The organism is Pantoea sp. Tr-811 (genome assembly GCF_011752535.1).
Lineage (GTDB): Bacteria > Pseudomonadota > Gammaproteobacteria > Pseudomonadales > Pseudomonadaceae > Aquipseudomonas.
Genome location: NZ_VWXJ01000028.1, coordinates 1 through 53,445, shown reverse-complemented (window position 1 = coordinate 53,445; position 53,445 = coordinate 1). Strand labels below are relative to the sequence as shown.

Here is a 53,445-nt window from a genome sequence, read left to right as displayed (position 1 = left end):
CCGTATGCCTACCTGAAGGATGTGCTGACGCGCCTGCCTACGCAGCGGGCGAGTGAGATTGCTGCGCTGCTGCCGCATAGGTGGCGTCCAGCTTAGTCGTGCAAGACGGTTTGCCCGTACGCTTACGCTTGGCCGACCGCATCGCGAGCTTTGCTCGCTCCTACGGGGGCTTGCGCAGGGCTCGTTTTTGGCAGCTCCCACATTTCGAGCTGGAACACTAGAATAGAGCCGACGTACCTATTCAGAACCTCGAGATGCCAGAACCTGTCAAAACCGAAGCCCTGGAGCAATTGCCGCTGGACGACCTCGTCGCCTGCCACGAATGCGACCTGCTGCTGCGCAAGCCTGTGCTCCATCACGGCGAGAAAGCCTTGTGCCCGCGCTGTGGCTACGAGCTGTACGCCCATCGCTACAATGTGGTCAATCGCAGCCTGGCGCTGGTACTGACGGCCCTGTTGTTGTTCGTGCCAGCCAATTTCCTGCCGATCATGCAGTTGCACCTGCTTGGCCAGTCCTCCGACGATACCGTCTGGAGTGGTGTGCTGGGCCTGTACAACTCAGACATGCGCGGCGTCGCTGTGGTCGTGTTCCTGTGCAGCATGGCCATCCCCTTGCTCAAGCTGTTGTGCCAGCTGGCCGTCCTGCTGAGCATTCGCCTGAATATCGGCCGCAGCTATGGGCTGCTGTGCTATCGCATCTACCACCACCTGCGTGACTGGGGCATGCTCGAGGTCTATTTCATGGGCGTGCTGGTGGCGATCGTCAAGTTGGTCGACCTGGCCGAGCTGACCGTGGGCCTGGGCCTGTTCTGTTTCATCAGCCTGCTGCTGATTCAGGTTTGGCTCGAAGTGGTGATGTCGCCCCACCAGATCTGGAGTGCACTGTCCGGGGAGGATCTTCATGCGGGCGATTGATGCAGGCATTGTGGTGTGCAATGAGTGCCACGAATTGAACCGTCAGGATGCCGAGAGCGACTCGCAAACCTGCACCCGTTGTGGCGCCACCGTGCATGCGCGGCGCCCCAACAGCATCATCCGCACCTGGGCGCTGCTGATCACGGCATCGATCCTGTACATCCCGGCCAACCTGTTGCCGATCATGACGGTCAGTACCCTGGGGCAGGGCAGTGGCGACACCATCATGTCGGGCGTTATCACCTTGCTCAAGCATGGCATGGTGCCGATCGCGGCCGTGGTGTTCATCGCCAGCATTCTGGTGCCCACCTTCAAGCTGGTGGGTATCGGCCTGCTGCTGTATTCGGTGCAGCGCCGCCAGCCACTGTCGGCGCGCCAACGCATCCTGATGTACCGCTTCATCGAATTCATTGGGCGCTGGTCCATGCTGGACATCTTCGTCATCGCCATTCTCGTGGCCGTGGTGAATTTCGGCCGTATCGCCAGTGTCGAAGCCAACCTGGGCGCTGTCGCCTTCGCTACTGTGGTGATTCTCACGATGCTTGCCGCTTTAACTTTCGATCCCCGACTGATCTGGGATAACACGGAGTCGGATGACGACCATGAGTGACATGCCAACGGCTAAAACCCGCCCTGCCTCCAATTGGTCGGCCATCTGGATCCTGCCGCTGATTGCGCTGATGATCGGCGGCTGGCTGGCTTGGCAGGCCTACCGCGATGCCGGCGTGGAGATCGAAGTACGTTTCGAGACAGGCGAAGGCATCGTCGCCAACAAGACCGAGGTGATCTACAAAGGCATGTCGGTCGGTAAGGTCACCAAGCTGGTGCTCGACGCCGAGGGTGAGAAGCAGGGCGTTATCGCCACCATCGAGATGAACAAGGCCGCCGAGCCGCACCTGACCAAGGGCACGCGGTTCTGGTTGGTGAAGCCGAGCGTCAGCCTGGCGGGTATTTCTGGCCTGGAAACACTGGTATCGGGCAACTACATTGCGGTCAGCCCTGGCGAGGGCGAGCGCACCAAGCGCTTCACTGCCCTGAAGGTGGCGCCGCCACTGTCCGACAGCGAGCCGGGCCTGCACCTGACCCTCAAGGCCGAACGCCTGGGCTCGCTCAACCGCGACAGCCCGGTGTTCTACAAGCAGATCCAGGTAGGCCGGGTGAAGAGCTACCGCTTGTCCGAAGACCAGAGCACTGTGGAGGTCAAGGTTTTCATCGAGCCTGCCTACGCAAGCCTGGTGCGCAAGCACACGCGGTTCTGGAATGCCAGTGGCATCAGCATCGACGCCGACCTGTCCGGCGTGAAGGTGCGCAGCGAGTCGCTGTCGAGTATCGTCGCCGGCGGTATCGCCTTCGCCACCCCTGAGTACCGCAAGGACAGCCCGCCCACCGACCCGAGCCTGCCGTTTCGCCTGTACGAGGACTTCGATGCCGCCCAGGCGGGGATCCGCGTGAAGGTCAAGCTGAGCGATTACGAAGGCCTGCAGGCTGGCCGCACGCCGGTCATGTACAAAGGTATTCAGGTGGGGTCGCTGAAGACCTTGAAGATGGAGGACAACCTTGCCAGCGCCACCGCCGAGTTGACCCTGGACCCACTGACCGAAGACTACCTGGTCGAGGGTACCCAGTTCTGGGTGGTCAAGCCGTCGATTTCCCTGGCGGGCATCACCGGCTTGGAAGCACTGGTCAAAGGTAACTACATTGCCATTCGCCCGGGTGAGCGCGGTGCCAAGCCGCAGCGCGAGTTCGAGGCCAGGGCCAAGGCGCCGCCGCTGGACCTCAAGGCGCCGGGCCTGCACCTGGTGCTGTTCGCCGATACCCTGGGTTCGCTGGAAGTCGGCAGCCCGGTGATGTACCGCCAGGTCAAGGTCGGCAGCGTGCAGAGCTACCAGTTTGCGCGTAACAGCAACCGCATCCTGATCGGTGTGCACATCGAGAAGGAATACGAAAACCTGGTGAACGGGTCGTCGCGGTTCTGGAACGTCAGTGGCATCACCCTGACCGGAGGCCTGTCGGGCATCAAGATCAAGAGTGAGTCGCTGCAGACGCTGATGGCCGGTGGTATCGCCTTCGACACGCCAAGGCCCAATGTGGCGCTGAAGCGGCATATTCCGCGCTTCCGCCTGCTGGAAAACCAGGATGCAGTGAACCGCGCCGGCACCCTGGTGACCATTCGCGTGGACCGCGCCGATGGCCTCAAGCCGGGCACACCCATTCGTTTCCGTGGCCTGGACGTGGGCAGCGTCGAAAGCGTCGACCTGACCAAGGACCTGCAGGCTGTCATGCTGCGTGCGCGCATCACCGAGGCCGCCGAGCGTATTGCCCGGGTTGGCACGCAGTTCTGGGTGGTCAAGCCGGCCCTGGGGCTGGTGCGCACGGAAAACCTCGATACCTTGATCGGCGGCCAGTACCTGGAGGTGCAGCCGGCGATCAAGGACAAGGGCGTGCAGCACGACTTCATCGCCCTGGCCGATGCGCCCGAGGTGGCTGGGGAGGAAGTCGGTTTGCCGTTGACCCTCAGTGCCCCCCGCCGTGGTTCGATCAAACCGGGCGTGCCGGTTACCTACCGTGAAGTGGCGGTGGGCAAGGTGACCGGCTTCGAGCTCGGCCAAACGGCGGACCGGGTATTGATCCATATCCTGATCGAGCCGCGTTATGCGGCGCTGGTGCGTGGCGGTAGCCGGTTCTGGAACAGCAGCGGCTTCGGCTTCGACTGGGGCCTGTTCAAGGGCGCGACGGTGCGTACCGAGTCCCTGGAAACGCTGATCGACGGCGGCATTGCCTTCGCAACGCCCGAAGGTGAACAGATGGGCAACCCGGCCCGGCCGCAGCAGACCTTCGCGCTGTTCGACAAGCCCGAAGATGCCTGGCTGCAGTGGGCGCCGAAGATTCAGATCGCCAAGTGATGGAAAGGTTGGCCCGTTCCCCCTTTGTGGGAGCGGGTTCACCCGCGAACACGGGCGTAGCCCGTGCCATTGACCGAGGGCTAAATCGCAGGCATAAAAAAACCGACCCTAGGGTCGGTTTTTTCGACAAGAACGTCGCTTAGGCAGCTGCAGCTTCTTTCAGCGCCTTGATGTGGCCATTCAGACGGCCTTTGTGGCGAGCAGCTTTGTTCTTGTGGATGATACCTTTGTCGGCCATACGGTCGATTACTGGTACAGCCAGAACGTAAGCGGCTTGCGCTTTTTCGGCGTCTTTTGCGTCGATGGCTTTAACTACATTCTTGATGTAGGTGCGGACCATGGAACGCAGGCTGGCGTTGTGGCTGCGACGCTTCTCAGCCTGTTTTGCACGTTTCTTGGCGGAAGGTGTGTTGGCCACCGTCGAGCTCCTCGAAAGACTTTAGGTAAATAGCAAACAAAATAGGCCGCGAATCATGCCGATGAGTAGACCGGATGTCAAGGCCACCTGCAGGGTTCCGCCGAGTGGTGCAGCAGCAGGCGGGAAATATTCCTTTCTGGCGTGCTACCTGTAAACTCGGGAATTTTTGGCTCCCCTGCGAAGGCGCGGGAGTATCGCACATTCGAACGCTGTCTGGCAGCGTCCTCTGTCCCTGGCGTGAATCTTTTCGATGAATCTGCTCAAATCCCTGGCTGCAGTCAGCTCCATCACCATGGTTTCCCGGGTGCTGGGCTTCGTGCGCGACACCATCCTGGCCCGTGTCTTCGGCGCCGGCATCGCCACCGACGCCTTCTTCATCGCCTTCAAGTTGCCCAACCTGCTGCGGCGCATTTTCGCCGAAGGGGCGTTCTCCCAGGCCTTCGTACCGATCCTGGCGGAATACAAGACCCAACAGGGCGACGAGGCCACGCGCACCTTCATTGCCTACGTTAGCGGGCTGCTGACCCTGGTGCTGGCCCTGGTCACGGCCGTGGGCATCCTGGCCGCGCCCTGGGTGGTGTGGGCCACCGCACCGGGCTTTGTCGACAGTGCCGAGAAGTACCAGCTCACCACCGACCTGCTGCGGGTGACCTTTCCTTATATATTGTTGATCTCCCTGTCGTCCCTGGCCGGTGCGATCCTCAACACCTGGAACCGTTTTTCGGTGCCGGCCTTCACCCCCACGCTGCTCAACGTGGCGATGATCATCTTCGCCGTACTGCTGACGCCGTACTTCAACCCACCGATCATGGCCCTGGCCTGGGGCGTGCTGGCCGGTGGCCTTGCCCAGCTGCTGTACCAACTGCCAGCACTGAAGAAAATCGGCATGCTCGTGCTGCCGCGCCTGAACCTGCGCGACACGGGCGTGTGGCGGGTGCTCAAGCAGATGCTGCCGGCCATCCTCGGGGTGTCGGTGAGCCAGATTTCGCTGATTATCAACACCATCTTCGCCTCCTTCCTGGTGGCCGGATCCGTGTCGTGGATGTACTACGCCGACCGCCTGATGGAGCTGCCCTCGGGCGTGCTCGGCGTGGCCCTGGGCACCATCCTGCTGCCCACCCTGGCCAAGACCTACGCCAACAAGGACCGCGAGGAGTATTCGCGGATCCTCGACTGGGGCCTGCGCCTGTGCTTTTTGCTGGTGCTGCCGTGTACCCTGGCCCTGGCGATCCTGGCCGAGCCGCTGACCGTCGCGCTGTTCCAATACGGCAAGTTCAGCGCCTTCGACGCGGCCATGACCCAGCGTGCGCTGATCGCCTATTCGGTCGGCCTGCTGGCGATCATTCTGGTCAAGGTACTGGCACCGGGCTTCTATGCGCAGCAGAATATTCGTACCCCGGTGAAGATCGCCATTTTCACCCTGGTGTGCACCCAAGGCTTCAACCTGGCACTGATCGGCCCGCTGCAACACGCAGGCCTGGCCCTGGCGATCAGCCTGGGCGCTTGCCTGAATGCCGGCCTGCTGTATTGGAAGCTGCGCAGCCAGCAGCTGTTCCAGCCGCAACCGGGCTGGGCGATGTTCCTGCTCAAGCTGGTGCTGGCGGTCACCCTGATGGTGGCGGTACTGCTGGTGGGCATGCACTTCCTGCCGGCCTGGGAGCAGGGCAACATGCTGGCACGGTTCCTGCGCCTGGGGGCGTTGATCGGCGCCGGCGTGGTGACCTATTTCGGTTGCCTGTATCTGTGCGGCTTCAGGCCCCGGCACTTCGCCCGCAACGCCCTGCACTAGGGCCAATGGCGGGTCAGGCGTCGGTTTTTCGCATTCCACGCCGCCCCCGGGCGCTGCTGCCTGTCACCAGCGCCCGGGTGTGGTTATAATCGGCCACTTTATGAGCAAGAAGCGCGCTATGCAGCTGGTTCGAGGTCTTCACAACCTGCGCCCCGAGCACCGGGGCTGTGTCGCCACCATTGGCAACTTCGACGGGGTTCACCGTGGCCACCAGGCTATCCTGGCGCGCCTGCGCGAGCGTGGCCAGGAACTTGGCCTGCCGACCTGCGTGGTGATCTTCGAGCCACAGCCACGTGAATACTTCGCTCCGGACACCGCCCCGGCCCGCCTGGCGCGCCTGCGCGACAAGGTCGAGCTGCTGGCCGCCGAAGGCATCGACCGGGTGCTGTGCCTGGCCTTCAACCAGCGCCTGAGCCAGCTCAGCGCCGACGCCTTCGTCAAGGCGATCCTGGTCGATGGCCTGGGCGTGCGTCACCTGGAAGTGGGCGACGATTTCCGCTTCGGCTGCGACCGCGCCGGTGATTTCGCCTTCCTGGTCGATGCCGGCAAGCAATACGGCTTCACCGTCGAGGCTGCCAACACGGTGATTCAGGACGGCCTGCGGGTCAGCAGCACCGAAGTGCGCAAGGCCTTGTCCGAGGGCAACTTCACCCTCGCCGAGCACCTGCTGGGCCGCCCTTACCGCATTACCGGGCGCGTGCTGCACGGGCAGAAGCTTGCCCGCCAGCTTGGCACGCCCACCGCCAACATCCAGCTCAAGCGCCGCCGCGTGCCGCTGTCCGGGGTCTACCTGGCCAGCATCGAGATCGACGGCAAGGCCTGGCCGGGTGTCGGCAATATCGGGGTGCGCCCCACCGTGGCCGGTGACGGCCGCCCGCACCTTGAGATTCATCTACTGGATTATGCCGGCGATCTGTATGGCCGGCGCCTGACGGTGGAATTCCACCACAAGCTGCGTGAAGAGCAGCGATTCGCCTCCCTGGAGGCGCTGAAGTCGGCGATCGATGCGGATATCGCCGCCGCACGTGCACATTGGCACGCTCAACCGCTAACGAAGAGCCTGAAATGACCGACTACAAAGCCACGCTAAACCTTCCGGACACCGCCTTCCCCATGAAGGCCGGCCTGCCTCAGCGCGAACCGCAGATTCTGCAGCGCTGGGACAGCATTGGCCTGTACCGGAAGCTGCGCGAAATTGGCAAGGATCGTCCGAAGTTCGTCCTGCACGACGGCCCGCCCTATGCCAACGGCAAGATCCACATCGGTCATGCGCTGAACAAGATTCTCAAGGACATGATCGTCCGCTCCAAGACCCTGTCCGGCTTCGACGCGCCGTATGTCCCGGGCTGGGACTGCCACGGCCTGCCGATCGAGCACAAGGTCGAGGTCACCCACGGCAAGCACCTGAGCGCCGACCGCACTCGCGAGCTGTGCCGCGAGTACGCCGCCGAGCAGATCGAAGGGCAGAAGACCGAGTTCATTCGCCTGGGCGTGCTGGGCGACTGGGACAACCCCTACAAGACCATGAACTTCGCCAACGAGGCCGGTGAAATCCGCGCCCTGGCCGAAATGGTCAAGCAAGGTTTCGTGTTCAAGGGCCTCAAGCCTGTGAACTGGTGCTTCGATTGCGGCTCGGCCCTGGCCGAGGCCGAAGTCGAGTACGCCGACAAGAAATCGCAAACCATCGACGTGGCCTTCCCGGTCGCCGATGACGCCAAGCTGGCCGCCGCCTTCGGCCTGGCCGCGCTGGCCAAGCCTGCTGCGATCGTGATCTGGACCACCACCCCGTGGACCATCCCGGCCAACCAGGCGCTGAACATCCACCCAGAGTTCACGTACGCCCTGGTCGATACCGGCGAGCGCCTGCTGGTGCTGGCCGAAGAACTGGTCGAGTCGTGCCTCAAGCGCTACAACCTCGAAGGCGCGGTCATCGCCACCGCCCAAGGCTCGGCCCTGGAGCTGGTGAACTTCCGCCACCCGTTCTACGACCGCCTGTCGCCGGTTTACCTGGCCGACTACGTCGAGCTGGGCGCCGGCACCGGCGTGGTGCACTCGGCGCCTGCCTACGGTGAAGACGACTTCGTCACCTGCAAGCGCTACGGCATGGTCAACGACGACATCCTGACCCCGGTGCAGAGCAACGGCGTTTACGTCGAGTCGCTGCCGTTCTTCGGTGGCCAGTTCATCTGGAAGGCCAACCCGGCAATCGTCGACAAGCTCAGCGAAGTCGGCGCGCTGATGCACACCGAAACCATCAGCCACAGCTACATGCACTGCTGGCGCCACAAAACCCCGCTGATCTACCGCGCCACCGCGCAGTGGTTCGTCGGCATGGACAAGCAGCCAAGCACCGGCGAGCCGCTGCGCGAGCGCGCCCTCAAGGCCATCGAGGACACCACCTTCGTGCCGGCCTGGGGCCAGGCGCGCCTGCATTCGATGATCGCCAACCGCCCGGACTGGTGCATCTCGCGTCAGCGCAACTGGGGCGTGCCGATTCCGTTCTTCCTCAACAAGCAAACCGGCGAGCTGCACCCACGCACCGTCGAGCTGATGGAAGAAGTGGCCAAGCGCGTCGAGCAAGAGGGCATCGAGGCCTGGTTCAAGCTGGACGCTGCCGAACTGCTGGGCGATGAAGCCGGCCAGTACGACAAGATCGCCGACACCCTCGACGTCTGGTTCGACTCCGGCACCACCCACTGGCACGTGCTGCGTGGCTCCCACGACATCGGCCACGCCACCGGCCCACGCGCCGACCTGTACCTGGAAGGTTCCGACCAGCACCGCGGCTGGTTCCACTCCTCGCTGCTGACCGGTTGCGCCATCGACGGCCACGCGCCGTACCGCGAGCTGCTGACCCACGGCTTCACCGTGGACGAGAACGGCCGCAAGATGTCCAAGTCGCTGGGTAACACCATCGAGCCGGAAAAGGTCAACAACACCCTGGGTGCCGACATCCTGCGCCTGTGGGTTTCGGCCACTGATTACTCGGGCGAAATGGCCGTTTCCGAGCAGATCCTGCAGCGCAGCGCCGATGCCTACCGGCGTATCCGCAACACCGCGCGCTTCCTGCTCTCGAACCTGTCCGGCTTCGACCCGGCCCGTGACCTGCTCAAGCCGGAAGACATGATCGCCCTGGACCGCTGGGCCGTGGACCGTACCCTGCTGCTGCAGCGCGAGCTGGAAGAGCACTACGGCGAATACCGTTTCTGGAACGTCTATTCCAAGATCCACAACTTCTGCGTGCAGGAGCTGGGCGGTTTCTACCTCGACATCATCAAGGACCGCCAGTACACCACCGGCGCCAACAGTGTCGCCCGCCGTTCCTGCCAGACCGCGCTGTACCACATCAGCGAGGCGCTGGTGCGCTGGATCGCGCCGATCCTGGCATTCACCGCCGATGAAATCTGGCAGTACCTGCCGGGCGAGCGCAACGAGTCGGTGATGCTCAACGGCTGGTACCAGGGCCTGACCGAGCTGCCGCAAGGCACCGAGCTGGACCGTGCCTACTGGGACCGCGTGATGGCAGTGAAAGCGGCCGTCAACAAGGAGCTGGAAAACCAGCGTACCGCCAAGGTCATCGGCGGCAACCTGCAGGCCGAAGTTACCCTGTTTGCCGAGGAGGGCCTGAGCGCCGACCTGAACAAGCTGGGCGACGAACTGCGCTTCGTGCTGATCACCTCGGCCGCCAGCGTGGTGCCGTTCGCCCAGGCGCCGGCCGAAGCCGTGGCCACCGAAGTCGAAGGCCTCAAGCTGCAGGTGGTGAAGTCCGGCCACGTGAAGTGCGGCCGTTGCTGGCACTTCCGCGCCGACGTCGGCAGCCACCCGGAGCACCCGGAAATCTGCGGCCGTTGCGTCGACAACCTGACCGGCTCCGGTGAGGTGCGCCACTATGCCTAACCCTGCGGCGGGGCGCTTCGGGCGCCTGGCGTGGTTGTGGCTGAGCTTGCTGGTCCTGGTCCTCGACCAGGCCAGCAAGCTGTACTTCAACAATGCGCTGACCATGTACCAGCAGATCGTGGTGATTCCCGACTACTTCAGCTGGACCCTGGCCTACAACACCGGCGCCGCCTTCAGCTTCCTGGCCGAGGGCGGGGGCTGGCAGCGCTGGCTGTTCGCCCTGATCGCCGTGGTGGTCAGTGCCGTGCTGGTGGTCTGGCTCAAGCGCCTGGGGCGCGGCGAAACCTGGCTGGCCGTGGCGCTGGCGCTGGTGCTGGGCGGTGCGATCGGCAACCTGTACGACCGCATCGTGCTCGGCCACGTGGTCGACTTCATCCTGGTGCACTGGCAGAACCGCCATTATTTCCCGGCCTTCAACCTGGCCGACAGCGCCATCACCGTTGGTGCGGTGATGCTGGCGCTGGATATGTTCAAGAGCAAGAAGTCCGAGGATCCGGTCCATGACTGACACCCGCATCGGCCAGAACACCGAAGTCACCCTGCACTTCGCGCTGCACCTGGAAAACGGCGATACCGTCGACAGTACCTTCGACAAGGCCCCGGCCACCTTCAAGGTGGGTGACGGCAACCTGCTGCCAGGTTTCGAGGCCGCGTTGTTCGGCTTCAAGGCCGGCGACAAGCGCACCGTGGTGGTCGCGCCGGAGAACGCCTTCGGCCAGCCCAACCCACAGAACGTGCAGGTGATGCCGCGGTCCCAGTTCGAGGGCATGGAATTGTCCGACGGGCTGCTGATCATCTTCAACGACGCCGCCAACACCGAATTGCCGGGTGTGGTCAAAGCGTTCGATGACGCGCAGGTGACCATCGACTTCAACCACCCATTGGCTGGCAAGACCCTGACCTTCGAGGTGGAGATCCTCGAGGTGAAGGCCCTGTAAGCCTGGAGCCGAGCATGCAAATCAAACTCGCCAACCCTCGCGGCTTCTGCGCAGGGGTCGACCGGGCGATCGAGATCGTCAACCGTGCGCTGGAAGTCTTCGGCCCGCCGATCTACGTGCGTCACGAAGTGGTGCACAACAAGTTCGTGGTCGAAGACCTGCGCAACCGTGGCGCCATCTTCGTCGAAGAGCTGGACCAGGTGCCGGACGATGTCATCGTCATCTTCAGCGCCCATGGCGTCTCCCAGGCCGTGCGCCAGGAAGCCGCCGGCCGCGGCCTGAAGGTGTTCGACGCAACCTGCCCGCTGGTCACCAAGGTGCACATCGAAGTGGCCAAGTACAGCCGCGATGGCCGTGAAACCATCCTCATCGGCCACGAAGGGCACCCGGAAGTCGAAGGCACCATGGGCCAGTACGACGCCAGCAACGGCGGCGCCATCTACCTTGTCGAGGACGAGGACGATGTTGCCCAGCTGCAGGTGAACGACCCCGACCACCTGGCCTTCGTCACCCAGACCACGCTGTCGATGGATGACACCAGCCGGGTCATCGATGCCCTGCGTGCGCGCTTCCCGAACATCGGTGGCCCGCGCAAGGACGACATCTGCTACGCCACGCAAAACCGCCAGGACGCCGTCAAGCAACTGGCCGGTGAGTGCGACGTGGTGCTGGTGGTCGGCAGCCCGAACAGCTCCAACTCCAACCGCCTGCGCGAGCTGGCCGAGCGCATGGGCACCCCGGCGTACCTGATCGACGGTGCCGAAGACCTGCAGCGCGGCTGGTTCGACCGGGCCGAGCGCGTTGGCATCACCGCCGGTGCTTCGGCGCCAGAGGTGCTGGTACGTGGCGTGATCGAGCAGCTCCGGGCCTGGGGCGCCACTGGCGCCGAAGAGCTGGACGGGCGCCCGGAGAACATCACGTTCTCCATGCCCAAGGAGCTGCGGGTTCGCTCGCTGATCTGATTCAGGTGCCTGTGCACGGAAGGTCGTTGCGATCTCCCGTGCGCAGGCTGACCCTGCCGCTGCTCGACAGCACCACGTAGTACGGGCTATCGCAAACCTGCAGCGTCGTGCCGGTAAAGCCATCGCCCTGTCCCAGCGGCACGCCCTGTGCGCTGAACCTGAGTTGCATGCCTGCATTTTTCGCGATGTTCAATGGCCGTGACAGCCGGTGCTCACGCAGTACCTGCTGGTTGCTTTCCAGCACCACGCGCCAGCCCTTGCCCCAATCCATTTCAAGCGGTTGCACCTGCACGGGCTGACCTTGCAGCACGGCATGGCTGCGCGCACTGCGCAGTGCCTGGGCCAGGTCGCGGGCTGCCGCCGCTCGGTGTAGGTCATCGCTCAAGCGGGCGTAGGCCGGCATGCCAAGCTGCGTCAGCAAGGCGGCCAAGGCCAGGGCAAACATCGTTTGTATCAGTGTTACACCGCGTTGCTTCACTGGGCATCCCTCCCTGGACGTGCTTGGCTTGAGCTTTACCGACGTTGGACACGAGGTCCAGTCGCCCACGTTCAAGTTATTTGCAGGAAACGTCGCAGGAGGTGCATGGATGCACGAAAAACAGCAAGGTATGACGCTGATCGAGGTGTTGCTGGCCGGCCTGGTAGTGGCCGTCTGCATGTTTGCTGCCGCGGGTTTGCAGTTGAAGGCATTGCAGGCCACGGACGAGGCGCGGCGTGACGGCGCTGCGGCGCTGGCTTTGCACAGTGAGCAGGAACTGCGCCGTTGAGCCGGCGAGGGCAGGGTGGGTTCAGTTTGCTGGAGGCCACGCTGGCGCTGGCGATTGGCGTGATGGTGCTGGCAGGGGCAGGTCAACTGCTGATTTCGGCTCACCGAAGCTGGCACCTGCAAGGCGCCGCGCTGCGCCTGCAGGACGATGCCCGCCTGGCGCTATTGCGCATGGCCCGGGACATCCGCCAGGCCGGCATGTTCGGCTGCCTGCGGCTGGAGGCCATCGAGTTCGAAGCTGCGGCTGCCCGGCAGGCGTTCGAGCAGCCGGTGGAAGTCGGCCCGTCGAGCCTCAACCTGATCGTCGCCGAGTTGCCTGGCCATACCGGGGCGCCAGACTGGACCTTGCTGACCAACTGCCATGACCAGGCCACCCTGTACCCCCGGCGCCCAGCGAACCCGGACGGCTTCATGGCCATCCCCATCAGCCGGTATCGCTACTACCTGAACGGTACTTCGCTGATGTTCAGCCGCCGTGGGCGGCCCCAGGGGCTGGCCGAGCACGTGCGCGCGTTTCAGGTGGCGCTGGTGAACACGCCGCAAGGGCAGCGGATAGACCTGCGCCTGACGTTGTACGAACCGGTACTGCAACTGGAGCAGCAGCATGGGCTGAGCGTGGCGCTGCGCAATCCGGTAGCCGGGCCATGAAGCGCCAGCGGGGCATGGTGCTGGTGCTGGCGTTGGTGTTCAGCCTGTTGCTGGGGTTGCTCGCAGCGTCGGCCCTGCGTGACGCGCTGGTGGACATGCGCATGGCTGCAACCCTGAGCGATGGCTTGCAGGCTTTCGAGGAAGCAGAAGGCACGCTGCTGGCCGGCCTGTCAGCGCTGCGCCAGGCGGCGCTTCCCGCGTGCCAAGGCTGCCCGCCACCGCCACGTCCGCATGAGCTCCATGGCCACTGGCAGGCCAGCCCGTCAGGTTACTTCCAGTTGCAGAACCTGGGTGAAACCAGCAACGCGATTCATATGCCCGAGGCTCAGCAGGTCACCTTGTACCGAGTGACGGCGGTCAGCCGGCAACAGGCCGCCAGGCAGGTGCTGGAGGCCGTCTACGCCGTGCCGACCGCTCAAGCACAGGCACCGCGGCGCATCCTCTGGCGGCAAAGACTGAGGGAAGACTGATATGCAGCAAGGAATGAGCCTGATCGAGTTGTTGATTGTCGTGGCCGTGACCGGCATTCTGGCAGCCATTGCCTACCCCAGTTACAGCGACCAGCTCAGGCGAGCCGCACGCAGCGAAGTGGTCGGCCTGCTGCACGACGCTGCCCTGCGCCTGGAGCGCCACCGCGTGCGCACCGGCCAGTACGCCGAGGGCGAGCTGCAACTGCCCGTTGCCAACCGCCACTACCGCCTGCACGCCCAGCGCGACAGCGATACCTTCACGCTGCTCGCGCAGCGCTTGCCTGGTGGGCTGATGGCCGATGATCGTTGCGGCGATTTCCAGCTCGACCAGGCCGGCGTGCAGGGTAACCCGAATGCCGTGCCAGGCAGTGAGCGCTGTTGGGGAAGCTGAAGGTTCAATGATGCCCGGTGCATCGCGGTTTTACTTCAGGTGTTGGATCGACAGATGAGCAAGCAAGTAGTGGTGGTTGGCGGCGGGGTGATTGGCCTGCTGACCGCATTCAACCTGGCGGCCAAGGTCGGCCAGGTGGTGGTGTGCGATCAGGGCGAGGTTGGCCGCGAGTCGTCGTGGGCGGGTGGGGGTATCGTCTCGCCGTTGTACCCCTGGCGCTACAGCCCGGCGGTAACCGCCCTGGCGCACTGGTCTCAGGATTTTTATCCACAGCTGGGCGAGCGGCTGTTCGCCAGCACCGGAATCGACCCGGAAGTTCACACCACCGGGCTGTACTGGCTCGACCTGGACGATGAAGCCGAGGCGCTGGCCTGGGCGGTTCGCCAGCAGCGGCCACTGAGCGCCGTGGATATCTCGGCGGCCTATGATGCCGTTCCGGTGATGGGGGCAGGCTTCAAGCGCGCTATCTACATGGCCGGTGTGGCCAACGTGCGCAACCCACGGCTGGTGAAGTCGCTGAAGGCCGCGCTGCAGGCGCTGCCCAATGTGACCTTGCGCGAGCATTGCCCAGTCAGCGGCTTCGTTCACCAGGATGGCCGGGTGGCTGGGGTGCAGACCGCCGACGGCGTGTTGGCCGCCGATGAAGTGGTGCTCAGCGCCGGTGCCTGGAGCGGCGACCTGTTGCGCACCCTGGGCCTTGAGCTGCCGGTGGTGCCGGTGAAGGGCCAGATGATCCTGTTCAAGTGCGCCGAGGACTTTCTGCCGAGCATGGTGCTGGCCAAGGGGCGCTATGCGATCCCTCGGCGCGACGGGCACATTCTGGTGGGTAGCACGTTGGAGCATGCCGGCTACGACAAAACCCCGACCGATGACGCGCTGGCCAGCCTCAAGGCGTCGGCCATCGAGTTGCTGCCGGCGCTTGCCGATGCCGAAGTGGTTGGGCACTGGGCCGGCTTGCGGCCGGGCTCGCCCGAAGGCATTCCCTACATCGGGCCAGTGCCCGGGCATGCCGGGTTGTGGCTGAATTGCGGGCACTACCGCAATGGGCTGGTGCTGGCGCCAGCCTCGTGCCAATTGTTCACAGATCTGCTGACCGGGGCCGAGCCAATCATCGACCCGGCGCCGTATGCGCCAGAAGGTCGTCTGGGCTGAGGGCTTGTTCTGCTCCTAGCGCAGCCCTGGCAATCTCCAAGCCGGCGCCACTGCGGTAGGAGCGAGCGTAGCTCGCGATGGGGCGCGCAGCGGCCCCAGGGTTTCAGCTTCGCGGCTCATGACCCGGGGCTGCTTTGCAGCCCATCGCGAGCTGTGCTCGCTCCTACAGGGAATGGAGGTGCGCCTGCTGGCACTGTTCCCTGCGCGACAGCGCAGCCTGGAGGAGTGGGCTTACCCTGCGAGGGTCGTTGATGACATTTCCTACTAGCCCTATGGCAAGCTGGCACCTACCGCTTTGCAGGCAGCCCAATCTATGATTCGCGTGCCCAAGGTATCCCGACCATGGGCAGTTGAGGTTTGTACCTAGGATTGTACAATGTTTTGGTTGGTCCCTGCTGAGTCCGTCGGCACGTACCTGCAAGCCCATTGCTCATTCAGCCCTGCTGCGTGGGCCAAGAGATACCTGATCCAGGCCCTTCCTGGGAAGGATTTGAAGAAATGCATGTACTGACTTTTAGCCAGGCTCGCGCCGACCTGAAGCAGACAATGGACGATGTTTGTCGGGATCACGAACCTGCGATCATCACTCGCCAGCGCGGAGAGCCGGTTGTCATGATCTCCCTTGAGGACTACAACGGCATGCAGGAAACCCTGTATCTGCTGGGTTCATCAGCCAATGCCAAGCGCTTGCGCGCATCCATTGATCAGTTGCGGTCGGGAAAAGCTGCTTCTCATGAGCTGTCCATCGATGAACACGAAGTCAAAGCAACGGAACAAGACTGAAGCTCGCAATTCGATCAGTGTTGCGTTCACTTCGGAGGGCTGGGAAGACTATTGTCACTGGAGGGATGCTGACACTGATGTGTTTGCCGTGATCAACAGGCTGATTCGGGAGTGCCTGCGTACACCGTTCAAAGGCACAGGCAAGCCGGAGCCCCTCAAAGGTGATCTTTCAGGCTTCTGGTCTCGTCGCATTACCCGCGAGCATCGGTTGGTGTACCTGTTCGAAGCCGGGCAGATGACCATCTTGCAGTGCCGATACCACTACGATGATTGATCTTCCACCCGATTCAAAGGGCGAGGAGTTACGCCGACCGGCCTGGCCCCTGCTGCAAATGCGCCTGGCTGCAATACCATTCGCTACCTTGCTGCAGCGCCCGGTCGTCGGGCAGGTGCACGCCGCAGTGGGCGCAGCGCACCATCTTCAGCGGGGCGTCGAGCTTGGGCTCGGCGGGCGGCTGCTGGCTGGCGTTGAATTTGCGCCACAGCCAGAACGCGGCGGCGATCAGGGCGACCCAGAAAAGTAGGCGAATCATGGTGACCAGCTTGTCGGTGGAAGAAAGCCGACAGTCTAGGGCGCGGCCAATAAAAAAGGGAGGCCTCTGGCCTCCCTTTCTCATGCGCCTGTCATCAGTCGAACAGGCCAAAGGTCATGTAGCTGAACCAGGAACGGTCTTTCTCGGCTTCCTTCGGCCCGGCCGGCACGATCGGGTCGCCGTTCTCGTCCTTGGGCAGCAGCTCTTGCGGCATTTCGTCGCGGGCGTCCTGGAACTGCTTGACCACGTCCTGGTTGGCGCGGGTTTCGCCCGGCGGCAGCGGGGTTTCGGTTTCGATCAGGCCCAGGGTCGCCTTGGACAGCCAGCCGCGGCCATCAGACTCGGTCTGCTTGGGCTGGAACTGGCCATCGACCAGGCTTGGGTGGTCCGGGTAGTTGAGCTTGAGGGTTTCCAGGCTGGTGGCGGCCAGCTCGTCCAGGTGCATTTTCTGGTACGACTCGACCATCACGGCCAGGCCATCGCCGACCGATGGGGTTTCCTGGAAGTTCTCGACCACGTAGCGGCCACGGTTGGCGGCAGCCACGTAGGCCTGACGGCTCAGGTAGTAGTCGGCCACGTGGATTTCGTAGGAGGCCAGCAGGTTGCGCAGGTAGATCATGCGCTGCTTGGCGTCTGGCGCGTAGCGGCTGTTGGGGAAGCGGCTGGTCAGCTGGGCGAATTCGTTGTACGAGTCACGCGCCGCGCCCGGGTCACGCTTGGTCATGTCCAGCGGCAGGAAGCGCGCCAGCAGGCCGCGATCCTGGTCGAACGAGGTCAGGCCCTTGAGGTAGTAGGCGTAGTCGACGTTCGGGTGCTGCGGGTGCAGGCGGATGAAGCGCTCGGCAGCCGATTTGGCAGCCTCGGGCTCGGAGTTCTTGTAGTTGGCGTAGATCAGTTCGAGCTGCGCCTGGTCGGCGTAGCGGCCGAACGGGTAGCGCGACTCCAGGGCTTTGAGCTTGTTCACCGCGCTGGTGTAGCTGGAGTTGTCCAGATCGGACTGAGCCTGTTGATACAGCTCGGCCTCACTGAGGTTCTCGTCAATGACTTCCTTGTTAGAGGAACAGGCCGCGGTAAGCCCGAGGATAGCGATCAGCAGCAGGTGTTTCACTTGCATGGCGGCTTGCGTCCCTTTGACGGCCGCTGTCTTGGGCGGTGCCGTCCTGTTATGATGAGCGCCCCGGCCAACCCCGGGACAAAAGAAGCCGTATTTAACCACAAGCTCGCAGCCGAAACCAAAGGCTGTGCGCCCGCCGAATCGAGCATGTCCGAGATCATTCAACTTAGCGCAGAGGTCCCGTCCGAACTGGGCGGCCAACGCCTCGACCAGGTCGCCGCCCAATTGTTCGCTGAGTATTCGCGTTCGCGGCTTACTTCGTGGATCAAAGAGGGCCGCCTGACGGTCGACGGCGCGGTCGTCAGACCACGCGATCCCGTCCATGGTGGCTCCCTGCTTGTCCTGGAGGCCGAGCAAGAGGCCCAGGGCGAGTGGATTGCCGAAGACATCGAACTGGATATCGTCTACGAGGACGAGCACATCCTGGTGATCAACAAGCCCGCCGGGCTGGTGGTTCACCCGGCCGCCGGGCATGCCAGCGGTACCTTGCTCAACGCGCTGCTCCACCATGTGCCGGACATCGTCAACGTGCCACGCGCCGGTATCGTGCACCGCCTGGACAAGGACACCACCGGTCTGATGGTGGTGGCCAAGACGCTGCAGGCGCAGGCCAAGCTGGTCGAGCAGTTGCAAAGCCGTACTGTCAGCCGCATCTACGAGTGCATCGTGGTTGGCGTGGTGATCGCCGGCGGTAAGATCGATGCCCCGATCGGCCGTCACGGTGGCCTGCGTCAGCGCATGGCCGTGACGGACGGCGGCAAGCCAGCGGTCAGCCACTACCGGGTACTCAAGCGCTTCCGCTCGCACACCCATGTGCGGGTCAAGCTGGAAACCGGGCGTACCCACCAGATCCGCGTGCACATGGCGCATGTCGGTTATCCGCTGGTCGGCGACCAGACGTACGGCGTGCGTTTCCGCATTCCGCCGGCAGCCAGCCCAACCATGGTAGAGGCGGTGAAGACTTTCCCGCGCCAGGCGCTGCATGCGCGGTTCCTCGCCCTGGTGCATCCGATCACCGGTGAGAAGATGAAATGGGAATCGCCGCTGCCGGATGACTTCGTCTGGTTGCTGTCGCTGCTCAACCAGGACCGCGAGAGCTTTATCGGATGAGTGGCCTGACGCAGTCGCTGCTGTTCCCCGATTGGCCTGCCCCGGCCTCGGTCCGCGCCTGCGTCACCACCCGCGAAGGCGGCGTCAGCCTGGCGCCCTTCGCCAGCTTCAACCTCGGTGACCACGTGGGCGATGCCCCGCTGGCGGTCGCCGAGAACCGCCGCCGCCTGAGCGACGAATTCGCCATCCAGCCCGCCTGGCTCAAGCAGGTGCATGGGCAGGTCGTGGCCGATGCCAACCCGGCCGTGGTGGCCGAGGCCGACGCCAGCTGGACCAGCCAGCCGGGTATCGCCTGTGCGGTAATGACCGCCGACTGCCTGCCCGCGCTGTTCTGCGACCGCGCCGGCACCCGCGTGGCCGCCGCCCATGCCGGCTGGCGCGGGCTGGCCGGTGGCGTGCTGGAGGCCACCCTCGACCGCCTGGCCCTGGCGCCTGAAGAGGTGCTGGTGTGGTTGGGGCCGGCCATTGGCCCGGCAGCATTCGAGGTGGGGCTGGAAGTGCGCGAGGCCTTTACCGCGGTGCACCCTGAAGCGGCCCGGGCGTTCGTCGAGGGTGAGCGGCCGGGCAAGCTGATGGCCGACATTTATGAGCTGGCCCGCATTCGCCTGGCGGCGCGTGGGGTGACGGCCGTATATGGCGGGGGCTTGTGTACGGTAAGCGATGAGCGGTTCTTCTCCTACCGCCGCACGCCGCAGGGTGGGCGCTTTGCCTCGTTGGTGTGGCTGGAACCGCGCTAGCCTGCACCGGCCTCTTCGCGGGGCAAGCCCGCTCCTACAAAACGAACCCGTCCCTTGTAGGAGCGGGCTTGCCCCGCGAATGCTCCAGCGTTAATTCAACCGGTTGACCCCGGTCAACCCCGCTACGCTTGAATCTTCCAGAATCACCCTTATCTATAAAGTCATCTCAGGCAGGTTTCTTTATAAACAGGCGCTGTCCATCGCTCCGACCTGCCCTTTAAAGGAAGGTATCCCATGCGAATAGACCGTTTGACCAGCAAGCTCCAGCTTGCCATCTCCGATGCCCAATCCCTGGCCGTTGGCATGGACCACCCAGCCATCGAGCCGGTGCACCTGTTGCAGGCACTGCTCGAACAGCAGGGCGGTTCGATCAAGCCACTGCTGATGCAGGTTGGCTTCGACGTCAACAGCCTGCGCCAGGCGCTGGTGAAAGAACTCGACCAGCTGCCGAAAATCCAGAACCCCACCGGCGACGTGAACATGTCGCAGGACCTGGCGCGCCTGCTCAACCAGGCCGACCGCCTGGCCCAGCAGAAGGGCGACCAGTTCATCTCCAGCGAACTGGTGCTGCTCGCTGCCATGGACGAGAACAGCAAGCTTGGCAAGTTGCTGCTCGGCCAGGGCGTGAGCAAGAAAGCCCTGGAAAATGCCATCAGCAACCTGCGCGGCGGCGCGGCGGTGAATGATGCCAACGCCGAGGAGTCGCGCCAGGCCCTGGACAAGTACACCGTCGACCTGACCAAGCGTGCCGAGGAAGGCAAGCTCGACCCGGTGATTGGCCGTGACGATGAAATCCGCCGCACCGTGCAAGTGCTGCAACGCCGCACCAAGAACAACCCGGTGCTGATCGGCGAACCGGGCGTCGGCAAAACCGCCATCGCCGAGGGCTTGGCCCAGCGCATCATCAACGGCGAAGTGCCCGATGGCTTGAAGGGCAAGCGCCTGCTGGCGCTGGACATGGGCGCGCTGATCGCCGGTGCCAAGTACCGCGGTGAGTTCGAAGAGCGCCTCAAAGGCCTGCTCAACGAGCTGTCCAAGCAGGAAGGCCAGATCATCCTGTTCATCGACGAGCTGCACACCATGGTTGGCGCCGGCAAAGGCGAGGGCGCCATGGACGCTGGCAACATGCTCAAGCCAGCCCTGGCCCGGGGCGAGTTGCATTGCGTCGGTGCCACCACGCTCAACGAGTACCGCCAGTTCATCGAAAAAGACGCCGCCCTGGAGCGTCGTTTCCAGAAAGTGCTGGTGGAAGAGCCGAGCGAGGAAGACACCATCGCCATCCTGCGTGGCCTGAAAGAGCGCTATGAAGTGCACCACAAAGTGGCCATCACCGACGGTGCGATCATCGCTGCCGCCAAGCTCAGCCACCGCTATATCACCGACCGCCAGCTGCCAGACAAGGCCATCGACCTGATCGACGAGGCCGCCAGCCGCATCCGCATGGAGATCGACTCCAAGCCGGAAGTGCTCGACCGCCTCGACCGTCGCCTGATTCAACTGAAGGTCGAGTCCCAGGCACTGAAGAAAGAAGAAGACGAGGCCGCGAAGAAGCGCCTGGAAAAACTGACCGAGGAAATCGAGCGCCTGGAGCGTGAGTATTCCGACCTGGAGGAAATCTGGGCGTCCGAAAAAGCCGAAGTGCAGGGCTCGGCGCAGATCCAGCAGAAAATCGAACAGGCTCGCCAGGAACTGGAAAGCGCCCGCCGCAAGGGCGACCTGAGCCGCATGGCCGAGCTGCAGTACGGGGTGATCCCGGACCTGGAGCGCAGCCTGCAGATGGTCGACCAGCACGGCAAGACCGACAACCAGTTGCTGCGCAACAAGGTCACCGAGGAAGAAATCGCCGAAGTGGTGTCCAAATGGACCGGCATTCCGGTGGCGAAAATGCTCGAAGGCGAGCGTGAAAAGCTGCTGAAGATGGAAGCGCTGCTGCACCAGCGCGTGATCGGGCAGGGCGAGGCCGTGACTGCTGTGGCCAATGCCGTGCGCCGTTCGCGGGCTGGGTTGTCCGACCCGAACCGGCCCAGTGGTTCGTTCCTGTTCCTTGGCCCGACCGGCGTGGGCAAGACCGAGCTGTGCAAGGCGCTGGCCGAGTTCCTGTTCGACACCGAAGAGGCCATGGTGCGCATCGACATGTCCGAGTTCATGGAGAAACACTCCGTGGCTCGCCTGATCGGCGCCCCACCTGGCTACGTAGGTTATGAAGAGGGCGGTTACCTGACCGAAGCCGTGCGCCGCAAACCCTACGCGGTGGTGCTGCTGGACGAGGTCGAGAAGGCACACCCGGATGTGTTCAACGTGCTGCTGCAGGTGCTGGAGGATGGCCGCCTGACCGACAGCCACGGGCGCACCGTGGACTTCCGCAACACGGTGATCGTGATGACCTCCAACCTGGGCTCGGCGCAGATCCAGGAGTTGGTGGGCGACCGCGAGGCACAGCGTGCGGCAGTGATGGACGCCGTGGGCGCGCATTTCCGTCCGGAGTTCATCAACCGGATCGACGAAGTGGTGGTGTTCGAGCCGTTGGGCCGTGAGCAGATCGCCGGCATCACTGAAATCCAGCTCGGCCGCCTGCGCAGCCGCCTGCTGGAGCGCGACCTGTCGCTGAGCCTGAGCCCAGAGGCGTTGGACAAGCTGATCGCCGTGGGTTACGACCCGGTGTACGGCGCCCGGCCGCTGAAGCGCGCGATCCAGCGCTGGATCGAAAACCCGCTGGCGCAGCTGATTCTGGCTGGCAAGTTCCTGCCGGGCACGGCGATTACCGCCAAGGTGGAAGGGGACGAAATCGTCTTCGGTTGATTGCAGGGCGCCGTGGGCGGCGCATCGCGCGCTGCGCTCGCTCCTACCAGGCCGGTGTAGGAGCGAGCAAAGCTCGCGATGAGCCCACCACAACCCGCGCAAATTCAGGCCTTCCCGGGCCCTCCAGATAACTTGCTGAAATTTTTGAAATTTCTGCTTGCATCTAAAATCAGGTGCCCCTAATATACGCCGCGTTGTCAGCCACCAAGCGAATCACCAGCAACATCGGTGACCGCAAAACAACTTACAAATCAGTAAGTTGAATGAAAAAAAGGTGTTGACAAGTAAAACGAAGAATGTAGAATAGCCGACCTCAGCAGCGACAACGCGAAAGCGGGTAGCTAAAGAGATCGAAGCTAACACAGACTTCGAAGCTGTAAAGATGTGCCGAAGTTCAGTTCCGCGATAGCTCAGTCGGTAGAGCAAATGACTGTTAATCATTGGGTCCCTGGTTCGAGTCCAGGTCGCGGAGCCAATCTCGGGGTGTAGCGCAGTCCGGTAGCGCGCCTGCTTTGGGAGCAGGATGTCAGGAGTTCGAATCCCCTCACCCCGACCATTTTCCGGGTCGTTAGCTCAGTTGGTAGAGCAGTTGGCTTTTAACCAATTGGTCGTAGGTTCGAATCCTACACGACCCACCATGTAAAAAGGGCATCTCGAGTGAGGTGCCCTTTTTTTTGCAAGACCTCGGGGTGTAGCGCAGTCCGGTAGCGCGCCTGCTTTGGGAGCAGGATGTCAGGAGTTCGAATCCCCTCACCCCGACCATTTCCGGGTCGTTAGCTCAGTTGGTAGAGCAGTTGGCTTTTAACCAATTGGTCGTAGGTTCGAATCCTACACGACCCACCAGATACGATAAGCCCGCCTTTCAAGGCGGGCTTTTTCGTTTGCGCTAGAAAAACGCCGACGTCATCTGCCTGGCTTCATAGGTCACTTCCAGTGCATCCAAAACGTTGATAGCATCCGGCCACTGCGCTGTGGTTTTTCAGGTGAACTGGATCATCTCTTCCATCGCTCCAGCGCTGCCTGCCTTTTTCCGTATCCCGTTTCAACGCCCCGACAACCCCCATGCAGCGCTTGTGTAGCCAGCATAGGCTGACCGGCGGTGGGTCAAGATCGGAGAAAAACAGCGGATACCCCTTCGAAGCGTGCAGATATTTACAGGGACGTGGTGATATGAAGCAGTGGCTGTGCTGGACGGTGTTGGCCTTGAGCAGTGCGGTGGCCCATGCTGCCGCCGAGAACGATCCTTTGCTCGACGGCGCCAGTGCTGCCGGTAGTGAAATCCGTGGTGTACTTCGCGCGCGCTCGCAGGCTGTGTTGGCCAGTGAGCTGCCCGGCCGGGTGGTGGACATGCCGTTTGCCGAGGGCCAGGCGTTCAGCAAGGGGGATGTGCTGGTGCGCTTCGACTGCAGCGCCTACCAGGCCCAGGCCAATGCCTCAGGCGCCGCCGTACGCGCGGCCAAAGAGGAGCTGCGCAACAAGCAGCAACTGGCCGCGCTCAATTCCGTGGGCCGTTTCGAGGTGTCGCTGGCCGAGGCCCGCCAGGCCCAAGCGCAGGCCGAAGCCCAGGTTTACCAGGTGCAAGTCCAGCGCTGCCAGGTCAAGGCGCCGTTCGATGGTCAAGTCGTTGCCCGCCGTGTACAGGCCCACGAGAGCGTGGCCAGTGGCGCCCCGCTGCTGGAAATCGTCGATAACCGCTCGCTGGAAATTCACCTGCTGGTGCCCTCGCGCTGGCTCGGCAAGCTCAAGCCCGAGCAGGCCTTCAGCTTCGTGCCCGATGAAACCGGCAAGCCGATCGACGCGGTGGTCAAGCGCCTGGGCGCACGCATCGACGAAGGCAGCCAGACCCTGCTGCTGATCGGCAGCGTGCCGGCCAACACGCCGGGCCTGCTGGCCGGCATGAGCGGCACCGCCCACTTCGTGCAGCCGCAATGAACGCCCCCGTTCCCGGCGCCCTCGAACAGCTGCTGGCGCATTACCTGAAGCTGGAGCGCCAGGCACGTGCTGCCGCATCGCTTGAAGTGCTGTCGTTCAGCATGGTCAACGACAGCCAGCCGCTGTTTGGCTACCGCCACGGCGCCTTGCTGATTGCCGGCAAGGTGCGTGCGCTCACCGGCATCAGCGTGGTTGAACCCAACGCCCCCTTCGTGGTGTTCATCGAACGCATGGTTGCCCGCCTGGGGGCGAGTGACCGTTTTGCCCTGCCGGGCGCGGTGCCGCCGGAAACCGTCGACCAGGCCAGCCGCGACGACTGGCAGGCGCTGTCGGCTCCGCATGCCTTCTGGTTGCCGCTCAAGGACCGCCGCGGCGAGGTGTTCGGCGGGCTATGGCTGGCGCGTGACCACGCCTGGAGCGATGCCGAGCAAGTGCTGCTGGCGCAATTGGGCGATTGCTATGCCCACGCCTGGGGCGCCTTGCAGCCGCGCAAGCCCTGGCGCCTGCGCTGGCCGGCTCGCACCCGCCTTGCCGTGGCCGCCTGCGTGTTGCTGCTGTTCCTGATTCCGGTGCGCCAGTCGGTGCTGGCGCCTGCAGAGGTGGTGCCACTCAATGGCCAGGTGGTTGCCGCGCCGCTTGATGGCGTGGTTGCCGAGGTGTTGGTCAAGCCCAACCAGCCGGTACAGGCCGGCGAGTTGCTGGTGCGTTTCGACGCCACCGCCCTCAAGGCGCAGGCCGACGTGGCCGAACGCACCCTGGGCGTGGCCGAAGCAGAACTCAAGGCCAACACCCAGCGCGCCTTTTCCGATGCCGATTCCAGTGCCCGCCTGGACTTGCTGGCCGCCCGGGTGGAACAGAAGCGTGCCGAGCGCGACTATGCCCGTAACCTGCTGGCGCGCAGCGAGGTGCGCGCCGAGCGCGGCGGTATTGCCGTGTTCGCCGACGCCCAGCGCTTTGTCGGCAAGCCGATGCGTACCGGTGAGCGGCTGATGGAAATTGCCGACCCGGCCCAGGCCGAACTGCGTATCGAGCTGCCGGTGGCCGATGCCATCGGCCTGGACAAGGGCGCCGAGGTTGCCCTGTTCCTCGACAGCGACCCCTTGAACCGCCACGCCGCCACGCTTGAGCGTGCAGCCTATGAGGCCCAGGCCACCGCTGCCGGGCAGCTGGCTTACCGCCTGGACGCCCGCTTCGCCGACGCGCCGCCGCGTATCGGCCTGCGCGGCACGGCCAAGGTGTTCGGCGCCCACGCACCGCTGGCCCTGTACCTGCTGCGCCGCCCACTGGCGGCCCTGCGCCAGGCGGTGGGGATATGAACCTGCCGGCGCTGCGCCCGGACCTGCAGCTCTCGGTGGCGACCCCAGGGCTGGACGGCTCGCCGCAGTGGACCTTGGCCGACCCATTGCGCGGCAAGTATTTCAAGCTCGGCGCACCGGCCATGCGCCTGTTGCGCCACTGGGCGTTGGGCGATGCCCTGCAGGTGCTGCGCGCCGCCAATGCCGAACCCGGCGCGCCACTGACCCCGCAGGCGCTGGATGAGTTGCTGAAATTCCTGCGTGGGCACGACCTGATCAGCGGCGCCGACCCAGAGCAGAACGCCAGCTATGCCCTGAAGGCTGCCAGCCAGCGCCAGGGCCTGTGGACCCAGGTGCTGCACAAATACTTGTTCTTCCGCATCCCACTGTGGCGCCCGGATGCCTTTCTCAACCGCACCTGGCCGTGGCTGGAGCGCTACGGGCCAGCCTTGCTGCGTGGCGGCCTGCCGCTGGTGGCCTTGCTTGGCGCATTCTTGGTGATGCGCGACTGGGAACGCTTTCTGGCCACCTTCCCGCAATTGCTCAGCCTCGGTGGCATGCTGGCCTTCGCCATCGCCCTGGGCTTCGCCAAGCTCTGCCATGAGTTCGGCCATGCCTACATGGCCAAGCGCGCCGGTTGCCGGGTGCCGAGCATGGGCGTGGCGTTCATGGTGCTGTTGCCAATGCTGTACACCGATGTCAGCGATGCCTGGCGCGTGCAAGACCGGCGCACGCGCCTGCTGATCGGTGCCGGCGGCGTGCTGGCAGAATTGCTGCTGGCCTGCATCGCCTTGCTGGCCTGGTCGCTGCTGCCGGATGGGGCAGGGCGCACGGCTGCATTCATGCTGGCCAGCGCCACTTGGGTGACCACCGTGGCAATCAACGTCAACCCGTTGATGCGTTTTGACGGCTACTTCCTGCTCAGCGACCTGTGGGGTGTGGATAACTTGCAAGGCCGGGGCTATGCCCTGTGCCGCTGGCACCTGCGCGAATGCCTGTTCGGCTATGGCGAAGCGCCGCCGGAGCGCTGGTCGCCGGCCTTGCGCAAGCGCCTGCTGTGCTGGGGCTACGCCTCTTGGCTGTGGCGCGCCGTGCTGTTCTTCGGCATTGCCCTAGCGGTTTATCACCTGTTCTTCAAGGTGCTCGGCATCTTCCTGATGATGGTCGAGTTGGTGTGGTTCATTGGGTTGCCCATCTACAAGGAAATGCGCCATTGGTGGCAGCATCGGGCCAAGGCGCATCCGCGCAAGGTGCTGGGGCTAGGTAGCGCCGCGCTGGTGCTGCTGGCCCTGTTGCTGGTGCCCTGGCGCAGCGGGGTGGAAGTGCCGGCGATGCTCGAAGCGGCCAGGGTCACCGCCGTGCATGCGCCCACGGCGGCAAGGGTGGCTGAAGTGCGGGTGGTGGATGGCCAGCGGGTTGCCGAAAACCAGGTACTGGCGGTGCTCGAGTCCCCCGACCTGGCATCGCGCATGGCGATTACCCGGCGTGAAATTGAAATCCTGCAATTGCAGTTGCGGCGCCAGTCCAGCCGCAGTAGCACGGCGGTGGACAGCGGCATTGTTGAGCAGCGCCTGGCCGAGGCGGTGGCCGAGTACCGTGGCCTGGCCGCCCAGCGCGAGCGCCTGACCTTGCGCGCGGCCCATGCTGGCACGGTACGCGACCTTGCCGACAGCCTCAGCCCGGGCCGCTGGATCACGGCCGAGTTGCCCTTGGCGCGCATCATCGAGGATGGCCTGCGGCTGCGCGGCTACCTGGCCGAAGCCGACCTCTGGCGGGTCGCGCCGGGCAGCCAGGGGCACTTTGTTGCCGACGATGTGCTGCGTGGCTCGCTTGCGGTAAACCTTGCCCAGGTTGATGCCAACGGTGTGGCCTACATTGATCAGGAGGCGTTGGTTTCCGAGCACAAGGGCCCGATTGCGGTACGGCGTGACGACCAGAAGCGTGCGCAGCCGTTGCAGGCGCAATACGGGGCGCAGTTCGTGTTGCAGCAGGGCGCCGCTGAACACCTTGCCCACCCGCTGCGAGGCCTGGTGGTGCTGGACGGCCAGGGCGAATCGCTGCTGGCTGCAGCCTGGCGACGAATGGCCGCGCTTGGCGTGCGAGAAAGTGGTTTTTGAGTAGTGAGATTGTAGGACAATTGGGATAAGGTGATATCAATTGGCCATATCTCGGCGTGTGATGCCCATCACACGAATGGTTTGCTCACCGGCTGATCGATGACAGGGAAGTTTGCTTTGATGACGAAGTACGCTGTGACGCTGCGTGCCCTGGAAACAGGCGACATGGGTTTTATCGAACACGTGTATGCCACCAGCCGCGCCCTTGAAATGACCCACAGTGGCTGGCCGGCCGAGCAGATCGCCAGCTTCCTGAAGATGCAGTTCAACGCCCAGCACCAGTATTACCAGCAGCATTTCACCCATGCCGAATTCTGCATCGTCGAAGCGGATGGCGAGCGAGCTGGGCGTCTCTACACCTACTTCGGCCGCACCTGCGCGGTGCTGATCGATATCGCGTTGCTCCCCCATTACCAGAAGCACGGTATCGGCAGCGGCTTGCTCGAAGCCCTGCTGCGCCGTAGCGACCAGCTTCAGCTGCCGGTCGAGCTTTCGGTAGAGCCTTACAACCCGGCCTTGCAGCTCTACCAGCGCTTCGGCTTTCAGGTCATCGACCAGAAAGGCGTGTACCTGCGCATGCGCCGCGAGGCCCCCGACCACCCCAGCAGGATGCCGTCATGAGCGAAACGATCGACTACACCATGCCCACCTATACCGAGCTGGAGCGCGTGCCTGCTGACGCCTTCAGCCTTCAGGTCGGGCCGCAGCAGCATATTCAGGTTACCCGTGTCGCGCTGCGCACCGAGGTGGCGATGAGCGCGGATTACGAATGCTACGCCATCGTGTTCGCCTTGCCCGAAGGTGTGCAGCTGCCGCAGGCAATGTTCCGCGTCAGCGCCCCCGAGGGCCAGCAATGGACGTTGATGATGACGCCGGTCAAGCCCGAAGAAGATGGGTGTCATGCGCTGGAGGCGGTCATCCACCGCAAGCGCATGGCGGCCTGAAGGCAAAGCGCAGCCGCGAACGCCGGCCCGCAACCAATGGCACGAACTCCAACCGAAGCAACAAAGGAAGTGTTCGAATGAGTGATGCATATTTGGGTGAAATCAAGATCTTCGCGGGCACCTATGCCCCCGTTAACTGGTTGCTGTGCCAGGGGCAGATATTGCCCATTTCCCAGAACGAAGCACTGTTCACCATCATTGGTACCACGTATGGCGGAGACGGGATCACCACCTTTGCGTTGCCGAATTTCAGCGGGCGCATGCCGGTTGGCACGGGCCAGGCGGGGAACGTCAGCAAATCGTTCGTGCTGGGGCAGCAAAGCGGGGCCACCGACGTCAACGTACTGACCGCCAACATGCCGGCCCATGCCCATTCCATGGGCGCCTCTTCGCTGAAAGCCACCGTCAGCGTACCAGGGCCCAACAGCTACCTTGCCGCTGTCGAAGATGCTGCCGGTTCGCCCGTCAACATCTACGGTCAGACCAGCGACCCGACCACCAAGGTCGACATCACCTTGTCGCCGCAAAGTACCAGCCCTGCTGGCTCCAGCCTGCCGGTCAATGTGGCGAACCCGTACTTGGCGCTGAGTTTCATCATCTGCACCGCGGGCCTCTACCCGACGCGGCCGTGACTGCCTTATCGCCCAAGCCTGAAACCGTCAATCAAGCGCATAACCAGGAAGTGTTCAAATGAGTGAACCTTACATCGGTGAAGTCAAGATGTTCGCGGGCAACTTCGCCCCATACGGCTATTCCCTGTGCCTAGGCCAGTTGCTGCCGATTCCGCAGAACAGCGCGCTGTTCTCCCTCCTTGGTGCGAACTACGGTGGCGACGGCAGGACGACCTTTGGCCTGCCCAACCTCGCTGGCCGAGCGCCGGTCAACCAAGGGACGGCGAACACAGGCCAGATATACCTGGTGGGCGAAGCCGGGGGGCAGGAACAATCGACCCTGCTGCAATCCAACATGCCGACCCACACGCACAAGATCGCCGGCACCACCGCCGCTGGTGTCACCAGCGTACCAGGGCCGACCACCTTCCTTGCCACGGCCACGGACGCTGCGGGCACACCGCTGAACATCTATGGCAGCGCAGCGCCCGACACCGAGATGCTGCCAAGCTTGCTGGGGGTCACAGGTGGCTCGCAGCCGTTCCCGGTGCGCAATCCCTACGTAACGATTTCCTTCATCATCGCGCTCAGTGGTGAATGGCCAGTGCATCCGTAGTTAACCAGGCGTCGCGAGCGAGCGGTACCCACCTAATTACGCAACAAAGGAAGTGTTCGATGAGTGAGCCATTTATCGCGGAAATAAAGATGTTCGCCGGTGGTTTTGCGCCGCGGGGTTATGCCCTGTGCAATGGCCAGCAGCTTTCCGTACAGCAGAACCAGGCCCTGTATGCAGTGATCGGCAACCTTTACGGCGGCACGGCGCCCACCACGCTCGGTTTGCCCAACTTTGGCGGCTGCACGCCGATTGGCCAGGGCACGTTGGCAGGTACCAATACAACGTTCGCCGCGGGCGGTACCGGGGGCATCGAGGCGGTTACCCTGACCACCAGTAACCTGCCGCTGCACAACCACATTCTCAAGGCCAGCACCGGCACGGCAGACCACAGCACGCCAACCGAAACGTCGGTGCTGGCGTCGGCGACCGACCCCGCAGGCTCGCCGTTGAAAATCTATGGCCAGGGCGCTCCGGTAGACACCCAAATGGCTCTGCAGGCTATTGGAAATACTGGCCAATCGCTGCCACTCTCCGTTCGCAATCCGTACCTGAGCGTTTCGTTCATCATCGCGCTGATGGGCATCTTCCCGTCGCGAAACTGAACAGCACGCCAATCGGCCGTGTGCGCCGGTAATGCAGTGAGCAACGACCGGTGGTGCCCGCAGGGGCACCGCCACTTTTTTAAGCCGCGACGCATGAGGTTCGCGGCCTGAGGCCATTCCAGGAGGTGCTTCATGAAGTTCATCGAACGTTTTGCGCGTAGGCAAACCGCCCCTCAGCCCGCTGCCGAAGCTGTCGGCACGCCGCTGTTGATGGCGCTGGAACCGCGCATCATGTTCGATGCTTCGGTAGCCGTCGTCGCCCAGGATGCCACCGCACAGGCCACCGCCGACGCGGCCAAGGACACCGCCAGCTCCGCCGATGCCGCAAGCCAAGCGCCGGTGGCCACCGCCGACACCCGCAGCACCCAGAGCGAACGCCATGAGGTGGTGTTCATCGACGGCCAGGTGGCCAATGTCGAGCAACTGGTGGCGGGCCTTGGCAACAATGCCGAAGTGGTGGTGCTGGACCCCAACAAGGACGGCCTGCAGCAGATGGCCGACTACCTCAAGGGCCGCGAGAACCTGGACGCCATCCACCTGCTGTCCCACGGTGCCGACGGCACGGTGCAGCTGGGCAATGTGTGGCTGGCCAGCAACAACCTCGCCCAGCACAGCGACGCCCTGCAGAGCATTGGTGCCGCGCTCAAGGCCGATGGCGACCTGCTGCTGTACGGCTGCCGCGTGGGCGAAAGTGCCAACGGCCAGGCCTTCCTTGATGACCTGGCGTCGCTCACCGGCGCCGATGTCGCAGCCTCTGCCGACGACACCGGTGCTGCAAGCCTGGGCGGCAACTGGACCCTGGAGCGCAGCACCGGGCTGATCGAAACCACCGCCCTGGGCGCGCAGATGGACGGCTACCAGAGCCTGCTGGCAGTGTCGTTCAGCGGTGGCGTGAACGGCACCACGCCAACCGTGACCACTGGCACGCAGATGCGCTACGTGCTTGGCGATTTCAACAACGATGGCATCAGCGACATCCTTTACCAAACCGGCACCGCGGCTGGCAGCGCCTGGCTGTTTTCCGCGGGCCGGGCTGACGGCACTTTCGAGACGGCGGTGGCCCAGGGTTCCTCGCCATTCGCCAACGTGACGCTGATCGACGCGGCGGCGGCGGGCTACAACTACTACGCCGCCGACTTCGACGGCGATGGCGATACCGACCTGCTTGGCGTCACCACAACCTCGGGCCCTGCCTATCTGTACCGCAACGTCAACGGGACTTTTACCCGTGAAATCGCCAGTGGCTTCAACGGCACCCAGTATGGCGTGCGCCTGGTGGTGGGTGATTTCAACGGCGATGGTGCCGCCGACATCCTCTACCAACCCGGGTCCGTCGATACCAGCAATTCCTGGCGTTATGCACTGAACAACGGCGATGGCACCTTCACCGATACTGCGCTGGCCAGTACGGTGTTCAGCGGTTTGACCCTGCCGGGCTACCTCACCTACAACTACCGGGTGGTGGACTTCGACGGCGATGGCGACCTGGATATCTTCGTCTTCACCAACAACACCACGGGTACCTTGTACCGCAATGACGGTACGGCCTTTACCTCGGTGACCATCGCCAGCGCCCCGATGCCGGCATTCGCTGCGCGTGCACTGATTGGCGACTTCGACGGTGACGGCGATGCCGATATCTTCTACCAAAGTGCCGCTGCCGTCGGGTCGGCATGGCTGTATGCCGAAAACCTCGGCAACGGCACCTTTGCAGCGGCGGTGACACAGAATTTGTCACCCTTCGCCGGCGTCATCATGACCGACTTCGCCAACCAGAACGTGCGCGTGGCCGACATGGATGGCGACGGCGACCTGGACGTGGTGGGCACCGCGGCCGGGCAGAATTTCAGCGTTTACTACCAGAGCGGCAGCACACCGAAACTGGTGAGCTCGACCCCTGCCGACGACACCCTCAACGTTTCGCCCACCGCCAACATCACCCTGACGTTCAGCCAGAGCGTGACCAAGGGCACTGGCAACATCTATATCGTGCGCACCTCCGACAACGTCGTGGTGCAGACCATTTCGGTGAGCAGTGGGCAGGTCACCGGCTCCGGCACCACCTGGACCATCGACCCATCGGACCTGGCCCAAGGTGTGGCTTATGCCGTGCGCATCGATTCGAAGACCTTCGTCAACGCCGACGGCAAGGTGTTCCTCGGCATCCTCAACAACACCCGGCTGAACTTCACCACCGCCACCAATGCCGCGCCAGTGGTCAGCAACCTCAATGGCGACGCGGTCAGCTACAGCGAGAAGGGCAGTGGCGTACTGATCGATGCGGGTAGCAATGCCTTGGTCACCGACGCCGACTCAAGCAACTTCGGCGGCGGCAACGTGCGGGTTTCGGTGACCGGCGGTGCGGTCAGCGGCGAGGACGTGCTGTCGATCCGAAATGCCGGCACGGCGGCCGGGCAGATTGCCGTTTCCGGCAGCAATGTGCTGTACGGTGGCGTGATCATCGGTAGCTTCACCGGCGGTAGCGGCGGCAATGCCCTGGTGGTGTCGCTCAACGCCAATGCCACGCCGAGTGCCGTCAGCGCCTTGTTGCAGAACCTGGTGTACAGCAACAGCAACAGCACCGCGCCCAATACCGGCACGCGCACCATCAGCGTCAGCGTTACCGACGACACCGGCACCAGCAGCACGGCGGCGGCGGTCACGGTCAACGTACTGGCGGTGAACGACCCGCCGCAGGTCACCGCCAATGGCACCAACCCGACCTTCACCGAGGACGGCGCCGCGGTCGCCGTGTTCAGCGGCGCCGCGATCAGCACCGTCGAAAGCGGGCAGACCATCAACCAGTTGACCCTGACCGTCAGCAACCTGGCCAATGGCATCGCGGAAAAACTGGTGATCGATGGCTCCGATGTCACCTTGACCAACGGCACCAGCGTGGTCACCTTCGGCAATGGCCTGATCGTCTCGGTTTCGGTGGCATCCGGCACCGCCACGCTCACCATCACCCACGGTGGGCTGTCCACTGCGACGGCCCAGAGCATTCTCAACAGCATCGCCTACCGTAACGACAGCAACGCCCCGACCGGCACTTTGCGCACCGTCACCCTGACCAGCGTGCGCGACAGCGGTGGAACCAGCAACGGTGGCATCGACACCTCAGCCCTCAGCATCACCAGCGTCGTCACCCTGGTGGCGGTCAACGATGCCCCGGTGCTCAGCGGGGGGCCGTCTGTGATCGCCGCCACTAACGAAGACACCACCAGCAACGCGGTGGCGGTTTCCACGATTCTGGCTGGCGCCAGCTATTCCGACGCCGATGCGGACGCCGCCTCCGGCATCGCCATTATCGCCACCGCTGGCCGTGGCACCTGGCAGTACTCCACCGACGGCACCACCTGGACCAGCTTCGGCAGCGTATCGACCAGCAGTGCCCTGCTGCTGGCCTCGACCAGCCAGGTGCGCTACATCCCGGATGGTGCCAATGGCGAGAACGTCTCCTTCACCTACCGTGCCTGGGACCATACCACGGGCACGGCGGCCACCAACGGCTCGCCCAACACCGGCGACACTACCGCCAACGGTGGCACCACCGCGTACTCCACTGGCACCGCCCAGGTCACGCTTATCGTCACCTCGGTCAACGATGCGCCGGTGATAACCCCGGTGAACCCAACCCTGCCCGGCCTGACTGATACGGCCACCAACAATATTGGCAGCGGCGTCAGTACGTTGCTTGGCGGCGTTACCGATGTCGACAGCGGCGCCCTCAAAGGTATCGTCGTGACCGGCATCACGGGCACCTACGGCACCTGGCAGTTCAGCACCGACAATGGCGCCACCTGGATCAACATCGGCAGCGCCTCGGATACCTACGGGCTATTGCTGAGCCCCGCCGACCGCCTGCGTTTCGTACCCGATGGCGTGCACGGGGAAACCGCCACCGTCACTTACCGCGCCTGGGACCAGACCGGCGGAACCCAAGGCCTGCAAGGCCTGCGCACCAACGTCGCCGGGCTTACCGGCGGCAGCAATGCCTACTCCAGCGCCACCGATACCGCCAGCGTGGTGGTGACTGCTGTCAACGATGCACCGGTGGTGACCGGCAGCGGCGGCAGCGTGGCCTGGACCGAGGGCAACAACGTCACGTCCACCCCGGTGATCATCGACAGCGGCCTGATCGTCAGCGACCCGGATGGCCCCAGCATCGCCTCGGCCACCGTCAGCCTGGGCGGCAGTTATGTGCTGGGTGAAGATACCCTGGGCATAACCCTTGACGCCGCGACCACGGGCAACATCACTGCCATGTGGAACGCCATCACCGGCACCCTGACCCTCAGCGCCGCCGGCGGTGCCACCCAGGCGCAGTTCCAGGAAGCGCTGCGCTCGGTGACCTACACCAACAACTCGGACACCCCGACCACCACCACCCGCACGGTGTCGATCAAGGTCAACGATGGCAGCCTCGATTCCAACGTGGTGACCCGCAATGTGACCCTCACGGCGGTCAACGATGCGCCGCAGATCAGCGCCCCGACCAACGTCAGCGTTACCGAAGACACACTGTCGCCGGTCACCGGCATCGTCATCAGCGATGTCGACTCCAGCAGCGGCACCCTCACCCTGACCGTCGCCGCCGGCAACCTCAGCGGCGTCAGCACCGGTGGTGTCAGCGTGGCTGGCAGTGGCTCGGCACTCGTTCTGACCGGCACCTTGAGCTCGATCAACGCCTACATCGCCGCAGGCAACCTGAAGTACACCACGGCGCTCAACGCCAACGGTAGCGTGACCCTTGGCATCAGCGTGGACACGGCCAGCGTCGCCACCGTCACCCGCAGCCTGACCCTCGACATCACCCCGGTGAACGACGCGCCGACCATCACCATGCCGGTTTCCATCAATGTCACCGAAGATGTTGCCATGCCCTTGTCTGGCATCAGCTTCGCCGATGTCGATGCCGGCAGCGGCAGTGTCACGGTGACGTTCAGCGTGGCCAGCGGCAACGGCACGCTGACCGGTAGCCCCAGCAGCGGTGTGGCCATTGCCGGTTCCGGTACCAACAGCATCGTGCTCGAAGGCACCGTCGGCGACATCAACAGCATGATCAGCAATGGCCACCTGAGCTACCTGGGCGCGGCGAACGCAACGGGGGTGAAAACCCTGTCGATCTCCATCAACGACAACGGCAACACCGGCAGTGGTGGCCCGCTGACGGTCTCGGCGGACCTCTCGCTGGTGATCGCCGCCGTCAACGATGCCCCGGTCAACAGCCTTCCACCTTCCCAGACGGTGCTGCAGGACAACGTGCTGACCTTCAGTACCGGCAATGGCAACCTGATCAGCGTCTCGGACGTGGACATCGGCGCTAACCCGATGGTGGTCACCCTCACCGCCAACCACGGCCTGCTGACCCTGAGCCAGACCACCGGCCTGAGCTTCATTGTCGGTAATGGCTCAAGCAATGCGACCATGACCTTCAGCGGCAGCCTCAGCGACATCAACGCAGCGCTCAATGGCCTGACGTTCGCCCCAACCGCCGGTTACTTCGGCACCGGCTCACTGACCATCGAGAGCAACGACCAGGGCAATTCCGGCAGCGGCGGCGCGAAAAGTGACATCGACACGCTGCTGATCACCGTATCGCCGGCCAACCCGAAGGTCGTCAGTGTGACCGCGCTGCCTGGCAGTGATGGCCAGCACAAGGTGGGCGATACTGTCTACATCGTGGTCAATTTCGACAACGCCGTGGTGGTCGACCTCACCGGTGGCCAGCCAAGCCTGCTGCTGGAAACCGGCGCCATTGACCGTGAAGCGGTGTATATCAGCGGCTCAGGCAGCAACCAGTTGGTGTTCCGCTACACCGTGCAGGCCGGTGACACCTCCGCCGACCTGGACTACGCCAGCACCGCATCGCTCCACGCCAATGGCGCGGTGCTGCAAAGCGGCGCGGGCTATTCGGCGGTTCTCACCCTGCCGACCGTGGGCGGCGCCAATTCCCTGGGTGGCCAGCAGGCCATCGTGGTCGACGGTATCGTGCCGACCATCAGCTCGGTAACGCTGCCGGCCGATGGCAACTACCGGCTTGGCCAGAACCTGGATTTCGTCGTCAACTTCAGCGAGGCGGTGACGGTCGACAGCACCGGCGGTACGCCGCGTCTGGCAGTCACCCTGGATAACGGCGGCATTGTGTATGCCGACTATCTGTCTGGCTCCGGTGGCAGTGCGCTGGTGTTCCGCCTGACCGTTGCCAGTGGCCAGTTGGACACTAACGGCATCAGCGTCGGCAATACCTTGCAGCTCAATGGCGGCAGCGTGCGCGACCAGGCCGGCAACGCCAGCACGACCGCGTTCACGCCGGGCAACAGCAGCGGCATCCTGGTCGATGGCGTGGTGCCAAGCGTGGCCAGTGTGGCCGTGCCGGCCAATGGCAGCTACAAGGCCGGCGAAGTGCTGAGCTTCACCGTCAACACCAGCGAAGCGGTGTTCGCCAGCGGGGCGCCACGCCTGGCGCTGGACATTGGCGGAACCACCCGCTACGCGACCCTGGTTGCGGGCAGCAGTGGCGGTTCGACCCTTGTGTTCGAGTACACCGTGCAGGCGGGCGACAACGATGCCGATGGCATCAGCGTCGCCAGCAGCCTGGACCTCAACGGCGGCAGTGTGAAAGATGCGGCCGGCAACGACATGAACCTCATCCTCAACAGCGTTGGCAGCACCGCCGAGGTGGTGGTGGACAGTGTGGCGCCGAGCGTGGCCAGCATCAGCCGCGCTGGCGCCTCGCCGACCAACAGCGGCTCGCTCAGCTACACCGTGACCTTCAGCGAGGCGGTCAGCGGCGTGGACCTCAGCGACTTCAGCGTCACCTTCGGCGGCTCCGCCTCCGGCAGCTTGGCGAGCATTACCCAGGTGGATGGCCGTACCTACAGCGTGCTCATCAACAACCTCAGCGGCGCCGGTGATGTCACCCTTTCCCTGAACGGCAGCGGCACGGGTATCGCCGATGCCGCCGGCAATGCCATCAGCGGCGGCCTGAGCGGTGAAACCTACGCCGTCGACCGGCTTGCGCCTGTGGTGAACAGCGTCAGCGTGCCGGGCAACGGCACCTACGTGGCTGGGCAGCACCTCGACTTCATCGTCAACCTCGACGAAAACACCCAGGTCGATACCAGCGGCGGCACTCCACGTATCGCGGTGACGCTGGGCAACGGCGAAGTCGCCTATGCCCAGTACCTGTCCGGCTCTGGCAGTGCGGCGCTGGTGTTCCGCCTGACTGTCGCCAACGGCCAGTTGGATAGCGACGGCATCAGCTTGGGCAACGCCATCGAGCTCAACGGCGGCACCCTGCGCGATTACGCGGGCAACGATGCCAACCTGCAACTGAACAACGTCGCCGACACCCGTGGTGTACTGGTGGATGCCGTGGTGCCGGTGATCGCCAGCGTCGACGTGCCGGCGAGCGGTAGCTACAAAGCGGGCGATGTGCTCAGCTTCACCGTCAACACCAGCGAAGGCGTAGTGGCCGACACCCTCGGTGGCACGCCGCGCCTGGTGCTGACCGTGGGGGGTGTGACCCGTTATGCCAGCTATGTGTCCGGTGGCGCCGACGGTGCGCTGCTGTTCCAGTACACCGTGCAGGCCGGTGACACGGCCTCTGGCGGCATTGGCGTCAATAGCACGCTGGACCTCAACGGCGGGCACTTCAACGACCCGGCCGGCAATGCGCTGGCGCTCAGCCTGAATGGCCTGGGTAGCACCGCCAACGTGCTGATCGACACTACGACGCCGTATGCCACCAGCATCACCCGGCTGGATACGACGCCGAGCACCAGCGCCTCGGTCAGCTACAGCGTGACCTTCAGTGAGCAAGTGCTGCACGTGGATGCCAGCGATTTCAACCTGGTTTTCGGTGGCGATGTTGCTGGCAGCATTCAGAGCGTCAGCAGTACCGACGGCATTACCTATACCGTCACCCTGGGCGGCCTGACCGGCACCGGCACCGTGCGCCTGGACCTAAAGCCTGGCACCGACATCACCGATGCCGCAGGCAACCTGATACCGGGCGGACGGGTCGGGGTGAACTACGCCATCGACCGTGTGGCGCCGAGCGTGTCTACCGTGGCTGTGCCGGCCAACGGCACCTACGTCGCCGGCCAGAACCTCGACTTCATCGTCAACCTGGACGAAAACACCCGGGTCGACACCAGCGGCGGCACCCCGCGCATCGCGGTGACGCTGGGCAACGGCGAAGTCGCCTATGCCCAGTACCTGTCCGGCTCCGGCTTGCAGTCGCTGGTGTTCCGCCTGACCATCGCCAACGGCCAGTTGGATAGCGACGGCATCAGCTTGGGCAACGCCATCGAGCTCAACGGCGGCACCCTGCGCGATAACGTAGGCAACGATGCCAACCTGCAACTGAACAACGTCGCCGACACCCGTGGTGTACTGGTGGATGCCGTGGTGCCGGTGATCGCCAGCGTCGACGTGCCGGCGAGCGGTAGCTACAAAGCGGGCGATGTGCTCAGCTTCACCGTCAACACCAGCGAAGGCGTAGTGGCCGACACCCTCGGTGGCACGCCGCGCCTGGTGCTGACCGTGGGAGGTGTGACCCGTTATGCCAGCTATGTGTCCGGTGGCGCCGACGGTGCGCTGCTGTTCCAGTACACCGTACAGGCCGGTGACACGGCCTCTGGCGGCATTGGCGTCAATAACACGCTGGACCTCAACGGCGGGCACTTCAACGACCCGGCCGGCAACGCGCTGGCGCTCAGCCTGAACGGCCTGGGCAGCACCGCCAACGTGCTGATCGACACCACGACGCCGTATGCCACCGGCATCACCCGGGTAGACACGACCCCGACCAACAGCGCTACGGTCAGCTACCGCGTGACGTTCAGTGAAACGGTGGCGAACGTGGATGCCAGCGACTTCAACCTGATCTTCGGCGGTGATGTCACGGGCAACATTCAGAGCGTCAGCAGCCTCGACGGCATGACCTACACCGTGACCCTGGCCAACTTGAGCGGCACCGGCACCGTACGCCTGGACCTCAAGCCCGGCACCGATATCGCCGATGCCGCCGGCAACCTGGTGCCAGGCGGGCGCGTTGGCGTGAGCTACAGCATCGACCGCGTCGCGCCGAGCGTGACCGCCGTGGATGTGCCGGCCAACGGCACCTACGTCGCCGGCCAGAACCTCGACTTCACCGTGCACATGAGTGAAGTGGTGCAACTGGACACCAGCAACGGCAGCCCGCGCCTGGCCGTCACCTTGGACAACGGTGGCACGGTGTACGCCGAGTACCTGTCCGGGGCCGGCAGCAGCGTGCTGGTGTTCCGCCTGACCATCACCAGCGGCCAGCTGGACACCACCGGCATCAGCGTGGGCAGCAGCCTGCAGCTCAACGGCGCGACCCTGCGCGATGCCGTGGGCAACGCTGCGCAAACCACGCTCAATGGCCTGCCGGCCACCGATGGCATCCTGGTGGATGCCGTGGTGCCGACCGTGGCCACGGTGACGCTGCCATCGCCGGGTGCCTACAACGCCGGTGACGTTTTGCGCTTCACCGTCAATGCCAGTGAGCCGGTGGTCGTCGACACCAGCACCGGCACGCCACGGCTGGCCGTGAACATCGGCGGGGTGACCCGCTATGCAACCTACGTTTCCGGCTCCGGCACCTCGGCGCTGGTGTTCGAGTACAGCATCCAGCCAGGCAACAACAGCACCAGTGGCATCAGCCTGGGCGCCAGCATCGATCTCGATGGTGGGTCGCTCACCGATGCCGCTGGCAATGCAATGAACCTTGCGTTGAACGGAACAGGTTCCGGCGCAGGTATCGTCGTCGACACGGTCGCGCCACAGGTCAGCGACATCGTGCGGGTCGACACCACACCGAGCAACGCCAGCACCGTGCGCTACACCGTCACCTTCGATGAAAGCGTTTCCGGGGTAGACAGCGCGGACTTCTCGCTGGCCTTCACCGGCAGCGCCAGCGGCCGTATTGCCTCGGTGGAGCAGGTCAATGGCCGCACCTACACCATCGTCGTCGACAACCTCAGCGGCGCCGGCAACGTGCGCCTTGACCTGAACGCCAGCGGCACCGGCATCACCGACGTGGCCGGCAACCCGATCAGTGGCGGGCTGGCGGGCAGTGTGTACAGCATCGACCGCGTCGCCCCTTCGGTAACCGGTGTGACGGTGCCGGCCAGCGGTACCTATGTGGCTGGCCAGCAGCTGGACTTCACCGTCAACACCGACGAGGCCGTGCTGGTGGACACCGGGGACGGCGCACCGCGCCTGGCCATCACCCTGGACAACGGGCGGGTGGTGTATGCCGATTACCTGGCAGGCTCCGGCGGCAGCGCCTTGGTGTTCCGCCTCAACGTCACCAGCGGCATGGCCGGTAACGGCAACTTCAGCGTGGCACCCGCTATCGACCTCAACGGCGGCAGCATTCGCGATGCCCGCGGCAACGATGCAGTGACCGCGTTGAACAACGTGGGTGACACCTCAGGCATTCTGGTCGATGCCCGCGCCCCGCGCGCCACCAGCATCGTGGTCGATGGCCCGGTACTGCCGACCGACCGCAGCCTGAGCTTCACCCTGACCTTCGATGAACCGGTAAGCGGTGTGGATGCCAGCGATTTCAGCGTGCTGGGCACCAACACCGCGAGCGGGGTGGTGCAGCAGGTGCAGCGCATCGATGCCAGCACCTACCGCATCGTGGTCGGTAGCCTGCGCGGCCAGGGCACGCTGGCCTTGAGCCTGAATGCGCTGGGCAGCGGCATCCAGGACGCGGCTGGCAATGCCATGGCGCTGAGCCTGGTGGGCCAGGCCCAGGGCATCCAGACCCAGGACGTGGGCGACCTGCAGTACCGGCTCAACCCACCGCAGGCGCTGGGTGACCCGCGCTCCACCGTGCTGCAGCCCCAGGTGCCTGGGCCGCAGCTTAACGAAAGCGTGTCACCGCTGCTGCCGGGGGCGCTGTTCGAGGTGCGCAGCGTGGGGGGCGATATCCAGCCCCTGGGCACGATCTTCCTTGGCAACGCCAGCAGCGCGCCAAGCTTCATCGCCCAGGTATTTGGCAGCAGCGACAGCGCCGCCGTGCAGGCGGGCTTCGGCGGCTTCGCCAGCGGCGGTAACGGCGTGTTCGGCAGCAGCACCTTGGCGGCGATTTTCAGCCATGAGGTGCCGGGTGTCAGCGACATGAACGTGTTCAACGGCAGCCAGTGGCGCCCAGCCGACCTCAGCCAGGGGCTGCGCGGGGTGTTCGGCGTGCCGACCTTTGGCCAGCAACTGCAACAACTCAACGATGCCGAGCAGCGCCAGGTGCGCGACTTGGCTCAAGCCTTGGCCCAACCGGCCCAGATCGGGCGGCAGGCATGAAATACACACAACACTTGATGAACAAGCCGTACCAGGGGGCGGCTCAAGGATGAAGAAGAGTCACAAACTGTTCGCCGCCAGCCTGTTGGCGTTGGCCGTCAGCGGCTGCGCGGTCACCAGCCAGCCAATCGACCGCAGTGTCAGCGAGGAACGCGCACGGGCGGATCTTGCCAGCATGTTCAAGGGGCAGGAGCCGCTCAATGGCCCGCTCACCTTGCACCAGGCCATGGCCCGTGCAGTGAAGTACAACCTTGAGGCACGGCTTAAGGTGATGGAAGAAGCCCTGGCCAAACGCCAGGTCGACCTGGCTCAGTTCGACATGCTGCCGCGCATGGCGCTGGATGCAGGCTATGTCGGGCGCAACAACGTCAGCGCCTCCAGCAGCCAGAGCATCCGCACCGGCACCCAGTCGCTGGAGCCGTCCACCTCCCAGGACCGCGACCGCGATGTGGCCGACCTGACCATGGTGTGGAACGTGCTGGACTTCGGTGTGAGCTACGTCAGCGCCAAGCAGCAGGCCGACCAGCGCCTGATTCTGCAAGAGCGCAAGCGCAAGGTGGTCCACACCATCACCCAGGATGTGCGCTCGGCCTACTGGCGCGCGGTGGCGGCGCAGCGCCTGCTGAGCCAGATCGACGCGCTGATGGGGCGCATTCACCAGGCCCGTGACAACAGCCAGAGCATGAGTGCCCAGCGCATCGGCGACCCGGTGCAAACCCTGAGCTACCAGCGCGCCCTGATCGAGGCCACCCGCCAGCTGGAAGAGCAGCGCCGCGCGTTGTCGCTGGCCAAGACCGAACTGGCGGCGCTGATCAACCTGCCGCTCAATACCGAATTCACCCTGGCGCCGGAAGAAGGCTACGTGGTGCCGACCTTCAAGGGCGACTTCGCCAAGCTTGAGCAGCAGGCCCTGGCCAGCCGCCCCGAGTTGCGCGAGCAGGACTACCAGGCGCGCATCAGCGCGGCAGAAACCCGCAAGGCCATGCTGCGCATGCTGCCGGGCCTGGAGTTCTCGGCCGGTGGCCACTACGACAGCAACTCGTTCCTGACCAACCAGAGCTGGGCCGACTATGGCGTGAAGGTGACCTGGAACCTGTTCAACGTGCTCTCGGCACCGGCGGCGATCAAGGTGGCCGAAGCCGGTGAAGACGTCGCCGCAGCGCGGCGCCAGGCCATGTCGATGGCGGTGCTGGCGCAGTTGTACGTGGCCAACGCCAACTTCAACGAGTCGGTTCGCCAGTTCCGTACCAGCGAAGAGCTGGCCACGCTGGATGGGGAAATCGCCGGGCAACTGCGCAACCGCTACCAAACCCAGAACATCGGTGAGCTGGAGTTGATCCAGGGCGAGTTGAACAACTTGCAGACCCAGCTCAAGCGCGACCTGGCCTACGCCGAACTGCGCAATGCGTACGCGCAGCTTTATGTCAGCTCCGGGGCCGACCTGCTGCCCGATACCTTGCCTGACAGCAACCTGCAGACCATCGCCAGCGCGTTGCGCAATGGCGAGGCGAACTGGAACCGCTGATCGGGTGTAAAAAAGGGGGCCTGCCTGACGGCGGGCCCCCTGTCTTGTAGCCGGCTGGGTATCAGTGCAGCTTCAGGCGCGGCTCGGTGCCGCGGCCAATCTTGCTGCCCAGCATCATCAAGGCCGTGCGGAAGAACCCGTACAGCGCCATCTGGTGCATGCGGTACAGCGACACGTAGAACATCCGCGCCAGCCAGCCTTCGAGCTTCACGCTGCCCATCAGGTTACCCATCAGGTTGCCCACCGCCGAGAAGCGCGACAGCGATACCAGCGAGCCGTAGTCCTTGTAGGCGTAGGTGGGCAGCGGCTTGTTCTCCAGCCGCGCCTTCAGGCTTTGCGCCAGCATCGACGCCTGCTGGTGCGCGGCCTGGGCCCGTGGCGGCACGTTGCGGTCGCTACCTGGTTGCGGGCAGGCGGCGCAGTCGCCGAAGGCGAAGATGTTGTCGTCGCGGGTGGTTTGCAGGGTAGGGCGCACCACCAGCTGGTTGATACGGTTGGTTTCCAGGCCGTCGATGTCCTTGAGGAAGCCCGGTGCACGAATGCCCGCCGCCCACACCTTGAGGCTGGCCTGGATCACTTCGCCGTCCTTGGTTTTCAGGCCGTCCTCGGTCACTTCGCTGACGGCGGCGTTGGTCATCACCTTCACGCCGAGTTTTTCCAGGGTCTTGTGCACCGGCACGCTGATGCGCTCCGGCAGCGCCGGCAGCACGCGCGGGCCAGCCTCGATGATGGTGATGTGCATGTCCTTGGGCTGGATACGGTCCAGGCCATAGGCTGCCAGCTCGTGGGCCGCGTGGTGCAGCTCGGCCGCCAGCTCCACGCCGGTGGCACCGGCGCCAACGATGGCCACGCTGATTTTTTCGCTGGCCACGTCACCGGCGTGGGCGCGCAGGTAGTGGTTGAGCAACTGCTGGTGGAAGCGCTCGGCCTGCTTGCGGGTGTCGAGGAACAGGCAGTGCTGCGCCGCGCCCAGGGTGCCGAAGTCGTTGGTGTTGGAACCTACGGCGATCACCAGCGAGTCGTAGCCCAGGGTGCGCGCAGGCAGCAGCTCGCGGCCCTCTTCATCGAGGGTCGCGGCCAGCTGGATCTGCTTGCCTTCACGGTCCAGGCCGCTCATGCGCCCCAGCTGGAAGTTGAAGTGGTTCCACTTGGCCTGGGCCACGTAGTTCAGTTCGTCTTCCGAGGAGTTCAGCGAGCCGGCGGCCACTTCGTGCAACAGCGGCTTCCAGATGTGCGTGAGGTTGGCGTCGACCAGGGTGATGTCGGCCTGCTTGCGCTTGCCGAGGGTTTTACCCAGGCGGGTCGCCAGTTCCAGGCCGCCGGCGCCGCCGCCGACAATCACGATGCGATGAGTCATGGGGATATCTCATAAGGTTTACGGAATGCGTGGCCCCAGGGGCCGGCCGCACACTGCGCAAGGGGAGGGCGAGCGCGAAGCAGCTCATAGCACCAGTCCACTCAGCAGGCGGCTGATGAGGCCCAACCCGATGGTCACCGCCAGCACCAGCACCAGGAGCAGCCAGGGCCGGAAAGGCCGGCGCTCGACTTGGTGTTGAGGGGCTTGCAGGTACGCATCGACACGACGCTGATCTTCAGGATTCAGGCGGCTGGTCATGGTGGGCCTCGTCAGGTAGACGTTTGTGACTGCATGCACGCTACAGCGTTTATGCAGGCGCTTGAGACAAATGATAATGCTTTCTATCCCTGGCGCCGAGTGTACGCCATTGCAATGATGCTCGGCACTGGATCAAAGACTGATGCCCACGTCGAACACGATGCTGCGCCCCAGGTTGCCACGCAGGAAATCCGGCGCATCGGGGTGGGCGAACAGCACCCGGGCAAAGGTCGGCCCCACCAGCGACAGCGACCGCCAGCCCTGGCGCAGGTACTCGGTGGGCGGCGGGAAGTGGGTGTTGAGGTCGAGCACTTCGCGCTTGAGGCTGGAGAAGGCGATGATGTCCAGCTCACCCAGCTCCAGCCCGCGTTCGCGGTAGTTGTGCGCCTTTTTGCGCAAGGTCGGCGCCAGGCGCGCGAGCAGTTCGGTGGCGGCGATGCGCCGTGGGCGGGTTTCGCGGCGAACCAGCTGCGCCAGGGAGAAGGCGCTGCGCCGGCGCTGCAGCTCTTCGCGCCACTCGTCGTTCAGGCGGCGGCCCTCGTCGAGCACGAAGAACACCTCGAATGCCGCATCGCGAAACAGCACGTCTGGTGGCTCCTGGCCCGCCGGGGTGAAGTCTTCGCTGCGGTAAGGGATGTTCAGCCCCTGCAACAGGCGCTGGCACACCCACCGCTCCCGCTCCCACTTGCGGGCGTTGGAGAGGAAGGCATTGGCTTGTTCGGCCTGGATGGTAAGCAGGCGCAGGTAGTCTGAGTCATCCATGGGAACAAGCTTAGTCGCTAATCGATGACGGTAAGATGCTGTTTGTGCGTAGGAATCGGGGCAGGGTATAGACTCAGGTTTTAACCACATGGCTGCCAGGGGTATTTCAAGTGATCAGCGCGCAGGTGTTGTCCACAACCAGCCTTGCGGTGGGCTGGTGCGGTTATGTGCCCGTGCTGATCTGGGCGGCCAGCCGCACGCGCTGGGTGGAGCTGGTCACCGACCGACGCCGCCAGCACTTGCTGTTCGGCACGGTGTTCTGCCTGTTTGCCCTGTGGTTGGTGAGGCGCGATTTCGAAACGGGGGTGTCGTACCACTTCATCGGCATGACGGCGGTGACCTTGTTGCTGGACTGGCCGTTGGCGGTGCTCGGTGGTTGCTTCGCCCAACTGGGCCTGCTGGCGCTGGGGCGCCAGGACCTGGCGGCGCTTGGGGTTAATGGGCTGCTGCTGGTGGGCTTGCCGGTACTGATTACCGAGGTGTGCGCGCTGCTGGTGGAGCGGGCGCAGCCGCGTAACCTGTTCGTGTATATCTTCTGTTCGGGGTTCTTTCCCGCCGCGTTGACGGTGCTGGTGTGCCTGCCGGTGGCGCTTGGGGTGTTGTGGCTGGATGGGGTGTTCGCGATGCCGGAATGGCTCAGCGATTTCATTGGCTACCTGTGGTTGATGATGTTCCCGGAGGCGTTCATCAACGGCATGGTGATCAGCGCGCTGGTGGTGTTTTGCCCCGAGTGGCTGGAAACGTTCAACCGCACGCGATATTTGCAGGCGCCCTGGAAGGAAGATGAGCACTGATTGTCGTGCTGTTTGTGGTGGCCCCTGGTAGGAGCGAGCAAAGCTCGCGAAGCGCCGCCAACTGCACCCACCCAGGCCATTCACCTCAATGCCGCGGCTCCAGATCCCCCGAAAACAGCTCATCTTCCGAATCCGGCGCCACCGGAATCTTGTGCTCCTCGGCCGCCCAGGCCCCCAGGTCGATCAGTTTGCAACGGTCGGAACAGAACGGCCGGAACGCGCTCTTCTCGTTCCATTCCACAGGTGCGCCACAGGTCGGGCAATCGACGGTCAATGGCTGGCTCATGGCTGGCCTCCTCGTAAAGTCAGGTAAAAGTGGTGCAGGCGGTCAATCTGCTCGTGCAGCGCGGCGAGGTCGCCGTCATTGACCACCACATCGTCGGCATGGCCCAGGCGTTCCTCACGCCCCAGCTGGGCCTTGAGAATTGCCTGCACCTGCTCGGCACTGGTGTTGTCACGTGCCAGGGTGCGTTCTACCTGCAGCGCCTCAGGCACATCGATCACCAGCACGCGCTGCACCTTCTGGTACTGGCCCGATTCGACCAGCAGCGGCGACACATACACCGCATAGGGCGACTCGGCCTTGGCCAGGTAGCTGAAGATTTCCTGCCCGATCAACGGGTGCAGCAGTTGTTCCAGCCACTTGCGCTGGGCCGGGTCGGCGAAGATCAGCTGGCGCAGTGCGGCACGGTCGAGCTGGCCGTCTTCCAGCAGCACGCCAGGGCCGAAGCGCTCGACGATGCTGGCCAGTGCCGGGCGGCCGGGCTCGACCACCCAGCGCGCCGCCTGGTCGGCATCGACCAGGTGCACGCCAAGTTCGACAAAACGCTCGGCAGCCGCGCTCTTGCCGCTGCCGATGCCGCCGGTAAGCCCGAGAATCCAGGGGGTGAAGGCCTTGGTGGTCATCACATTCCAAACTGTTGCAGGTAGAAGGTGACTATTTCATCACCCCAGAGCACGGCAATCCACCCCGCAATTGCCAGATAGGGCCCGAACGGAATCGCGGTGCGCACCGATTGCCCGCGCAGGCGCAACAGGCACAGGCCCGCCACCACCCCAACCAATGACGACAGCAGCAACGTCACCGGCAGCACCTGCCAACCGCCCCAGGCGCCGATCAGCGCCAGCAGCTTGAAGTCGCCATGGCCCATGCCTTCCTTGCCGGTAATCAACTTGAACACCCAATACACCGTCCACAGGCTGAGGTAGCCGGCCACCGCGCCCCACAGCGCATCGTGCAACGGCACCAGGGTGCCCAGGGCATTGACCATCAGCCCCAGCCACAGCGTTGGCAGCACCAGCACATCGGGCAACAGTTGCTGGTCATGGTCGATCAGGCTCAGCGCCAGCAGGCTCCAGGTGAGCAACAGCACGGCCAGGGCCTCCAAGCCAGGGCCGGAGTGCCAGGCAACCGTCATCGACAGCAATGCGCAAGCCACTTCCACCAGTGGATAACGGGCACTGATCGGCTGCTTGCAGGCCGAGCAACGCCCGCGCAATGCCAGGTAGCTGATCACCGGAATGTTCTCCCAGGCACGGATGCCATGGCCGCAATGCGGGCAGTGGGAGGCGGGCAGCGACAGGTTGAAGCGTGTGTGCTCGGTGGTCGGCAGGCCCAGCACCTCTTGTGCTTCGCGCTGCCACTGGCGGTCGAGCATGATCGGCAGGCGGTACGCCACCACATTGAGAAAACTGCCCACCAGCAGGCCGAGCACGGTCGCCAGGGTAATGAAGTAGGCCGGATGCCCGGCCAGGAAAGTCCACAGAGTCATGTTCAGATCAAGCTACCCAACTGAAAGATCGGCAGGTACATCGCTACCACCAGCCCACCGACCAGCAGGCCCAGAACCAGCACGATGGCGGGCTCCAGCAGGCTGGTCAACTGGTCCAGCGCCTGGCTGACCTGTTCCTCGTAATGGCTGGCGGATTTTTCCAGCATCTGGTCCAGCGTGCCGCTGGATTCGCCAATGGCCGTCAGTTGCACCAGCAGTGGTGGGAACAGCGGTTCCAGCGCCATCGCCTGGTTCAGCGCCTGGCCGTTGGCCATGGCCCGGCGCACCTGCATCACCGCCTGCTCGTGCAGGCTGCTGCCACAGGCCCTGGCCACCGTGCCCAGTGCATCGAGCAGCGGCACCCCCGCTGCATAGGAGGTTGCCAGGGTGCGAGCGAAACGGGCCAGGGCGGCCTGGTTCAGCAGTGGCCCGAACACCGGCAGGCGCAAGGCCTGGCGAGATATCCACAGGCGCGCTGGCGCATGCTTTCGGTAAAGCTGGGTAACTGCAAACCCCAAGGCGAGCCCAGTGATCGCCAGCACCGGCGCATACCGCCCCAGCCCTGTGGATAAGTCGATCACCCATTGGGTGAACGCTGGCAGCCCCGCCTCGAACCCGGCAAACAGGCTTTCGAAGCGCGGAATCACTTCCAGCAACAAGATCGCCGCAACACCCAGCCCGGTCAGCAACAGCAGCAGCGGGTAGAACATCGCCTTGCGTACCCGCTTGTGCAACGCCTGGCGCTGCTCCAGCATGCCCGCCAGTTGCTCCAGCTGCCGGTCCAGCGTGCCAGACTGCTCGCCCACGCGAATCAGGTTGCAGTACACGCCATCGAACCACGCCGGGTGGCGCTGCAGCGCATCCGCCAACCCCAGCCCTGCGGCCACATCCTGTTTCAATTGGCCGAGCAACGCCGCCTGCGCCGCGCTGCAGCCACTGCGGCCCATCACTTCGAAGGCCTGCAACAGCGGCACCCCGGCCTTGAGCAAGGTCGCCAACTGCCGGCTGAACCCCGCTGGGTCGGCCTTCACCCGCGCCTTCGGCAAGCGCCATTCAAAGCTGCCTGCAGGCCGCAGGCTGGCCACCCGGATACCCTGGCGCAGCAGCCCGGCCCGCGCATACGCCGGGCTGCGCCCGCTGATTTGGCCGCTGACCGCGGCGCCGCTGGCGTTGGTGCCGCGCCAGTTGTAGAGCTGTGTGGAAGTGTTCATGCCAAGGTCCTTTTTCCACCCCGGCGACAAGCCTGGAAACAGCTTGCCGCCTCCCTGGGCAGGCGTGCGTCCGTGATGCTCACTAGAGTAGTTCAGCGAAGATGACGCCCAGGCGGGCAGGGGTGACAAAAGGTGTCTGTTCAGGCCTACTGCGCCGCTGTCCGCTGGGGCGAGCCTGACCCTCACGGCTACACGTATCAAAAAGGAAACCGTTCATGAAAGGGCAACGCGGTATTACCCTGATCGAATTGATGATCGTCATTGCGATCATCGGCATTCTTACGACCATCGCCTTGCCGATGTACACCAACCACCAGTCCCGCGCCAAGGCCGCGGCTGGCTTGCTGGAAATCAGCGCGCTGAAAACGGCCATGGACCTGCGCCTGAACGAAGGCAAGGACGTCGCCAACGTATCCGCCCTGGGCGGCCAGCCCGCCACCGCGCACTGCGCGATCACCGCCACCGGCAAGGCCGCCGACGGCACCGCCGCCATCACCTGCACCCTGGCCGACGCCCCGGCCAACGTGCTGGGCAAGACCCTGACCCTGTCGCGCACGGTCAGTGGCTGGCAGTGTGCGACCAATATCGAGGAAGACCTGGCACCAAGCGGGTGCACGGCGTCGTGAAGAAAGGGGAATAAGCCGGGGAAACAGGGGTTTACGCAACGGGTGCGGCAGTGGTACGTTGCGCTACACGCCGGTGTAGCTCAGTCGGTAGAGCAGCGCACTCGTAACGCGAAGGTCGCAGGTTCGATTCCTGTCTCCGGCACCAGTACTCTAGGTTTGATGCAGCTTTGTTTGCATATAGCCTTCCCTAAAATGCCCGCCCTGTGCGGGCATTTTTGTTTCTACTTCCTTCACCCCGACGCCTTCCAGCCGCTGCCCACCGGGCGCCGTTTTCGACTTAATCGCTGGCCACTTTCCACTTAGGCTTGCACGCCTTTTGAGATAGTGCTTATCTGGTTTCTGGCTTTCGCCCAGTATTTACGGGGTGTTTGTCAAAAAATTTAAAGATAGTGCGTTTGCCGATTAGAGATAATTTTAGATGGCCAGCTTTTCTCATCACGATCTCCGACTGCTGAACCCTTCCTTTGACTCGCCTCTGGTTGACGTGCTGAGCGAGCTTGAATTCCTGCGCAGGTTGAGACTGGAGGGGGACACGCCGCCGCAGGTTTTCTTCCAGCTCAAGGGGCTGTTCCATACGTTGGAGAGCTTGGGGTCTGCGCGGATCGAGGGCAACCACACCACCCTGGCGGACTACATCGACAGCAAGGTTGAAGGGAAAGCTGAAAGCACTGATCAGTTGCTTGAGGTTGCAAATATCGAGAAGGCGATGGACTACATCGAGGAGGTGATGAAGCCTGGTGTAGACCTGACAGAGCACACCATTCGCGAGCTGCATGCCCTGACCGTACTCGGTTTGCGCCGCGAAGGCGACAAGACGCCCGGGGCCTACCGCGAAGGGCCTGTCAGGATTTCCCAATCCGAACACTCCCCGCCAGATGCTGTGCTGGTGTCCCAATACATGCAGGAGCTGGTCAGCTTCATCAACCGCGACGACTCACCCAAGTACGCGTTGATGAAGGTTGCCTTGGCCCACCATCGTTTCGGTTGGATTCACCCATTCGGCAATGGCAATGGGCGGGTAGTGAGGCTGCTCACCTACGCGCTGTTGATGAAGTACGGCTTCAACGTAAGTGTGGGTGGTAGGGTGCTCAACCCTACGGCAGTGTTTTGCAATGACCGGGAAAATTACTACGCCATGCTTGGAGTGGCCGATACCGGCACCACCGAGGGCTTGGAGGCATGGTGCGTCTATGTGCTGCAAGGCATTCGGGACGAGCTTGAGAAAGTAGACAGGCTTACCAACTATGCCTATCTCACGGAGTGCATCCTGTCGCCGGCAGTGGCTTTTGCGCGCAGCCGCGAGTGGATTACAGAAGCTGAAGAGCACGTCCTGGCCTGTGCGATCAAAATGAAGGTAGTGAAGTCGGCAGACATTGCGCAAGCGCTGCCCAAGCTCACGGCTGGCCAGCGAACCTATCAGATCAAGAGGCTGGTCGACCAAGGCATGCTTGTTCCGGTTAGCGCGGGGTCAAGGCAGTACACGATTGGCTTCTCCAGTAATTACCTCATACGCGGGGTAATCAAGGCACTGAGAGAGCAGGGCTTCATCACTGAGCCACTTGATAAGCCGTGATAGTGGTTTGGTCCAGGTGCTCAGGTGGGAGCAGGCATTCGACATGTACCCAACACCCTATGGGAGATAACCCAGCCCTGCGGGTAGTGCTGTCGCGCAGGGTACATTGCCAGCAGGTGCGCCGCGCCCCCCTGTAGGAGCGGGCTTGACCCGCGAACACCGGCGAAGCCGGTGTCATTCACCACGTCGCTTGCTATATCAAACCACGAGTCTCATTCGCCAGCGCCAACCGTCCAAAGTCAGATTTTTTTAGGTTCGGCAAGGTGGCTGGAGTCGCTGAACAACACAGTGCTATCTTTCGAGGCGCCGAAAATCGGCGGGCTGTCGCCCTAATCAAGGAGGATTTTAATGGCTTCTCTTCAAAACCATGGGGAAACCCGGGTTGCTGTGCTAGTCGACTGTGACAACGTTTCTCCAGAGATTGTGGAATACGCATTGAAGGTCGCTGCTCAGTTTGGGCGAATAGTAGTACGTCGTGGATATGGCAATCACTCTACGCTAGCCAACAAATGGCAGGAGGCCTTGGTCAGATTAGCTTTCACTCCCTGCCTTCAGTATCAGTACGCATCGGGTAAAAACACCTCCGATATCGCCTTAGCTCTAGACGCTCAGGAAACTCTGTTTGATCACCGTGCAGACATTTTCTGCTTGGTAACCAGTGATTCTGATTTTGCATACCTCTGCAGGAAGCTACGAGAACGAGGCGCATCGGTGTGCATCGTTGGGGAGAGTAAAACGCCTGATGCGTTAAGGAATGCGAGCGACCAGTTCTTTGAGTGGCGCAATGAGGGGCTGGAGAAGGGCGAAGCGAACCAGGTTGAGCTTCATCAGGGGCAAGTGACTGATAAAAGACCTGTTGTTAAGCGACGGCCTCGATTCGTTGTAGATGCGGTAGCACTTCTTGCAGGCGAAACAGCGGAAGGAAGGGCGACACTCAGTGCAGTTGGCGGTTACCTCAAACGTACAGACCCAGGTTTCTCCCCTACACCGTACGGTCATTCCGGGTTGCTTGAAATGATGAAAACCTACGACCTACTGGATTTGAGAAAAGAGGCCGGTGGTCATTGGACCGTCTCGCTTGCTGAGCAAATGGAGGGCTAAGGCATAGCTGCGTAAGCGTCCGGCGAATTCACCTTCCGAACTCCAGCTTTAAGGGTGATGGTGTCCACGTATTTTTAAGCGGACGCTATCACTCTTATCGCCAGGATTTTCATGCGCCAACGAAGCTCTTACCCCATTGAGGTTTCAAAGGTTTTCATACAGAATCTAGTCTCCGACCTAGGCATTTAATCCTATTTCCTACAGCATCCTGAGTTTTATCCAGCGCCCGTTCGCTTGCATGCAGAGACGTCGCAGTATAATTTTTTGGAGATAAAAACCTAATCTTTGGCGTTGATCCTCGACCTGTAACATCGCATTTCGGCAGCCGTACGCAGGACATCTTTCGATGTGTCGGGTCCTTTTCGTCCCGGTCGGCCAACCTGTGTATCGCTGCCACCTAATACACACCCCTGAGTTTCTTCTAGCCGGGCTTACTGATAAGACCATGGTGGCCGTGTTTAGAAGACCTTCAAGTCTGCCGAGTTCCTTTTCCTCGGTTCGCCAATCTGCACCCGGCTGCCGCCTCGCGCTCTTGAACGCGGCAATGTCCTGAATCAACGTAAGCGTACGGGCAAACCGTCTTGCACGACTAAGCTGGACGCCACCTATGCGGCAGCAGCGCAGCAATCTCACTCGCCCGCTGCGTAGGCAGGCGCGTCAGCACATCCTTCAGGTAGGCATACGG

General features: G+C 63.5%; 46 protein-coding genes and 6 tRNA genes. 40 read left to right on the top strand and 12 right to left on the bottom strand.

Going from position 1 to position 53,445, the window contains the following annotated elements:
* The 4 genes from F3J44_RS27725 to F3J44_RS27710 form a co-directional block, all read left to right on the top strand.
* The coding region (locus F3J44_RS27725; protein ID WP_167269783.1) for a transposase domain-containing protein at positions 1 to 96 on the top strand (96 nt) is incomplete at its 5' end.
* Positions 97 to 254: 158 nt separating this feature from the next.
* Positions 255 to 914, top strand: a complete 660-nt coding sequence (locus F3J44_RS27720) for a paraquat-inducible protein A (protein WP_167059333.1) — start codon at positions 255 to 257, stop codon at positions 912 to 914.
* Positions 901 to 1,524: a paraquat-inducible protein A gene (locus F3J44_RS27715; RefSeq protein ID WP_167059330.1), complete on the top strand. Its 624-nt coding sequence runs from the start codon at positions 901 to 903 to the stop codon at positions 1,522 to 1,524. Before F3J44_RS27720 ends, F3J44_RS27715 begins: the two co-directional genes overlap by 14 nt.
* Complete coding sequence (locus tag F3J44_RS27710; RefSeq protein ID WP_167059327.1) at positions 1,517 to 3,817, top strand: PqiB family protein; 2,301 nt, start codon at positions 1,517 to 1,519, stop codon at positions 3,815 to 3,817. Before F3J44_RS27715 ends, F3J44_RS27710 begins: the two co-directional genes overlap by 8 nt.
* Before the next feature lie 139 nt (positions 3,818 to 3,956).
* Here the strand turns inward: F3J44_RS27710 and rpsT are convergent, their stop codons facing one another.
* Positions 3,957 to 4,235 (bottom strand): 30S ribosomal protein S20, encoded by a 279-nt coding sequence (rpsT, locus tag F3J44_RS27705; protein ID WP_003247625.1) that lies wholly within the window; start codon positions 4,233 to 4,235, stop codon positions 3,957 to 3,959.
* 250 nt (positions 4,236 to 4,485) lie between these two features.
* On the opposite strand from rpsT, the gene murJ reads away from it, so the two are divergent.
* From murJ to ispH, 6 genes are all read left to right on the top strand, one after another.
* A complete protein-coding gene (murJ, locus tag F3J44_RS27700) occupies positions 4,486 to 6,024 on the top strand; it encodes a murein biosynthesis integral membrane protein MurJ (protein WP_167059324.1) in 1,539 nt (512 codons plus the stop codon).
* Between the two features lie 118 nt (positions 6,025 to 6,142).
* The gene (ribF, locus tag F3J44_RS27695; protein ID WP_167277661.1) at positions 6,143 to 7,093 is read left to right on the top strand and encodes a bifunctional riboflavin kinase/FAD synthetase; all 951 of its coding nucleotides are present in this window, start codon (positions 6,143 to 6,145) and stop codon (positions 7,091 to 7,093) included.
* Positions 7,090 to 9,921 (top strand): isoleucine--tRNA ligase, encoded by a 2,832-nt coding sequence (ileS, locus tag F3J44_RS27690; protein WP_167059318.1) that lies wholly within the window; start codon positions 7,090 to 7,092, stop codon positions 9,919 to 9,921. Before ribF ends, ileS begins: the two co-directional genes overlap by 4 nt.
* Positions 9,914 to 10,429 (top strand): signal peptidase II, encoded by a 516-nt coding sequence (gene lspA, locus F3J44_RS27685; RefSeq protein WP_167277659.1) that lies wholly within the window; start codon positions 9,914 to 9,916, stop codon positions 10,427 to 10,429. Before ileS ends, lspA begins: the two co-directional genes overlap by 8 nt.
* Entirely contained in the window at positions 10,422 to 10,859 is a 438-nt protein-coding gene (fkpB, locus tag F3J44_RS27680) for an FKBP-type peptidyl-prolyl cis-trans isomerase (RefSeq protein ID WP_167277657.1), read from the top strand. Before lspA ends, fkpB begins: the two co-directional genes overlap by 8 nt.
* A gap of 14 nt (positions 10,860 to 10,873) precedes the next feature.
* A complete protein-coding gene (gene ispH, locus F3J44_RS27675; protein WP_167277656.1) occupies positions 10,874 to 11,821 on the top strand; it encodes a 4-hydroxy-3-methylbut-2-enyl diphosphate reductase in 948 nt (315 codons plus the stop codon).
* A 1-nt stretch (position 11,822) separates the two neighbouring features.
* Here ispH and F3J44_RS27670 read toward each other — a convergent pair whose 3' ends face one another.
* Positions 11,823 to 12,266 carry a GspH/FimT family protein gene (locus tag F3J44_RS27670; protein WP_205300223.1) on the bottom strand — a complete coding sequence of 148 codons (444 nt, stop codon included), beginning with the start codon at positions 12,264 to 12,266 and terminating at the stop codon, positions 11,823 to 11,825.
* A gap of 142 nt (positions 12,267 to 12,408) precedes the next feature.
* Here F3J44_RS27670 and F3J44_RS27665 point away from each other — a divergent pair, with 142 nt between their 5' ends.
* The 7 genes from F3J44_RS27665 to F3J44_RS27635 all read left to right on the top strand — a co-directional run bounded on the left by F3J44_RS27665 (position 12,409) and on the right by F3J44_RS27635 (position 16,305).
* Complete coding sequence (locus tag F3J44_RS27665; RefSeq protein ID WP_167277652.1) at positions 12,409 to 12,588, top strand: prepilin-type N-terminal cleavage/methylation domain-containing protein; 180 nt, start codon at positions 12,409 to 12,411, stop codon at positions 12,586 to 12,588.
* Complete coding sequence (locus F3J44_RS27660) at positions 12,585 to 13,235, top strand: PilW family protein (RefSeq protein ID WP_167277651.1); 651 nt, start codon at positions 12,585 to 12,587, stop codon at positions 13,233 to 13,235. The genes F3J44_RS27665 and F3J44_RS27660 overlap by 4 nt, the downstream gene beginning before the upstream one ends.
* Positions 13,232 to 13,705 (top strand): hypothetical protein, encoded by a 474-nt coding sequence (locus tag F3J44_RS27655; RefSeq protein WP_167277649.1) that lies wholly within the window; start codon positions 13,232 to 13,234, stop codon positions 13,703 to 13,705. The genes F3J44_RS27660 and F3J44_RS27655 overlap by 4 nt, the downstream gene beginning before the upstream one ends.
* Position 13,706: 1 nt before the next feature.
* Positions 13,707 to 14,096: a type IV pilin protein gene (locus F3J44_RS27650; RefSeq protein ID WP_167059299.1), complete on the top strand. Its 390-nt coding sequence runs from the start codon at positions 13,707 to 13,709 to the stop codon at positions 14,094 to 14,096.
* 54 nt (positions 14,097 to 14,150) lie between these two features.
* A complete protein-coding gene (thiO, locus tag F3J44_RS27645; RefSeq protein WP_167277647.1) occupies positions 14,151 to 15,248 on the top strand; it encodes a glycine oxidase ThiO in 1,098 nt (365 codons plus the stop codon).
* Positions 15,249 to 15,746: 498 nt separating this feature from the next.
* Positions 15,747 to 16,031, top strand: coding sequence for a type II toxin-antitoxin system Phd/YefM family antitoxin (locus F3J44_RS27640; protein WP_167059294.1), 285 nt, complete (start codon positions 15,747 to 15,749; stop codon positions 16,029 to 16,031).
* Between the two features lie 13 nt (positions 16,032 to 16,044).
* On the top strand, positions 16,045 to 16,305 hold the full coding sequence (locus F3J44_RS27635; RefSeq protein WP_167277662.1) for a Txe/YoeB family addiction module toxin: 261 nt from the start codon (positions 16,045 to 16,047) through the stop codon (positions 16,303 to 16,305).
* A gap of 28 nt (positions 16,306 to 16,333) precedes the next feature.
* Here the strand turns inward: F3J44_RS27635 and F3J44_RS27630 are convergent, their stop codons facing one another.
* A complete protein-coding gene (locus F3J44_RS27630) occupies positions 16,334 to 16,564 on the bottom strand; it encodes a PP0621 family protein (protein WP_167059291.1) in 231 nt (76 codons plus the stop codon).
* Positions 16,565 to 16,658: 94 nt separating this feature from the next.
* On the bottom strand, positions 16,659 to 17,678 hold the full coding sequence (locus tag F3J44_RS27625; RefSeq protein ID WP_167059289.1) for an outer membrane protein assembly factor BamD: 1,020 nt from the start codon (positions 17,676 to 17,678) through the stop codon (positions 16,659 to 16,661).
* 147 nt (positions 17,679 to 17,825) lie between these two features.
* On the opposite strand from F3J44_RS27625, the gene rluD reads away from it, so the two are divergent.
* The 18 genes from rluD (at position 17,826) to F3J44_RS27540 (ending at position 43,306) form a co-directional block, all read left to right on the top strand.
* Positions 17,826 to 18,788: a 23S rRNA pseudouridine(1911/1915/1917) synthase RluD gene (gene rluD / locus F3J44_RS27620; RefSeq protein WP_167277646.1), complete on the top strand. Its 963-nt coding sequence runs from the start codon at positions 17,826 to 17,828 to the stop codon at positions 18,786 to 18,788.
* Entirely contained in the window at positions 18,785 to 19,525 is a 741-nt protein-coding gene (gene pgeF / locus F3J44_RS27615) for a peptidoglycan editing factor PgeF (protein WP_167277644.1), read from the top strand. Before rluD ends, pgeF begins: the two co-directional genes overlap by 4 nt.
* 234 nt (positions 19,526 to 19,759) lie before the next feature.
* Complete coding sequence (gene clpB / locus F3J44_RS27610) at positions 19,760 to 22,324, top strand: ATP-dependent chaperone ClpB (RefSeq protein WP_167277642.1); 2,565 nt, start codon at positions 19,760 to 19,762, stop codon at positions 22,322 to 22,324.
* Positions 22,325 to 22,723: 399 nt separating this feature from the next.
* Positions 22,724 to 22,799: transfer RNA gene (locus F3J44_RS27605), tRNA-Asn, on the top strand.
* A 4-nt stretch (positions 22,800 to 22,803) separates the two neighbouring features.
* A tRNA-Pro gene (locus F3J44_RS27600) sits at positions 22,804 to 22,880 on the top strand.
* A gap of 6 nt (positions 22,881 to 22,886) precedes the next feature.
* Positions 22,887 to 22,962, top strand: a tRNA-Lys gene (locus F3J44_RS27595).
* A 47-nt stretch (positions 22,963 to 23,009) separates the two neighbouring features.
* Positions 23,010 to 23,086, top strand: a tRNA-Pro gene (locus F3J44_RS27590).
* A gap of 5 nt (positions 23,087 to 23,091) precedes the next feature.
* Positions 23,092 to 23,167 (top strand) — tRNA-Lys (locus F3J44_RS27585).
* A gap of 327 nt (positions 23,168 to 23,494) precedes the next feature.
* The gene (locus F3J44_RS27580; protein ID WP_167277641.1) at positions 23,495 to 24,256 is read left to right on the top strand and encodes an efflux RND transporter periplasmic adaptor subunit; all 762 of its coding nucleotides are present in this window, start codon (positions 23,495 to 23,497) and stop codon (positions 24,254 to 24,256) included.
* Positions 24,253 to 25,572 carry an efflux RND transporter periplasmic adaptor subunit gene (locus F3J44_RS27575; RefSeq protein ID WP_167277639.1) on the top strand — a complete coding sequence of 440 codons (1,320 nt, stop codon included), beginning with the start codon at positions 24,253 to 24,255 and terminating at the stop codon, positions 25,570 to 25,572. Before F3J44_RS27580 ends, F3J44_RS27575 begins: the two co-directional genes overlap by 4 nt.
* Positions 25,569 to 27,668, top strand: a complete 2,100-nt coding sequence (locus tag F3J44_RS27570) for an efflux RND transporter periplasmic adaptor subunit (RefSeq protein ID WP_167277637.1) — start codon at positions 25,569 to 25,571, stop codon at positions 27,666 to 27,668. Before F3J44_RS27575 ends, F3J44_RS27570 begins: the two co-directional genes overlap by 4 nt.
* A gap of 120 nt (positions 27,669 to 27,788) precedes the next feature.
* A complete protein-coding gene (locus F3J44_RS27565; RefSeq protein ID WP_167277636.1) occupies positions 27,789 to 28,289 on the top strand; it encodes a GNAT family N-acetyltransferase in 501 nt (166 codons plus the stop codon).
* Positions 28,286 to 28,612: a hypothetical protein gene (locus F3J44_RS29665; RefSeq protein WP_205300221.1), complete on the top strand. Its 327-nt coding sequence runs from the start codon at positions 28,286 to 28,288 to the stop codon at positions 28,610 to 28,612. Before F3J44_RS27565 ends, F3J44_RS29665 begins: the two co-directional genes overlap by 4 nt.
* A 77-nt stretch (positions 28,613 to 28,689) precedes the next feature.
* Entirely contained in the window at positions 28,690 to 29,244 is a 555-nt protein-coding gene (locus tag F3J44_RS27560) for a phage tail protein (RefSeq protein ID WP_205300220.1), read from the top strand.
* 58 nt (positions 29,245 to 29,302) lie between these two features.
* Positions 29,303 to 29,839, top strand: coding sequence for a phage tail protein (locus tag F3J44_RS27555; RefSeq protein ID WP_167277633.1), 537 nt, complete (start codon positions 29,303 to 29,305; stop codon positions 29,837 to 29,839).
* A gap of 59 nt (positions 29,840 to 29,898) precedes the next feature.
* Complete coding sequence (locus F3J44_RS27550; protein WP_167277631.1) at positions 29,899 to 30,441, top strand: phage tail protein; 543 nt, start codon at positions 29,899 to 29,901, stop codon at positions 30,439 to 30,441.
* Positions 30,442 to 30,573: 132 nt separating this feature from the next.
* A complete protein-coding gene (locus F3J44_RS27545; RefSeq protein ID WP_167277629.1) occupies positions 30,574 to 41,781 on the top strand; it encodes a DUF4347 domain-containing protein in 11,208 nt (3,735 codons plus the stop codon).
* 49 nt (positions 41,782 to 41,830) lie between these two features.
* Positions 41,831 to 43,306 carry a TolC family protein gene (locus F3J44_RS27540; protein ID WP_167277628.1) on the top strand — a complete coding sequence of 492 codons (1,476 nt, stop codon included), beginning with the start codon at positions 41,831 to 41,833 and terminating at the stop codon, positions 43,304 to 43,306.
* 61 nt (positions 43,307 to 43,367) lie between these two features.
* On the opposite strand, the gene F3J44_RS27535 is transcribed toward F3J44_RS27540, so the two are convergent.
* The 3 genes from F3J44_RS27535 to F3J44_RS27525 form a co-directional block, all read right to left on the bottom strand.
* Positions 43,368 to 44,663 carry an NAD(P)/FAD-dependent oxidoreductase gene (locus tag F3J44_RS27535; RefSeq protein ID WP_167277626.1) on the bottom strand — a complete coding sequence of 432 codons (1,296 nt, stop codon included), beginning with the start codon at positions 44,661 to 44,663 and terminating at the stop codon, positions 43,368 to 43,370.
* Between the two features lie 84 nt (positions 44,664 to 44,747).
* Positions 44,748 to 44,921: a DUF3094 domain-containing protein gene (locus F3J44_RS27530; RefSeq protein ID WP_167059242.1), complete on the bottom strand. Its 174-nt coding sequence runs from the start codon at positions 44,919 to 44,921 to the stop codon at positions 44,748 to 44,750.
* Between the two features lie 132 nt (positions 44,922 to 45,053).
* Entirely contained in the window at positions 45,054 to 45,683 is a 630-nt protein-coding gene (locus F3J44_RS27525) for a DUF1780 domain-containing protein (RefSeq protein WP_167059239.1), read from the bottom strand.
* Positions 45,684 to 45,793: 110 nt separating this feature from the next.
* On the opposite strand from F3J44_RS27525, the gene F3J44_RS27520 reads away from it, so the two are divergent.
* Positions 45,794 to 46,477 (top strand): energy-coupling factor ABC transporter permease, encoded by a 684-nt coding sequence (locus tag F3J44_RS27520; RefSeq protein ID WP_167277625.1) that lies wholly within the window; start codon positions 45,794 to 45,796, stop codon positions 46,475 to 46,477.
* Positions 46,478 to 46,562: 85 nt separating this feature from the next.
* Here the strand turns inward: F3J44_RS27520 and yacG are convergent, their stop codons facing one another.
* From yacG to F3J44_RS27500, 4 genes are read right to left on the bottom strand one after another with little or no spacing between them, the layout of a single operon-like run.
* Entirely contained in the window at positions 46,563 to 46,763 is a 201-nt protein-coding gene (gene yacG, locus F3J44_RS27515) for a DNA gyrase inhibitor YacG (protein ID WP_167059234.1), read from the bottom strand.
* Positions 46,760 to 47,383 carry a dephospho-CoA kinase gene (gene coaE, locus F3J44_RS27510; protein ID WP_167059231.1) on the bottom strand — a complete coding sequence of 208 codons (624 nt, stop codon included), beginning with the start codon at positions 47,381 to 47,383 and terminating at the stop codon, positions 46,760 to 46,762. The genes yacG and coaE overlap by 4 nt, the downstream gene beginning before the upstream one ends.
* Positions 47,383 to 48,249: an A24 family peptidase gene (locus F3J44_RS27505; protein ID WP_167277623.1), complete on the bottom strand. Its 867-nt coding sequence runs from the start codon at positions 48,247 to 48,249 to the stop codon at positions 47,383 to 47,385. Before F3J44_RS27505 ends, coaE begins: the two co-directional genes overlap by 1 nt.
* Before the next feature lie 2 nt (positions 48,250 to 48,251).
* Positions 48,252 to 49,460, bottom strand: coding sequence for a type II secretion system F family protein (locus F3J44_RS27500; RefSeq protein WP_167277622.1), 1,209 nt, complete (start codon positions 49,458 to 49,460; stop codon positions 48,252 to 48,254).
* 215 nt (positions 49,461 to 49,675) lie between these two features.
* Between F3J44_RS27500 and F3J44_RS27495 the strand changes: the two genes are divergently transcribed.
* The 4 genes from F3J44_RS27495 to F3J44_RS27480 all read left to right on the top strand — a co-directional run bounded on the left by F3J44_RS27495 (position 49,676) and on the right by F3J44_RS27480 (position 52,760).
* Positions 49,676 to 50,086 carry a pilin gene (locus tag F3J44_RS27495; protein ID WP_167277620.1) on the top strand — a complete coding sequence of 137 codons (411 nt, stop codon included), beginning with the start codon at positions 49,676 to 49,678 and terminating at the stop codon, positions 50,084 to 50,086.
* Positions 50,087 to 50,155: 69 nt separating this feature from the next.
* Positions 50,156 to 50,231 (top strand) — tRNA-Thr (locus F3J44_RS27490).
* A gap of 273 nt (positions 50,232 to 50,504) precedes the next feature.
* Complete coding sequence (locus tag F3J44_RS27485) at positions 50,505 to 51,659, top strand: Fic family protein (protein ID WP_167277619.1); 1,155 nt, start codon at positions 50,505 to 50,507, stop codon at positions 51,657 to 51,659.
* Between the two features lie 348 nt (positions 51,660 to 52,007).
* On the top strand, positions 52,008 to 52,760 hold the full coding sequence (locus tag F3J44_RS27480; RefSeq protein ID WP_167277617.1) for an NYN domain-containing protein: 753 nt from the start codon (positions 52,008 to 52,010) through the stop codon (positions 52,758 to 52,760).
* A gap of 589 nt (positions 52,761 to 53,349) precedes the next feature.
* Here the strand turns inward: F3J44_RS27480 and F3J44_RS27475 are convergent.
* Positions 53,350 to 53,445, bottom strand: a 96-nt coding sequence (locus F3J44_RS27475) for a transposase domain-containing protein (protein WP_167269783.1), incomplete at its 5' end; no start/stop codon positions are given.

What these genes read in the sequence shown, in the direction of transcription:
- ileS (WP_167059318.1), top strand. Translation starts at nt 7,090, where the DNA reads ATGACCGACTACAAAGCCACGCTAAACCTTCCGGACACCGCCTTCCCC.
- ribF (WP_167277661.1), top strand. Translation starts at nt 6,143, where the DNA reads ATGCAGCTGGTTCGAGGTCTTCACAACCTGCGCCCCGAGCACCGGGGC.
- thiO (WP_167277647.1), top strand. Translation starts at nt 14,151, where the DNA reads ATGAGCAAGCAAGTAGTGGTGGTTGGCGGCGGGGTGATTGGCCTGCTG.
- F3J44_RS27555 (WP_167277633.1), top strand. Translation starts at nt 29,303, where the DNA reads ATGAGTGAACCTTACATCGGTGAAGTCAAGATGTTCGCGGGCAACTTC.
- coaE (WP_167059231.1), bottom strand. Translation starts at nt 47,383, where the DNA reads ATGACCACCAAGGCCTTCACCCCCTGGATTCTCGGGCTTACCGGCGGC.
- pgeF (WP_167277644.1), top strand. Translation starts at nt 18,785, where the DNA reads ATGAGTGGCCTGACGCAGTCGCTGCTGTTCCCCGATTGGCCTGCCCCG.
- F3J44_RS27535 (WP_167277626.1), bottom strand. Translation starts at nt 44,663, where the DNA reads ATGACTCATCGCATCGTGATTGTCGGCGGCGGCGCCGGCGGCCTGGAA.
- F3J44_RS27550 (WP_167277631.1), top strand. Translation starts at nt 29,899, where the DNA reads ATGAGTGAGCCATTTATCGCGGAAATAAAGATGTTCGCCGGTGGTTTT.
- ispH (WP_167277656.1), top strand. Translation starts at nt 10,874, where the DNA reads ATGCAAATCAAACTCGCCAACCCTCGCGGCTTCTGCGCAGGGGTCGAC.
- F3J44_RS27640 (WP_167059294.1), top strand. Translation starts at nt 15,747, where the DNA reads ATGCATGTACTGACTTTTAGCCAGGCTCGCGCCGACCTGAAGCAGACA.
- clpB (WP_167277642.1), top strand. Translation starts at nt 19,760, where the DNA reads ATGCGAATAGACCGTTTGACCAGCAAGCTCCAGCTTGCCATCTCCGAT.
- F3J44_RS27570 (WP_167277637.1), top strand. Translation starts at nt 25,569, where the DNA reads ATGAACCTGCCGGCGCTGCGCCCGGACCTGCAGCTCTCGGTGGCGACC.
- F3J44_RS27485 (WP_167277619.1), top strand. Translation starts at nt 50,505, where the DNA reads ATGGCCAGCTTTTCTCATCACGATCTCCGACTGCTGAACCCTTCCTTT.
- F3J44_RS27505 (WP_167277623.1), bottom strand. Translation starts at nt 48,249, where the DNA reads ATGACTCTGTGGACTTTCCTGGCCGGGCATCCGGCCTACTTCATTACC.
- F3J44_RS27630 (WP_167059291.1), bottom strand. Translation starts at nt 16,564, where the DNA reads ATGATTCGCCTACTTTTCTGGGTCGCCCTGATCGCCGCCGCGTTCTGG.
- F3J44_RS27500 (WP_167277622.1), bottom strand. Translation starts at nt 49,460, where the DNA reads ATGAACACTTCCACACAGCTCTACAACTGGCGCGGCACCAACGCCAGC.
- F3J44_RS27480 (WP_167277617.1), top strand. Translation starts at nt 52,008, where the DNA reads ATGGCTTCTCTTCAAAACCATGGGGAAACCCGGGTTGCTGTGCTAGTC.
- F3J44_RS27540 (WP_167277628.1), top strand. Translation starts at nt 41,831, where the DNA reads ATGAAGAAGAGTCACAAACTGTTCGCCGCCAGCCTGTTGGCGTTGGCC.
- F3J44_RS27525 (WP_167059239.1), bottom strand. Translation starts at nt 45,683, where the DNA reads ATGGATGACTCAGACTACCTGCGCCTGCTTACCATCCAGGCCGAACAA.
- F3J44_RS27580 (WP_167277641.1), top strand. Translation starts at nt 23,495, where the DNA reads ATGAAGCAGTGGCTGTGCTGGACGGTGTTGGCCTTGAGCAGTGCGGTG.
- F3J44_RS27545 (WP_167277629.1), top strand. Translation starts at nt 30,574, where the DNA reads ATGAAGTTCATCGAACGTTTTGCGCGTAGGCAAACCGCCCCTCAGCCC.
- F3J44_RS27720 (WP_167059333.1), top strand. Translation starts at nt 255, where the DNA reads ATGCCAGAACCTGTCAAAACCGAAGCCCTGGAGCAATTGCCGCTGGAC.
- lspA (WP_167277659.1), top strand. Translation starts at nt 9,914, where the DNA reads ATGCCTAACCCTGCGGCGGGGCGCTTCGGGCGCCTGGCGTGGTTGTGG.
- F3J44_RS29665 (WP_205300221.1), top strand. Translation starts at nt 28,286, where the DNA reads ATGAGCGAAACGATCGACTACACCATGCCCACCTATACCGAGCTGGAG.
- F3J44_RS27665 (WP_167277652.1), top strand. Translation starts at nt 12,409, where the DNA reads ATGCACGAAAAACAGCAAGGTATGACGCTGATCGAGGTGTTGCTGGCC.
- F3J44_RS27575 (WP_167277639.1), top strand. Translation starts at nt 24,253, where the DNA reads ATGAACGCCCCCGTTCCCGGCGCCCTCGAACAGCTGCTGGCGCATTAC.
- F3J44_RS27715 (WP_167059330.1), top strand. Translation starts at nt 901, where the DNA reads ATGCGGGCGATTGATGCAGGCATTGTGGTGTGCAATGAGTGCCACGAA.
- F3J44_RS27625 (WP_167059289.1), bottom strand. Translation starts at nt 17,678, where the DNA reads ATGCAAGTGAAACACCTGCTGCTGATCGCTATCCTCGGGCTTACCGCG.
- fkpB (WP_167277657.1), top strand. Translation starts at nt 10,422, where the DNA reads ATGACTGACACCCGCATCGGCCAGAACACCGAAGTCACCCTGCACTTC.
- F3J44_RS27710 (WP_167059327.1), top strand. Translation starts at nt 1,517, where the DNA reads ATGAGTGACATGCCAACGGCTAAAACCCGCCCTGCCTCCAATTGGTCG.
- F3J44_RS27530 (WP_167059242.1), bottom strand. Translation starts at nt 44,921, where the DNA reads ATGACCAGCCGCCTGAATCCTGAAGATCAGCGTCGTGTCGATGCGTAC.
- F3J44_RS27495 (WP_167277620.1), top strand. Translation starts at nt 49,676, where the DNA reads ATGAAAGGGCAACGCGGTATTACCCTGATCGAATTGATGATCGTCATT.
- murJ (WP_167059324.1), top strand. Translation starts at nt 4,486, where the DNA reads ATGAATCTGCTCAAATCCCTGGCTGCAGTCAGCTCCATCACCATGGTT.
- F3J44_RS27655 (WP_167277649.1), top strand. Translation starts at nt 13,232, where the DNA reads ATGAAGCGCCAGCGGGGCATGGTGCTGGTGCTGGCGTTGGTGTTCAGC.
- F3J44_RS27560 (WP_205300220.1), top strand. Translation starts at nt 28,690, where the DNA reads ATGAGTGATGCATATTTGGGTGAAATCAAGATCTTCGCGGGCACCTAT.
- F3J44_RS27650 (WP_167059299.1), top strand. Translation starts at nt 13,707, where the DNA reads ATGCAGCAAGGAATGAGCCTGATCGAGTTGTTGATTGTCGTGGCCGTG.
- yacG (WP_167059234.1), bottom strand. Translation starts at nt 46,763, where the DNA reads ATGAGCCAGCCATTGACCGTCGATTGCCCGACCTGTGGCGCACCTGTG.
- rluD (WP_167277646.1), top strand. Translation starts at nt 17,826, where the DNA reads ATGTCCGAGATCATTCAACTTAGCGCAGAGGTCCCGTCCGAACTGGGC.
- F3J44_RS27565 (WP_167277636.1), top strand. Translation starts at nt 27,789, where the DNA reads ATGACGAAGTACGCTGTGACGCTGCGTGCCCTGGAAACAGGCGACATG.
- F3J44_RS27670 (WP_205300223.1), bottom strand. Translation starts at nt 12,266, where the DNA reads ATGTTTGCCCTGGCCTTGGCCGCCTTGCTGACGCAGCTTGGCATGCCG.